This window comes from Nocardia sp. NPDC019219 (assembly GCF_040632645.1).
GTDB lineage: Bacteria > Actinomycetota > Actinomycetes > Mycobacteriales > Mycobacteriaceae > Nocardia > Nocardia sputorum.
In genome coordinates, this window is the sequence record NZ_JBEYCG010000021.1 from 113,165 (window position 1) to 156,592 (window position 43,428).

The 43,428-nt window shown below is 69.1% G+C and carries 40 protein-coding genes (1 of these 40 running past the window's edge); 18 read left to right on the plus strand and 22 right to left on the minus strand.

Annotated features, from left to right (window positions below; genetic code table 11):
• The 5 genes from ligD to ABZ552_RS30600 all read right to left on the minus strand — a co-directional run.
• On the minus strand, positions 1–655 hold the 5' portion of the coding sequence (gene ligD, locus ABZ552_RS30580) for a non-homologous end-joining DNA ligase (RefSeq protein ID WP_281873479.1). The gene continues 347 nt to the left of window position 1, outside the view; the window shows 655 of its 1,002 coding nt (coding positions 1–655); it begins with the start codon at positions 653–655; its stop codon lies beyond the left edge, outside the window.
• Entirely contained in the window at positions 652–1,737 is a 1,086-nt protein-coding gene (locus ABZ552_RS30585) for an ATP-dependent DNA ligase (protein ID WP_281873477.1), read from the minus strand. The genes ligD and ABZ552_RS30585 overlap by 4 nt, the downstream gene beginning before the upstream one ends.
• Before the next feature lie 120 nt (positions 1,738–1,857).
• Positions 1,858–2,259 carry a cold shock domain-containing protein gene (locus tag ABZ552_RS30590; RefSeq protein WP_159849674.1) on the minus strand — a complete coding sequence of 134 codons (402 nt, stop codon included), beginning with the start codon at positions 2,257–2,259 and terminating at the stop codon, positions 1,858–1,860.
• Between the two features lie 32 nt (positions 2,260–2,291).
• A complete protein-coding gene (locus tag ABZ552_RS30595; protein WP_281873475.1) occupies positions 2,292–3,392 on the minus strand; it encodes an SPFH domain-containing protein in 1,101 nt (366 codons plus the stop codon).
• Positions 3,393–3,411: 19 nt separating this feature from the next.
• Positions 3,412–3,645 (minus strand): hypothetical protein, encoded by a 234-nt coding sequence (locus ABZ552_RS30600; protein ID WP_063020111.1) that lies wholly within the window; start codon positions 3,643–3,645, stop codon positions 3,412–3,414.
• Positions 3,646–3,753: 108 nt separating this feature from the next.
• Here ABZ552_RS30600 and ABZ552_RS30605 point away from each other — a divergent pair, with 108 nt between their 5' ends.
• Complete coding sequence (locus ABZ552_RS30605; protein WP_281873471.1) at positions 3,754–6,780, plus strand: tetratricopeptide repeat protein; 3,027 nt, start codon at positions 3,754–3,756, stop codon at positions 6,778–6,780.
• A gap of 24 nt (positions 6,781–6,804) precedes the next feature.
• On the opposite strand, the gene ABZ552_RS30610 is transcribed toward ABZ552_RS30605, so the two are convergent.
• The 5 genes from ABZ552_RS30610 to ABZ552_RS30630 form a co-directional block, all read right to left on the minus strand.
• Positions 6,805–7,434: a TetR/AcrR family transcriptional regulator gene (locus tag ABZ552_RS30610; RefSeq protein ID WP_281873470.1), complete on the minus strand. Its 630-nt coding sequence runs from the start codon at positions 7,432–7,434 to the stop codon at positions 6,805–6,807.
• A gap of 189 nt (positions 7,435–7,623) precedes the next feature.
• Positions 7,624–8,949: a pyridoxal-phosphate dependent enzyme gene (locus ABZ552_RS30615; RefSeq protein ID WP_281873468.1), complete on the minus strand. Its 1,326-nt coding sequence runs from the start codon at positions 8,947–8,949 to the stop codon at positions 7,624–7,626.
• Positions 8,950–10,431 carry a decarboxylase gene (locus tag ABZ552_RS30620; protein WP_357441440.1) on the minus strand — a complete coding sequence of 494 codons (1,482 nt, stop codon included), beginning with the start codon at positions 10,429–10,431 and terminating at the stop codon, positions 8,950–8,952. It lies immediately after the preceding gene.
• A complete protein-coding gene (locus tag ABZ552_RS30625; protein WP_357441442.1) occupies positions 10,428–11,714 on the minus strand; it encodes a heavy-metal-associated domain-containing protein in 1,287 nt (428 codons plus the stop codon). Before ABZ552_RS30625 ends, ABZ552_RS30620 begins: the two co-directional genes overlap by 4 nt.
• The gene (locus tag ABZ552_RS30630) at positions 11,711–12,958 is read right to left on the minus strand and encodes an aminotransferase class V-fold PLP-dependent enzyme (RefSeq protein ID WP_281873462.1); all 1,248 of its coding nucleotides are present in this window, start codon (positions 12,956–12,958) and stop codon (positions 11,711–11,713) included. Before ABZ552_RS30630 ends, ABZ552_RS30625 begins: the two co-directional genes overlap by 4 nt.
• A gap of 137 nt (positions 12,959–13,095) precedes the next feature.
• On the opposite strand from ABZ552_RS30630, the gene ABZ552_RS30635 reads away from it, so the two are divergent.
• Positions 13,096–13,527 carry a pyridoxamine 5'-phosphate oxidase family protein gene (locus ABZ552_RS30635; RefSeq protein WP_281873460.1) on the plus strand — a complete coding sequence of 144 codons (432 nt, stop codon included), beginning with the start codon at positions 13,096–13,098 and terminating at the stop codon, positions 13,525–13,527.
• On the opposite strand, the gene ABZ552_RS30640 is transcribed toward ABZ552_RS30635, so the two are convergent.
• The 4 genes from ABZ552_RS30640 to ABZ552_RS30655 all read right to left on the minus strand — a co-directional run bounded on the left by ABZ552_RS30640 (position 13,524) and on the right by ABZ552_RS30655 (position 16,821).
• Positions 13,524–13,958, minus strand: a complete 435-nt coding sequence (locus ABZ552_RS30640) for a CBS domain-containing protein (RefSeq protein ID WP_281873458.1) — start codon at positions 13,956–13,958, stop codon at positions 13,524–13,526. The genes ABZ552_RS30635 and ABZ552_RS30640 overlap by 4 nt on opposite strands.
• Positions 13,959–14,060: 102 nt before the next feature.
• Positions 14,061–15,323: a helix-turn-helix domain-containing protein gene (locus tag ABZ552_RS30645; RefSeq protein WP_281873456.1), complete on the minus strand. Its 1,263-nt coding sequence runs from the start codon at positions 15,321–15,323 to the stop codon at positions 14,061–14,063.
• Positions 15,324–15,563: 240 nt separating this feature from the next.
• Entirely contained in the window at positions 15,564–15,800 is a 237-nt protein-coding gene (locus ABZ552_RS30650; protein WP_281873454.1) for a hypothetical protein, read from the minus strand.
• 223 nt (positions 15,801–16,023) lie between these two features.
• Positions 16,024–16,821, minus strand: a complete 798-nt coding sequence (locus ABZ552_RS30655) for an SAM-dependent methyltransferase (RefSeq protein ID WP_281873452.1) — start codon at positions 16,819–16,821, stop codon at positions 16,024–16,026.
• Positions 16,822–17,147: 326 nt separating this feature from the next.
• On the opposite strand from ABZ552_RS30655, the gene ABZ552_RS30660 reads away from it, so the two are divergent.
• Positions 17,148–17,369 (plus strand): DUF397 domain-containing protein, encoded by a 222-nt coding sequence (locus ABZ552_RS30660; protein ID WP_063019990.1) that lies wholly within the window; start codon positions 17,148–17,150, stop codon positions 17,367–17,369.
• A 90-nt stretch (positions 17,370–17,459) separates the two neighbouring features.
• Complete coding sequence (locus ABZ552_RS30665) at positions 17,460–18,347, plus strand: helix-turn-helix transcriptional regulator (protein WP_281918739.1); 888 nt, start codon at positions 17,460–17,462, stop codon at positions 18,345–18,347.
• Between the two features lie 230 nt (positions 18,348–18,577).
• Here ABZ552_RS30665 and ABZ552_RS30670 read toward each other — a convergent pair whose 3' ends face one another.
• The 4 genes from ABZ552_RS30670 to ABZ552_RS30685 all read right to left on the minus strand — a co-directional run bounded on the left by ABZ552_RS30670 (position 18,578) and on the right by ABZ552_RS30685 (position 20,674).
• The gene (locus ABZ552_RS30670; protein WP_281873447.1) at positions 18,578–18,805 is read right to left on the minus strand and encodes a hypothetical protein; all 228 of its coding nucleotides are present in this window, start codon (positions 18,803–18,805) and stop codon (positions 18,578–18,580) included.
• A gap of 298 nt (positions 18,806–19,103) precedes the next feature.
• Entirely contained in the window at positions 19,104–19,406 is a 303-nt protein-coding gene (locus ABZ552_RS30675; protein ID WP_281918738.1) for a putative quinol monooxygenase, read from the minus strand.
• A 64-nt stretch (positions 19,407–19,470) separates the two neighbouring features.
• A complete protein-coding gene (locus ABZ552_RS30680) occupies positions 19,471–20,130 on the minus strand; it encodes an SDR family oxidoreductase (protein WP_281918737.1) in 660 nt (219 codons plus the stop codon).
• A gap of 34 nt (positions 20,131–20,164) precedes the next feature.
• Positions 20,165–20,674 (minus strand): DUF2599 domain-containing protein, encoded by a 510-nt coding sequence (locus ABZ552_RS30685; protein WP_281873446.1) that lies wholly within the window; start codon positions 20,672–20,674, stop codon positions 20,165–20,167.
• A gap of 167 nt (positions 20,675–20,841) precedes the next feature.
• Here ABZ552_RS30685 and ABZ552_RS30690 point away from each other — a divergent pair, with 167 nt between their 5' ends.
• Positions 20,842–21,951, plus strand: coding sequence for a lipase family protein (locus ABZ552_RS30690; RefSeq protein WP_281918735.1), 1,110 nt, complete (start codon positions 20,842–20,844; stop codon positions 21,949–21,951).
• Positions 21,952–21,961: 10 nt separating this feature from the next.
• On the opposite strand, the gene ABZ552_RS30695 is transcribed toward ABZ552_RS30690, so the two are convergent.
• On the minus strand, positions 21,962–22,204 hold the full coding sequence (locus tag ABZ552_RS30695) for a hypothetical protein (protein ID WP_159849641.1): 243 nt from the start codon (positions 22,202–22,204) through the stop codon (positions 21,962–21,964).
• Positions 22,205–22,548: 344 nt separating this feature from the next.
• Between ABZ552_RS30695 and ABZ552_RS30700 the strand changes: the two genes are divergently transcribed.
• The 7 genes from ABZ552_RS30700 (at position 22,549) to ABZ552_RS30730 (ending at position 30,310) form a co-directional block, all read left to right on the plus strand.
• Entirely contained in the window at positions 22,549–23,724 is a 1,176-nt protein-coding gene (locus ABZ552_RS30700) for a lipase family protein (protein WP_281873442.1), read from the plus strand.
• A 234-nt stretch (positions 23,725–23,958) separates the two neighbouring features.
• The gene (locus ABZ552_RS30705; protein ID WP_357441448.1) at positions 23,959–25,359 is read left to right on the plus strand and encodes a lipase family protein; all 1,401 of its coding nucleotides are present in this window, start codon (positions 23,959–23,961) and stop codon (positions 25,357–25,359) included.
• 176 nt (positions 25,360–25,535) lie between these two features.
• On the plus strand, positions 25,536–26,600 hold the full coding sequence (locus ABZ552_RS30710; protein WP_281873439.1) for a fused (3R)-hydroxyacyl-ACP dehydratase subunits HadA/HadB: 1,065 nt from the start codon (positions 25,536–25,538) through the stop codon (positions 26,598–26,600).
• A 312-nt stretch (positions 26,601–26,912) separates the two neighbouring features.
• Entirely contained in the window at positions 26,913–27,857 is a 945-nt protein-coding gene (locus ABZ552_RS30715; RefSeq protein ID WP_281873437.1) for a helix-turn-helix transcriptional regulator, read from the plus strand.
• 92 nt (positions 27,858–27,949) lie between these two features.
• Positions 27,950–28,900 (plus strand): helix-turn-helix transcriptional regulator, encoded by a 951-nt coding sequence (locus ABZ552_RS30720; RefSeq protein ID WP_281873435.1) that lies wholly within the window; start codon positions 27,950–27,952, stop codon positions 28,898–28,900.
• A gap of 187 nt (positions 28,901–29,087) precedes the next feature.
• Positions 29,088–29,747, plus strand: coding sequence for a TetR/AcrR family transcriptional regulator (locus ABZ552_RS30725; protein ID WP_281873433.1), 660 nt, complete (start codon positions 29,088–29,090; stop codon positions 29,745–29,747).
• Entirely contained in the window at positions 29,729–30,310 is a 582-nt protein-coding gene (locus ABZ552_RS30730) for a hypothetical protein (RefSeq protein ID WP_281873432.1), read from the plus strand. Before ABZ552_RS30725 ends, ABZ552_RS30730 begins: the two co-directional genes overlap by 19 nt.
• Positions 30,311–30,526: 216 nt before the next feature.
• Here ABZ552_RS30730 and ABZ552_RS30735 read toward each other — a convergent pair whose 3' ends face one another.
• Positions 30,527–32,077, minus strand: a complete 1,551-nt coding sequence (locus ABZ552_RS30735) for an acyl-CoA carboxylase subunit beta (protein ID WP_357441451.1) — start codon at positions 32,075–32,077, stop codon at positions 30,527–30,529.
• A 526-nt stretch (positions 32,078–32,603) separates the two neighbouring features.
• Here ABZ552_RS30735 and ABZ552_RS30740 point away from each other — a divergent pair.
• From ABZ552_RS30740 to ABZ552_RS30755, 4 genes are read left to right on the plus strand one after another with little or no spacing between them, the layout of a single operon-like run.
• Positions 32,604–33,584, plus strand: coding sequence for a transcriptional regulator (locus ABZ552_RS30740; protein ID WP_281873429.1), 981 nt, complete (start codon positions 32,604–32,606; stop codon positions 33,582–33,584).
• A 57-nt stretch (positions 33,585–33,641) separates the two neighbouring features.
• A complete protein-coding gene (locus tag ABZ552_RS30745; RefSeq protein WP_281873427.1) occupies positions 33,642–34,592 on the plus strand; it encodes an acyl-ACP desaturase in 951 nt (316 codons plus the stop codon).
• Positions 34,593–34,606: 14 nt separating this feature from the next.
• Positions 34,607–35,617, plus strand: a complete 1,011-nt coding sequence (locus ABZ552_RS30750) for an alpha/beta hydrolase family protein (protein WP_357441461.1) — start codon at positions 34,607–34,609, stop codon at positions 35,615–35,617.
• A gap of 42 nt (positions 35,618–35,659) precedes the next feature.
• Positions 35,660–36,706 carry an LLM class flavin-dependent oxidoreductase gene (locus ABZ552_RS30755; RefSeq protein WP_357441453.1) on the plus strand — a complete coding sequence of 349 codons (1,047 nt, stop codon included), beginning with the start codon at positions 35,660–35,662 and terminating at the stop codon, positions 36,704–36,706.
• A 10-nt stretch (positions 36,707–36,716) separates the two neighbouring features.
• Here the strand turns inward: ABZ552_RS30755 and ABZ552_RS30760 are convergent, their stop codons facing one another.
• Both ABZ552_RS30760 and ABZ552_RS30765 read right to left on the minus strand, forming a co-directional pair.
• Positions 36,717–37,754 (minus strand): fused (3R)-hydroxyacyl-ACP dehydratase subunits HadA/HadB, encoded by a 1,038-nt coding sequence (locus tag ABZ552_RS30760; RefSeq protein WP_281873422.1) that lies wholly within the window; start codon positions 37,752–37,754, stop codon positions 36,717–36,719.
• A 46-nt stretch (positions 37,755–37,800) separates the two neighbouring features.
• Entirely contained in the window at positions 37,801–38,406 is a 606-nt protein-coding gene (locus ABZ552_RS30765; RefSeq protein WP_357441455.1) for a YdcF family protein, read from the minus strand.
• Positions 38,407–38,764: 358 nt separating this feature from the next.
• Here ABZ552_RS30765 and ABZ552_RS30770 point away from each other — a divergent pair, with 358 nt between their 5' ends.
• Both ABZ552_RS30770 and ABZ552_RS30775 read left to right on the plus strand, forming a co-directional pair.
• Complete coding sequence (locus ABZ552_RS30770; protein ID WP_281873420.1) at positions 38,765–39,964, plus strand: alpha/beta fold hydrolase; 1,200 nt, start codon at positions 38,765–38,767, stop codon at positions 39,962–39,964.
• Positions 39,965–41,625: 1,661 nt separating this feature from the next.
• Positions 41,626–43,428, plus strand: a 1,803-nt coding sequence (locus ABZ552_RS30775; protein WP_357441463.1) for a type I polyketide synthase, incomplete at its 3' end; no start/stop codon positions are given.

Here is a 43,428-nt window from a genome sequence, read left to right on the forward strand (position 1 = left end):
CGCGTTCTTCCTTCCACCACTGCGCGGTGATGTCCTCCGGATACCGGCGCTCCAATTCACGGGCCAGCGCCACCGCGGCCGCCCGCACCTGATAGCCGTCCCACTTCGGCTCCAGCGCGGAGTACAGATGCAGGCCGCGGGAGCCGGAAGTCTTGATCCAGGATTCGATGCCGAGTTCGGCGAGCAGATCCCTGGTGCGGACGGCGGCGTGCCGCAGATCGGCGAAGGTGATGCCCGGCGAGGGATCGAGGTCGATGCGCAGCTCGTCGGCGATCTCCAGATTGTCGGCCCGGTTGGGCCAGACGTGGAATCCGAGGCACCCCTGGTTCACCGCCCACAGGATATGGGCGAGATCGTGGGCGACGAGGGCGTCGCTGGTGGTGCCGTTGGGCGTGGACACCTCCACGGTGCGCAGCCACTGCGGCGCGGATTTCGGCACCCGCTTCTGGAACCAGGATTTGCCCGATGCCCCGTCGGGGTAGCGCTCCAGCAGCAGCGGCCGCCCGCCGACCACGTTCAGGAAAGGTTCGGCGACCGCCTGGTAATACCGCACCAGGTCGAGTTTCGTCTCGCCGCGCTTGGTGAAATAGACCTTGCCCGGGTTGCTGATCGTGACGGTCCGGCCGTCGGTCTCGATGTCGACGGACTCGGTCATCGCGCCGCGCCTTCGCCGAACAGCGTGCTCAGTTCCGCGGGCGCGACTTCGTCGAGCTGCGCGTAGGTGCACGACTCCGGGGTCCGGTCGGGCCGGAACCGCACCAGCCTGCCGCCGTGGCGCAGCCGCCCCGACTGCACGTGCTCGTAGCGCACCTCGGCGACCAGCTCCGGCCGCAGCGCCTCCCAGGACAGATCCTTGCCGCCGGTCCAGCGGCTGACGCCGCCGGGCATCTTGCCGTCCGCGGCGGCCTGCGCCGCGGCGTCGGCCCAGTCGCGCCACGGGTGGTGGTCCAGCGCGTTCTCCCGCAGCGGCGCGAGTTCCTCGACCAGTTCCGTGCGCCGCGCCGCGGTGAAACTGCTGGCCACGCCGACGTGATGCAGGTGGCCCTCGTCGTCGAAGAGCCCGAGCAGCAGCGAACCGACCCCGGCCCCGTCCTTGTGCCAGCGGAAGCCCGCCACCACGCAGTCGGCGGTGCGTTCGTGCTTGACCTTCAGCATGACCCGCTTGTCCTGGAGATAGGCGAGGTCGTCGGACTTGACCATCACGCCGTCGAATCCGGCGCCCTCGAAACGGGTGAACCAGTCCTCGGCCACGTCGGGGTCGTGGGTGAGCGGGGTGAGGTGGACGCGCGCGAGCGCGGTGTCCAGGATCGTCTCCAACAGCCGCCTGCGCTCGGTGAACGGCGCGCCGGTGAGGTCCTGGTCGCCGAGCGCGAGCAGATCGAAGGCGACGAAACTGGCCGGCGTCTCCGCGGCCAGCTTGGCGACCCGGGACGCGGCCGGGTGCAGGCGGTTCTGCAGGGTGTCGAAATCCAGGCCCTGCTCGGTGACCACCACGATCTCGCCGTCCACGACGCAGCGCTCGGGCAGCGCCTGCTTCAGCAACTCGGCGACCTCGGGAAAATACCTGGTCAAGGGCCGGTCGTTGCGCGAGCCGAGTTCCACCTCGTCGCCGTCGCGGAACACGATGCAGCGGAAGCCGTCCCATTTCGGTTCGTAGCTCAGGCCCGGCTCGCGGGGCACCGCGGGCGCGGATTTGGCCAGCATCGGCCGCACTGGCGGCATCACCGGTAGGTCCACGCGATCCTCCTCGGGTTCGATCCTCACCCATACCGACGGCGCGCGCGAAGCGAACTCATCGGTATGCGGCCGCGGCTCGATCGTAGGCGTGGGCCCCGACAGGATCGTGGAACCCGCCGCTCAGTTCTCCAGCCAGCCGTGCTGGTCGGCGAACGCGGTGAGCCGGTCGCGAATGGTGAGGATCTCGCCCGCGGTGAGCGCGGGGCTGGCGTCCAACAGCAGCTCGGTGATCAGGCGCTTGTGCTCGGCGACGGTGAGCTGTCCGGAACCCGTCCGGTCCTTTCCCTTGTGCCGTGCGGGCGGCGCGGGCGACCCGCCGACCACCGTGAGATTCACCGCCTTGGGACCGCGGTCGCCTTCGGTCACCTCGAATTCGAACACCCGCCCCTGCCGCAACTCGTCCTCGTCCAGGCCGATGTCGTTGACGTGGACGAACACGTCGGGCCCACCGTCCTCCGGCCGAATGAATCCGAATCCGCGAGAGCTGTCGAACGACACCAATTTCCCGATGGACACCAACACCCGCTCCTCGTCGCCGTCGCTACCCGGCAACTTTAACTCGCGTTTTCGCCGTCGTCGGAGGAAAGAGCCTTTTGCAACGAATGGAAAACGGTCAGTCCCTGACCGACCATTCCGTTCACCAGTTCGCTCACTCCGTCGGGTCCGTTCAGCACGGTCAGATTCGCGTTCGCCAACCCGTTCGACGCCTGCCGCACGATTTCGGGAAGTTGTTCGATCAACAACTGATCCAGCGCGATCCGATTGTTCGACGCGGCCGCCGCGGCCTGGATGCGGGTGCGGTCGGCCTCCGCCTCGGCCAGGATGCGCACCCGATCCGCTTCGGCCTGAGCGGGTTTCACGACCTCGGCCTGCAATTGCTGCTCCCGCAGCTCGGCCTCCTTGCGCGCCTGCTCGGCCTGGGCGGTGAGCACCTCCTGCAGCGCCATCGCCTCGGCGAGCGGGCCCGCCTGCGCGGCCTCGGCGTTGGCCTTGTCGATATCGCGCTGGTATTGCGCGCGCAGGATCGCCGTCTCGCGCTGATATTCCGCCTGCCTGCGCTGGGATTCCTGCTCGGCCTGCGCCGCCGCCTGCGCGGCCTGCGATTGCGCGATCTGCGCGTCGCGCTGCACGGCGGCATTGTGCGGCGCGGCCAGGGCGGCGATATAGCCGAGGTTGCCGTCGTCGATGGACTGGATCTGGAAGGAATCCACCCACAGGCCGATATTGCTCATCTCCACTTTCGACGCGACGAGCACTTCGTCGGCCAGTTTCTGGCGCTCCCGGATGATCTCCTCGACCGTCATCGAGCCGACGATCGAGCGCAGGTGCCCGGAGAAGATGCGCCCGGTCAGCACCGACATCTCCCGCTCCTGCTCGGAGAGGAACCGCTGGGCGGCGTTCACGATGGACTGGGTGTCGTTGGCCACCTTGAACGCGATCACCGCGCGCACGTCGAGCTGGATGGCCTGCTTGGTGACGCACCGCTCCTTGATCTCGGATTCGAACATCGCCAGCGACAGGTAGCGCACCTTGCGGAACAGTGGAACCACCCAGGCGCCGCGCCCGATGATCACCTTGAACGGCGCGTTGTCCCGGCTCTTGCCGCCGCTGACCAGCATCGCCTCGTCCGGGTCCGGCACATGGTAACCCAGCACGTCTGTCTCCCTTACTGTCTCAGGTTTCTCCGGCCGGATCCGGGGTGAGCGGAATCCACGGGACGACGTCGACGACGCGCCCCGGATGGACCGCGATGACCAGCACGGCCGCACCGGCCGGAATCGGCTCGGTGGACTGTGCGATGTACAGCTCGGTTCCCCCGCGAATCGCGACCAGGACCTCGCTCAGCGTCCCGGCACCTCGGATCGGCGATGTGAGCGTACCCGTCAAACCCACCACGGGGTCGGTCATCCCGCGATCTCCTTCTTCCGGCTCCCCGACCGTCACCCTACGTCCCGCACAGCGTCTTTCGATATCGGCCGGGGAGGACGGCCGCGACGGCGCGGGTATGTTTCTTGCATGGGAGGTCGGCTGGCGCTGGTGGTGGGGTCGGAATGCGCAGCGCTGGGGAAATTGGGTTTCACCGACGAACTCGCCCAGGGTCTGTACGGAAGCCTGACCGAAGCGGGCGGCTGGCGGCCCGCGATCGACCTCGACGGACCGGTGCTCAATCCGACTGTCCCGCAACTGATCGCCGCCGTGGACGCCGCGTTCGAGGCGGCGTCGCAGCGGCAGGCGACCCTGCTGCTCGGCTTCATCGGGCACGGCGTCGCGACGACCTCCGAGGACTTCTACCTGCTCGGCCACGATTCCCCCGCGGATCCCACCTCGCACAACGCCTTTCATCTGACCCAGGAGATCCGCGAGCGGCTCGACCGCGCCGCGCTGGACGGGCTGGTGCTGCTCGTCGACGCCTGCGAGGCCGGACAGGGCGTGCAGGGGGCCGCGCGCCGGTGGACCGATCTGCTGGCGCAGTCGGGCGGCCGGATGGAGCTGCTGGTCGCCTCGGGTGACGGGCCCGCCTACTCCGGATGTTTCACCCGGACCATGCTGGCCACCTTCGACCTGGGCCTGCCGCTGCGCGGCGAGAACCTGCTGCCGTCGGACCTGGTCGATCCGATCGCCGCGCAGTGCACCCACCAACAGCCGCAGCATCTGTCCTTCAGTTCCGGCGCGGTGTCCACCACGCAGGGCGTCGACCCCGGCCTGTGGCTGGTGCCGAACACCGCGCGGCATCGCGACGCGGTGAGCGGGCGTTCCGCGGCCGGGTTCGTCGACCAGCTCACCCGGAGCCTGCTGCTGACGCCCGATGTGCGGGAGCATCTGGACGCGATCGTCGACGCGGGCAGCCACCGGCTGCGGGCGGTGCTTGGCTCGGCGGGCGTGGGGAAGTCCACGCTGCTGGCGATGCTGATCCGTCCCAGCCTGGTCGACGGGCTCGCCGTCACCCCCGACTACATCACCGCCGCGGTGTTCCTGACGGTCAACAGCTCGGTGGAGTCGGTCGCCGCGGAACTGGCCGCACAGCTCGACGCGCGCCTGCCCGGCTTCCCGGAAGCGGCGCGCGCGGCGCGGGCGCATCGGCCCCGCGACGAGTTCGACATCTTCGACATCCTGGTCCGCCGCCCCCTGGCGCGCCTGTCCACGGCCGGACGCCGGGTCACGCTCGTATTCGACGGACTCAATCAGCCGCAGGAGGGGACCAGGCGGTTGCTCGTGGCGGCGATCGCCGATCTGACCCGCCGCGAAGACCTCCGGCACGTGCGGGTGATCGTCGGCATCCGGCCCGGGACCGGCGTCGAGGACGACCCGGGGCTGGCGCACATGTACCGCATCGATGTCGCCGAACCGGCGGCCGACGACATCGCCGCCGTGGTGGACTCGGCGCGCGGAACGGCGCCGGTCGGCCCGGTCGACTGGATCGGCTGGATCCAACGGCTGCTGGCCGAGACGCCGACCGACGCGAGCGGTTCGCGCGTGGTCTCCGGCGGCTGGCTGGTGGCGCGCATCCTGCTGGAGGTCGCGTCCGGGTTGACCGACGGCGCGGTTGCCTCCGGGATCGGCCTGGACCGGGTCATCGCGCTGCGGGTCGAGACCGCGCTGCGCGGGGTGGACCCCGCGACCGCGAGTGACACGGCGGCTCTGCTCGGACTACTGGTCGCGGCGGGTGTCGGCCCCGTGCTGCCGCTGGAGTTGCTGGACTCGGCGCTGTCGTCGCTGGGCGTCGACCTGAGCGCCGCCCGGATCCGCGACATCGCGGTGAATCTCGGCGCGTTGGTCACCCGCAGTCATCCCGGTACCGTTCGCGAGTCGCTCGGCGTGACCCACAGCGCGTTCCTGGCCGCGCTGGCCGCGGAATGCCACCGTCTCGGCGTGCGCATCGCGGACGCGCACCGCGCCTTGGTCGCGGCGATCCAGGCCGACGACACCGACCGGGCCGCCGATTACGCGCGGGGCGCGGCCGTGCGCCACTGCCTGGCCTACGGTGACTCCGCCTTGGCGATCGACTTCCTGATGAAACTGGAAACCGGCAGGTCGGCCGACGATCGCGATCTGTGGGCCGCGTGGGCGCCCGACTTCGTCGAGGCGCTGGGGCCGGACCATCCCGACACCTTCACCACGCGGCAGCGGCGGGCCTATCACCGCGCCGAGAGCGGCGACCTGGTCGGCGCCGTCGCCGATTTCGAGCACTTGCTCGCCGACCGGTTGCGGGTGTTCGGTGCCGACGACCCGGTCACCTTGGCCACCCGCGAGAACCTGGCCGGCTACCGAGCCCGCTGCGGTGATTACTCCGGCGCAGGCGCGGAATTCGAGCAACTGCTCACCGACCAGCTGCGCCTGCTCGGCCCCGACCATCCCGAAACCCTGCGCACCAGGAACAATCTGGCGTCCAACCGCGGCGACGTCGGCGATTTCGCCGGGGCGATCACCCGATTCGAGCGGCTGCTTATCGACCGGGCCCGTGTGCTGGGCGCCGACCATCCGGACACCCTGCGCACCCGCAACAGCCTGGCGTACTGGCGGGCCGACAGCGGTGATCTCGCCGGCGCCCGCGCCGAGTTCGAACAATTGGTGGCCGACTATCTGCGCGTCTTCGGCCCCGACCACCCGAACACACTCGGCGCGCGCAACAACCTCGCGGCGTTCCGCGCGCACAGCGGGGATCTGGCCGGGGCAGGCGCGGAGTTCACCCGGCTGCTTGCCGACCGCCTGCGGGTGCTCGGCCCGGACCACCCCGACACGCTGCTCACCCGCGGGCGGTTGGCCGGATACCGCGCCGACAGCGGCGACCTCGCTGGCGCGATCGGCGACTGGGAGAAACTGCTCGCCGACCGGTTGCGGGTGCTCGGCCCGGATCATCCCGATACCTTCGCCACCCGCAACGAACTCGCGGGCTGTCGCGCCCGGCATGGCGACCTCACCCGCGCGGTCGCGGAACTGGAGGTCTTGCTGGTCGCCGAGTTGCGTGCGCTGGGCCCCAATCACGCCGCCACCATCCGCACCAAGAACACTCTGGCGTACTGGCGCGGCCAGGCCGGGGACTGACCGCTCGGCCGTGCGCGGTGGGAGTCAGGACCGGTAGAGCGAGCGATACACGGTGAGCATCGCGAGGCAGTGCTCGATGATCTGCTCGCGGGTGGCGCGCAGCGAGCCGTTCAGCCACGCCGAGAACATGCCCGCGTTCCCGCTGGCCATGGTCACGGCCGCCAGCCTGCGCTTGACCGGGTCGTCGATGTGGCCGAACAGATGGTCCTGCATGACCCGGGTGAAGACCGGCATCACCGCGAAGGTGGTCTGCCCGAGTCCGGTGCTGGAATACGGCTCGACCAGGAACAGCCGCGATTTGCGCGGGTCGGCGAGCACCTTGTCCACCAGGATCTCCGACAGCGCGCGGTCGCGGGACGGGTCGTCGGTGGCCGCGAAGGCCGTCATGGGCTCCAGGAATTCGTCGGCGACCTGGCGGTAGAGCACGTCCAGCAACTCGTCGCGGCTGGCGAAGCTCTCGTAGAAGTAACGGTCGGTGAGGCCGGCCTTGCGGCACACCGCCCGCATGGTGACCCCGCTCGCGCCCGACTCCCCGATCAGGTCGAGCGCCGCTTCCAGCAGCGTCGCCCGCCGCGTCTCCCTGCGCTCGGTGAGCGTGGTCCCACCCCAGATCCGCGGGCCCCCGTCGTCGTCTGCTTCCTGACCTGTCTGCACGGCCCCACGATAATGCCTGGCGGCACCCCCGACGCCGCCCGCTCCGGCCCCCGGGGTCGTGCCGAAATGGATCCCGCGCCGTCACGGTGTGGTAATCGCCGGTTGCTCGCCACCGGCTATCGCGGTCCGGTCGCTCCGTTGCTGTCGGGCTTTCCCGCCGAGCCGGGGACCTGACGGCACATCCCGGCGTCAACCTCGTTCCAGCGGCAGTCCCGCGTCGCGCCAGGCGACGACGCCCCCGGCCAGACTCGCGGCGTCGTATCCGGCTCGGCGGGCGCGTGCGGCGAACCGCACCGACAGCTCCCCGACGGGGCAGACGAAGACGACGGGGCGCGAGCGCGGGAACGGGATGCCGTGACCGAACATGTCGTCGAGCTGGTCGTCGCGGATGTTCAACGCGCCGGGCACATGCCCGATCCGGTAGGCCATCGCGCCACGGCTGTCCACGATGGTCGGCCGGCCGGTCCGGTCCAGTTCGTCGAGCTGCTCGGGCGACAGCCGCGGCACCGCGGCCAGCTCGGCCTCGGTCGGCGCCGCGTCGCGCTCGGCGCGGCCGAACAATTCCGGTCTGCGCTTCTTGATGTAGGACAGGTAGGGCTCGAGCCGATCGCAGACGATGAACACCGCGACGATCGGGTCGTCCGGATCGATCGCGGACAGATCCAGCGCGGCGAGCGTCTCCAGCGCGGCGGCGTAGCCCGCCCCGCTGGTCGGTCCGGCCAGCACGCCGTACCCGGTGGCCAGGCGTAGCGTCGCGTCCACGGCATCGCCCGCCGACACGGTGACGATCCGGTCGTAGAAGTCGGGCTGGAACAGCCCCACGTCCCACATCTCGGTCTCCGACCGGATGCCGGGAACGAAGTCGGACCGCTCCGAAACCACGGCGACAGTGCGCATTTCGGGATTGTGCTTGCGCAGGTAGGTGGCGGTCCCCCTGGTGGAGCCGGTGGTGCCGAGCCCGCCGATCAGATAGTCGATCCTGGTGATGCCGTCGGCGGCCAGGTCCTCGTGGATCTCGCGTCCGGTGCCGTAATGGTGCGCCTCGATATTCTTCTCGTTGGTGTACTGCGACAGATGCCGGTACGCGCCGGGCTGTTGCGCCATGGTCGACTCGATCACCGAGTAGACGTCGTTCGGCGTGGTCGGGTCGGGGCACTCGGACAGCCCGGGCAGTTCGACGATCTCGGTCCCCAACAGCTGCAACAGATCACGGACTTCGCTCACCTTGATGCGGTTGGTGACCGCGCGCAGGTCGATGCCGTACACCGCGCCGAGGACGCGCAGCGCTTTGGCCGTGTTCCCACTGGACGCTTCGATGAGTGTCTGCCCGCCCGCGCGGATCTCCGCGAGGTCATCGCGCAGCATCGCCCAGGCCACCCGGTCCTTGACCGAGCCGAAAGGGTTGTGCGACTCCAGTTTCGCGTACAGCTCGACGTTCGGCAGTCCGTGCACCGCGGGATCGAGCCGCAGCAGCGGGGTGTTGCCGATGAGTTCGGTGATGTGGTCGTATCGCATTCAGTGCGCCTCGACGGATCGGATCGGGCCGGTGGCAGCATGGGCGGCGTGCGGCGCGACGGGGAAGTCGGGTTCGTACTCCGCGTCGGGGACGATCCGGAATCCGTCCGGCCCCCGGGTGACCGCGAATTTCGCCAGGAGCGGATGCATGGAGGCCGTCGCCGCGGACAGGTCCATGTGGTAGGCGGCGGTATTGGGAAACACCACCGTATCCCCCGGCTGGGGTCGAGCGGGCAGCCACACCTTGTGATTGGTGATCAGGTCGCGTTCCAGGCACAGCCGTCCGGCCAGGTAGACGCCGACCGGGCCGGTCGCGTGGCCGTCGCCCGCGCACGGCAGGAGGATCGGATCGACCATGACCTCTTGATCAGCGGGCGTCACCGTATCGCGGCTGAGGTCGACGTGCACCAGCACGCTGCCGTCGGCGACCTCCTTGACGAACTCGACCGTGGCCAGCGTGATGCCCGCGTGGTCGACCAGCGCCTTGCCCGGCTCCAGCCACAACTCCAGCAGATTGTCGCCCGTCACCTGCGCCACCGTGCGCCCGCCGTGCCGCTCCAGCGGGGCGTCGAGCAGATCGGCGAGCATGCGGTCGGCGGGGACGGTGTTGCCGTACTTGTGGAACACCGGTGTGCCGTGCACGGCGCCGCCCGCGACGTGATAGCCGAAGGTGTTGCTGCCCCAGCTCATCGACTCGCCGCGGCCGAGCAGCGATTCGCGCAGCGCCAGCACGTAGGCGTCGAACCGTTCGGCGTCGGCGGTGAACACCTGCCGGAACCCGCCGCCGATGTCGAGCACCGAAGGGGTGAGCCCGCGCTCGTAGGCTCGCTCGATCAATCGCAGGCAGGAGTCGATCGCCCGGACGCGCTCGCCGAGGTCACCGGAGTCGAGGTGGAAGGCGAACCCGAGGAAGGCGACCCGCCCGCGCTGTGCCGACAACAAATCGAAAGCCTGCCCCACGTGCGCGAGCGGCATTCCGAACCGGCTCACCTGTCCGGCGTCGAAACCGGAAAGGCGCAGCAGCACGGGAACTTCCGCGCCCGGCGCGGCCAGTTCCGCGATGCGGCCCAATTCCCACAGGTTGTCCACGTTGATGGTCACCCCGCGGTCGACGAGGTCGCGCAGGAATGCCTCGCCTTTCGGACCGGTGACCTCGATGCGTGGCGGACCGAACCCGGCGGCGAGCGCGCCGGTCAGTTCGTGCGGCGAGGCGACGTCGATGGCGATGCCCTCGCGTGCGGCGGTGCGGACGAACGCGCTGGACTGATTCACCTTGTGCGCGTAGCAGATGCGGTGCCCGGGAACCCGTCGCTCCAGCACCGCGCGCAGACCCAGCAGATTCTCCGAGTAGACCTCGGGAAACACCAGATGCGCCGGGGATCCGAAGCGCGTCAGCGTCTCTGTCGCCAGACCGGGGGTGTCGAGAAAGGCACGGACGGCCGGATGCACCTTCGCGGGCAGCGCAGGCGGCCACGGCGTCATACGACGGCTTCCGACGACTCGGTGACCTCGGCTCGCGTCGCGTCGTCGGGGCGTTCCGCGACCGGGTTGTAGCCGCCGTCCCGGATCGCCTCGAAGGCCCGGGCCCGGTTGCGCGGGCTGCGGAACTCGGCCACCACACGCTTGCTGTCCAGGTCGATCTCGACCACGCGGATGTCCATCGACTCCAGCACTCCGCCGATCGTGCGGACGCAGTGCTTGCAGGTCATATCGGGGACGTAGAACACCTGATCCTCGGCGGTGGCGGCCCGGTCGGCGGTGGCTTCGTCGAGTGCGGCGCTCACCTCGGCGACCGCGCAGCGGCCCACGATCGCGGTGAACGTCGCGACGAATCGGTCCACCAACAGCGGGAGGATGCTGAAGTGCCCGTTGTCGAGCTGATGGGGTGTGGCCGCCGGGCAGGCCGGATGGCTGCCCGCGGGCAGCAGCGCGTACTGCCGGGAGATCAGGTCGAGATCGTCGTGGTATTTGGCGATCGCCTCGGCGACCGTCAGTCCTTCGGTGGTCGTGGCGCGCTCCATCACGGTGTGCGCGTCGGCGATGGTGGCCTCCTTCATCGCGCGCAGGGTGGCCACCGTCTCCGCCGAATAGCGCAGCGTGCCGTCGGGCTGCGCGGCGAGGGTCACCGGGATCATGCCCCGCCGATAGGTCGAGGCCTGCAACTCCCAGAACCATCGCGTGGCCACCGCGGCGAAGATCCCGGACGCGCGCAGGGCCTCGGCGAACGCGGCGGCATCGCGGTGCGGGGTCTGGCCGGCCAGCAGCGCGTGCTGGGCAAGCACGCGTCCCGCCGCCTCGATGCCGACCCGGAAGATGTCGCGTGGATCGTGGTCGGTGGTCGTGCCCGCCAGAACGGCGCGTTCGTCCGCTCCGAGTGCCGCGATCCGCGCGGCGAAGGTGGTGTCGGTGTCCAGCTGGCGCCACAGGGCCAGGACGGTCTCGCGCATCGCGATCGGCACCACCGGGCCCAGCCCGCCGGCGCGGAAGTGCCCGGTATTCGGGATACCGTCGCTGTCGGTCCACGCGATCCGGTGCGTCGCACTGGTCACCTGATCCGCGCGGCACGGGCGCATGAACCGCTCCAGATACAGCCGCTGCGAGTAGGTGAGATGGCTCCCTGGCTCGGGTCGCAAAGCGGCACAGGTGAATTCGAATCGGCGATGTGGGGGCGGAGGGACCGGCTCGGTGAACAACCCCGGCTGCGCCAAGTCGGCCAGCACCCTGGACGCGGCCCGCCGGTCGTAGCGGGGGATGTCGTTGCTCACGTGACCTCCTCGGCGATGGTTCGCACGCACGCGACGAATCGGTCGATCTCGTCGGGCGTGTTGTAGATGTGCGTGCTGACCCGCACCGAGCCCGCGTCGTCGGTATCGGCGGGGACGCAGTGCGCGCCGGTGCGCACCAGGAAACCCAGTTCGCTGAGGACGAATCCCGCGTCGGTGGCCGAGATCCCGTCCAGGGTGAAGGAGACGATGCCGTAGCCGACCTCGCACGTCGCGTGCGCCGGGCCTGGCAGGAACTCCAGGCCGGGGACCGGCCGCAATCCCTCGATCAGGCGCAGGGTCAGGGCGCGGTTGTGCGCGGCGACGACGTCGAGGCCGAAGGATTCCAGTACGTCCATGGCACTGCCGAGGGCGAGGATGCCGGGGATGTCGGGCGTGCCGCCTTCCAGCAGCGCGGGCATCGGCCCCGGCCGCAATCCGTCCGGATCCGGCTCGACGCCGGAATTGCCGCCGGGCAGGAACGGCGCCAATCGGTCGTGCACGCGCCGGTGGCAGTACAGGATGCCGGTGCCCGGCGCACCGAACATCTTGTGCGCGGCGAAGACGGCGAAATCCGCGCCCAGCGCGGTCACGTCGACCGGGAGATGCCCGCCGCTCTGCGAGCAGTCGAAGCACAACAGGATGGCGGGGTCGATCCGGCCGCGCAATTCCTCCAGCGTGCTGAGGCCGCCGAAGACGTGATGCAGGTGCCCGGTCGTGATCAGCCGGGTGCGCGGGGTGATCTTGGCGAGGATGTCGTCGGTGTCCGCCTCGCCGGCGGCGGTCACCCGGTAGGGGATCAGGTGGATGCGTCGGCCGAAGCGGGCGAGCAGTCCGCGCAGATGCTGCCACGGATAGACGTTGGACGCGTGATCGCTTGCGTTGTACAAGATCTCGTCGCCGTCCGCGAGCGCCGCCAGGCCCCACGACAGCGCGACGGCGTTGAGCGCGGCGGTGGCGCCCGCGGTGAAGACCACCTCGTCCGGGTGCTCGGCGCCGATGAACGCGGCGGTGCGTTCCCGGATCCGGGCGATCCGCGCGGTGAGGCCGGTGGCCCAGGGGTAGGTGCCGCGGCCGACGTTGGCCGTGCCGTTGCTGTGATAGCGGTGGATGGTCTCGATGACCGGCAGCGGCTTCTGGGTGGTGGCGGCGCTGTCCAGGTAGACCTCGGCGGCGCCGGCCAGCGCCGGGAACATCGACCGCACCGCGGCCGGGGCGAACCGGGAAGGCTCCGCCGTCCGCGTCACCGGCGATCTCGGGGCAGGGGACCGCAACGTGACGCTCCCTTCACCGGGTAACTCGGACGTCACCCACGATACGCATTATCGGTACGGACTTCGAACGCTTGTCGCGGACAAGGTCTTTCACGACTAACCTGGAACGTATGCCTCTGACCGTGCAAGAGCGTCAAGAGTTCCTCGCGCAGCCGCATGTCGCGGCATTCTCGGTGGCCGCCGGCCCCGCCCGCGGCCCGCTCACCGTCCCGATCTGGTATCAGTACCGCCCCGGGGGCGAGGTATGGCTCCTGACCGGACCGGAGTCGCAGAAGATGCGCTACCTCCGGGAGACCGGTCGTTTCAGTCTGATGGTGCAGCAGGTCGAGCCCACGGTGCGGTACGTGAGCGTGGAGGGCCCGGTCGTCCGGACCGCCCCGATGACCGAGGAGCTGCACCGCGAGATGGCCGCGCGGTACCTGCCGGCCGAATCGGTGGACGCCTACCTGAAGGCGGCCGAGGCCTACGGTGAGCAGGTCGCCGTCTACCTGCGGCCGGAGCACTGGCTGTCGGCCGATCTGGGCGACCCGAGCACGCTCTAGTACCTGCCCTGCAGGTAGTCGACGAGGTGTTCGCGCTCGGTCGCCAATTCGGAGATCGCGCTCTTGACCACGTCGCCGATGCTGACGATGCCGACCAGCCTGCCCGCGTCCACGACCGGCAGATGCCGGATGCGGTGCTCGGTCATGGTGCGGCGCAGTCCGTCGACCCGGTCCTCCGGCGCGCAGGTGCGCACCGCGGCGGTCATGATCGCCGAGACCGGCGTGTCCAGCAGCTCCGCGCCGCGGGCGTGCAGACTGCGCACCACGTCGCGCTCGGAGACGATGCCCGCGATCGTGGCCCCATCGGGAGAGACGACGACCGCGCCGATGTTCCGCTCGGCCAGGGTGGCCAGCAGCGCGCGTACCGTAGTCTCGGGCGCGACCGTGGCCACGTCGCTGCCCTTCCTGCGCAGGATCTCCGAAATTCGCATATTTCACCATCCAGACGTCGCGGCACTACCAGGATCGCAAGTCAGCGCTCCGGTGACCAGCACGAATCCGTTACAGGTCGCGGTTCGGTCACGGGGCGGAGGTCAGAGGCGGCGCGCGACACTGCGGTCCAGATCCCGGGCCAGCAGGGCGATCGCCGCCTGGGAGATGCCCGCCGAGGTCGCCAGATCGATCGAGGTCAATTGGGCGATGCGGCGCAGGCGGTAGTCGACGGTGTTCGGGTGCACGTAGAGCTGGCGGGCGGTGAGCTGCCGGTTCATGTCGTTGCCGAGATACGCGCGCATGGTGTCGAACAGCTCGGGATGGGCGTCGAGCGGGTCGAGGATGGTCGCGATCCGCCGGGTGGCCGGGCCGCTGCGGGTGAGCTGGTATTCCACCGCCAGATCCGACATCTGGTAGAGACCGGGTGGCCGGACGCCGACGCGCACGAGGTTGAGCAGCTCGTGCGCCTGGTCGGCGGATTCGGGGATCTGATCGGTGTCGGTCGGCACGACGGTCGCGGTGAGCGGGACCTCGGCGGCGTCGGCCAGCAGCTCGAGCGTCGCGGCCGTGAGGGTGGTCTCGGCCTCCTCGCCCAGCGGGATGAGCAGTGTGCCGCCCTTGGCGCTGAGCAGGGCGAGCGCGCGGGAGGCGAACACGGTGGCCAGCTCGGACTGCAGCCGCCGCAACTTGCGGCGTGCCGCGACGTTTCCGTCGACGCGCGGGTCGCGTTCGTCCGGATGCTCCGGAATGGACAGGGCGACAACCTGATAGGACTCCGCGATCGGGATGCCGGTCTGCCGTGCCAGAGCCGAGCTGCCGCGACCGCTGAGCAGCGCCGAGGCGAGCGTCTGCGCCGCCGTCTGGTGCTCCTTGGCGACCAGGTGCTGCTCGTCGACGTAGGCGTCGGACACCGCCGCGGTGATCGCCTCGAGCAGTTCGAGCAGTAGATCGGCGGCGACCAGGACCTCCTCCACGTCGTCGGCCTCGGCCGGCGCGGTGACCAGACCGAAGGCCATGCGCAGCCCTTCGTGGTAGGCGCGCAGGATGGTGCTCAGCGGCACGCCTTCCCGCGCCCAGCGGGCGGCCGCCGCGCGTACCGGGCCGAGCTGGCGTTCGTCCGGCACGGTGCGGCGGTCGAACATCTCGGCGGCGAGGTTCAGGCAGCTGCGGGTGAGTTTCGTGACGTCCCCGCGTAATTGCTCGCCGGGCAGGGTGCGGCAGGGAGCCATGACGTTCTCGAAGTATCCGACCATGTGCGAGGCCACGCTGTCGGTGTTCTGCAGGGGCACCGAAGCCGGCTGTCCGCCGATTTCCAGCACCGGGTCGGACGAGTCGGTGGACAGATCCAACGCGGAGTAGGTCATTACGAGTTCGCTCCCAATGCCACGCCAGGCGTGCGAGATATCGCGCCCGGGTCGATCGATCACTATACGAAAGGGGCGTGTGCAGGGGGAGCGATCTGTGAGATCGTCCGGCACTCGGCGCTTTGCCGCGACCGAGCTGATTCGCGCAGCTGCCGAGGGGGCGAAATGTCGCGGTCCCGTCACTGCGATGAAGGGGATGTGCGCTGCGCCGAATGCTTCTGTGCCGAGCGAAGGGTGGATCTACTCGTCGTCCAGCCCGGCTGACAAGTAGGCGGCGGCCGCCAGCCATTGCCTGCACTGCGGGCCGTGGACCTCGTGCGCGGAGAGAATGTCGCGCGCCTGCCGGTAGGTGAGGCCGCGGGGCTCGACCCCGCAATCGGACATGGCGAACTCCGGTGCCGGGTACTGGCGCAAAGGTTCGGCGCCGCCGCCATCGATGACGGCAACCCGGGGGGAAGTTCGAAATGGCTCGATCATTCGACAACCCCTCGCGTCCGACGTGCGGCGAGGAGGTCGACGTGCTGGCGACGCAAGCTCGAACTCCCTGCGTACCTCCCCGATTTCGAGTTCGAGTCTATGCCTCCGTCGCTTGCAAATGCAAGTACATCTGCACGATCGGCCGCTAGAAAACGCGGCGGCGGTCGCCGGTGCGAGACCGGCGACCGCCGCTGTGCCGCTTGCGGTTTGGTGTCCAGGGGCCTTACGGCTTGCGAGCGACCGCGCCGTAGGCGGAGATCGGCCGGGACTCGCCCACCTCCGCGTCGCCCGCGCGCCACTGCGTGATGGACACGAAGCCCGGCTCCACCAGCTCCAGGCCGTCGAAGACCGCCTTGATCTGCGCTTGCGGGCGGGGGACATAAGGAGTGCCGCCGGTGCCGGTGTAGTTCTCGCACAGGGTGACGTACGCCTTGCTGTCGTCGGTGCCGTCCCACATCACCAGATGGCTGCCCGAGGGCACGGCGTCGAGCACCGTGTGCACGATCCGCAGCAGTTCGTCGTAGCTCTTGGCGTGGCCGAGCACGCCCATGAACATCACGGCGATCGGCTCGTTGAAGTTCAGCACGTGCTTGGCGTCGTTGATGATCCGCTCGGGATCGTGGTAGTCGGCGTCGATGTAGGTGGTGACGCCTTCCGGTGTGGTGGAGGTGAGCAGCGCACGCGCGTGCGTGAGCACCAAGGGGTCGTTGTCCACGTAGACGATCCGGGACTCCGGCGCCACGCTCTGGGCGACCTCGTGGGTGTTCTGCATGGTGGGCAGGCCGGTCCCGATATCGAGGAACTGGCGGATGCCGACCTCGCCGGCGAGGTAGCGCACGGCGCGGATCAGGAACTGGCGCGACTGTACGGCCATGGTGGTGATGTCCGGATCGACTTCGATGCCGGCATCGCCTGCGATGCGGTCGATCTCGTAGTAGTCCTTGCCGCCCATCCAGTAGTTCCAGATGCGCGCGGAGTGGGGGATGTCGGTCCGGATGAGAGGGCTGTGGTCTTCGGGCATGGGGTTGTACTCCTCGGCAAAAATGTGTCCGCGACACTGCCGTGCTGGTGGGTGCGTGGGTGCGTCGCGAATGACTGGTACATCCGATGTGCACTGTGACAGTACAAGATTCACTCGTGTCCAGCGGGCTGGATCGGTGAGCTGATCTCGGTGTTCTCCAGGCGAGGCGGGCGTGTTTCACATCCTCGGCCCGCCGGTCGTGATCGGCGGCCGCACGGAGGGCGAACTTCGTGCTATCGTCCGGTGTTGGTGCAGATGCAAGAACGTTTGAACGTGCATCTGCACGAACCGAATCGCCTAACTGCGGTAACCGAGGAGTGGGGAAGATGTCGGATACATCCACCAACGAGATCGTCGGAACTTGGCGCAAGAGTTCCTTCAGTAATGCGAGCGGCAACTGCGTCGAGGTGGCCGAAACGGCCAACGGCCAGGTAGCAGTGCGTAACTCGCGGGACCCGGAAGGCGGGGTCCTGATCTACACCCGTCCGGAGATCGATGCGTTCGTCCGTGGCGCGAAGGCCGGGGAGTTCGACTATTTGACTAGCTGAGCGGTAACATTGGCGGTCGGTGCGGTGTGTTTCGCAACAGGTGGTTGTGACACACTGTGGGCAACCCCCGGAGTATCGGAGACGAACTCGATGATCGCTGAACCCGATGACGATGGTCATGTGCAATCCGTTGTCGCGGAACGTGGTCCGACCGTGCTACGCATCGCATTGGGCGGCCAGCTGCGCAAGCTCCGGGAGAAGAAGAACATCACCCGCGAGGCGGCAGGCGAGGCGATCCGCGGATCGCACGCCAAGATCAGTCGTCTCGAACTGGGCCGTACCGGCTTCAAAGAACGTGACATCCGCGACCTGCTGACCCTGTACGGCGTCCACGATCCGGAGGAGCGCGAGTCGTTCCTCGAACTGGCCAGGCAGGCCAACGAGCCCGGCTGGTGGCATCGCTACAGCGACTTGCTGCCCCACTGGTTCGGTACTTACCTGGGTCTGGAGCAGGCCGCGAGCAAGATCCGCACCTACGAGTCGCATCTTGTTCCCGGCCTGCTGCAAACACCCGAATACGCCAGGGCCGTCGTGGCGCTCGGGTACGAGGACGGCGACATGGATCGGCGGGTCGCGGTACGTCAGCGCAGGCAGGAGATCCTCTTCCGCCCGGACCCGCCGGTGGTCTGGGCGGTGCTCGACGAAGCCGCGCTGGTGCGGCCCGTCGGCGGCCCGCAGGTGCATCGAGAGCAGATGCTGCACCTGGTCCGGCTGGCGAAGCTCCCGAACGTGACGATCCAGGTGCTGCCGTTCACCGCGGGTGAGCACGCCGCGGCGGGGAGTTCTTTCAGCATCCTGCGCTTCGCCGAGCAGGAACTGCCGGACATCGTGTACCTCGAACAATTGACCAGCGCGCTGTATCTCGAGCGGAGGCAGGATCTGGCGCTGTACCTGTCGGTGATGGACCGGCTCAGCGTGCAGGCCGAGCGTCCGGAAAAGTCGATCGAGATCATGCAGAAGTACGCCGACGGGCACTGAGATCGCGTGATACGAACCGAGCGGCCCCCTCCGATATCGGAGGGGGCCGCTCGGTTTACTTTGCTGTCTAATCGCTCGGCGGCGGGTAACCGCCGGAAATACTGGTTTTCCGGTCGGCGCCCGACGTCGGCGGCATGGTGGTGGCTGTCCACCGGCGTCGGATGACGCGGAGAATGTGCTCGTGGCACAAAGTGTTAAGTGACCCCGCCGGACTCGGACGGCGGGACGGTCTACTGCTTGATGAAACTGGAGGCGATTCGCCAGAATGTAGCGGGTTGCAATGCCTCGAAATCCCAGTCGTCGGCCATCGCGTGCGCGGTGGTGACGATCCGGTCGATATCGAAATCGTGCCGAGTGGCCGCCCCGGTGGATTCGACGGCATCGATGACGTATGCCACGGCGGTTTCCCGGGAATATTCGGTATCGGTGTGGCCGCTGTGGGCCGGTAATGTGCTCATATGTCTACCGTTCGCTGGCTGGTCGGCCAGTGCGGTGTCGGTTGATCCGAACCGACCGCCGGTAAGTGGATGTTCCATTCGAACGCCCCTGCTTTGTCTGGCGGCGGCAAACCCATGGCGGCTTCGGCCTTCGGCTCGCCCACGCGGCCTCCCCTGGTGGTCCCCTGTAAAGCGTTGCGGGACCGAGTTTATGCCGCTGTACCTTTCACATGCAAGCACATCTGCACGATCGATTGCACGTGCGCAGGCCGTATTTCGCGGCCGGAAGTTTGCGGATGCGGTGCCCGCCGCGGGATATTCAGTCGCGGCCGAAGAGAACGTCCGTGCTGTAGTCGATCTGTGTACCGGGCTCGACGAATTGGTCCGCCGCGGCCCGCCAGGCGAGGAAATGTTCGGTGAAACGATGCGCTTCCGCCGCCTCGTCGTCGGTGTAGAGCTGGTACAGGAAGAAGCGGTGCGGGTCCACCCGATCTGCGCAGACGTCGAAGCGCAGACAGCCGGGCTCGGTCCGTACGGAGGCGTCGGCGCTGCGGGATATGGCCGCCAGGAACTCGGCGCGGGAGCCGGGGCGGATCTTCATCGAGACGATTCGACTGAACACGGTTGTTCTCCCATCGTGACCGTTGCGGTCGATCGGCAAGGGTGGTAACGGGCTGCGCGGCGCCTCAGTCGGCCAGTTGCGCAATTGCCTGGCTAATCGGGGTGTGACCCGAAACAAGTTCGAGGGTCTGCCCGGAGGTGTGCACGGCGGGCAGCAGTCCGGCCAGTACCGCCGCGACATCGGCGCGGGGGACATCGCTGCGCCCGACCGGGGGCGGGGCGAGCGTCACCAGCCCGGTGCCAGGGGAGTCGATCAGCCGGCCGGGCCGCAGGATGGTCCAGTCGAGATCCCGGCTCCGCACGTCGTTTTCGGCTTGCGTCTTGGCGTCGATATACGCGGCCCACACCTCGTCGGTACCGGGAGCGGGGGGCCGGCCTGCGCCCATCGTGGAGATCTGCAAGAAGCGGCGCACCCCGGTTCGCTCCGCCGTCTCGGCCAGCCGGACGGAGCCGCCCAGGTCGACGGTGTATTTGCGGTCGGCACCGCTGCCCTGCCCGGCGCCCGCGGCGAAAATCGCCGCGTCGCAGCCTTTTACCACGTCCGCCACTTCGTCGGCGCCCGCATTCTCCAGATCGCACAGCACCGGCTCGGCACCGGTGGCGCGCACGTCGTCCGCGTGCTCGGGATTGCGGATCAGGGCGGCGACCTCGTGGCCGCTCCCGGTGAGCGAGGGGGCCAGCAGCAAGGCGATCTTCCCATGTCCGCCTGCGATGACGACGCGCATGGATCGCTCCTTCCGGTCGGGGCGGCGCCCGCGCTCAGCGCTCGGGGCCGCCGGGATTACAGCGCGCCTCGACGGTGGCCTGGTAGCCGACCGCAGGGCGCCACGGTTCCAGGTTCCAGCTCGGCTTGTCCGGCTGGACCAGCCGCGCCCACGCCCAATGGCAGACGAACTGATCGCGCATGCCGGGAGCCTCGGCGTCCGCCGACCGGTCGACGACCTCCTGCCACGCCCGTTCGTCCGAGCCGGGAAAGGTGGTCCGCCGACCGGCCTGCGTGGGAAAGACGAGCAGTCGCGGCCCGTCGATCGTCTCGGTCCAGGTGACGTGATCGATCAGCGGCTGCCCCGCGTAGGGGTCGACGGACGGGATGGCGGCCAGTGGCGTGGAGACCGGCGACAGCGCCGCGCTGGAGGTCGTGGTCGTCGGGCCCGCCGGAGGCCCGGACGCGTCGGCTCCGCAGGCGACCGTCGCGGGTAGCAGGCCGGCCGCGAGCAGAACGGCCGCGCGCCGCCGGGTGCGGAGGCCCTGCGGGTACCGCTGCGCCACGGTCGAACCTCCTGTGTTCTCCTCGGCACCGCTTTCCGGCGTGCTCATCCGAGCCTAGCGAGCCCGCGCCGCCGCGGCGAGGTTCCCCCCGGCGAGGCCACCGATTGTGGTGGCTTGCCGGTGGGGCCCGGGGTGGGGATAGTCGGTCGGTGCGATGTGGACGGATCATGGTGGGGGCGGCAGGCGTCGTGGTCTCGGTGACGGTCGCCTTGGCCGGGCCCGCGGGCGCCCGGGTGGGCGAAGCGCCCGGCACCGTGACGGATCTGATGGAGCTGGCGGGGCGGCTGCATGTGGAGGGGGCCACGACCGCCGAACGGCTGACGTATTGGTCGCGTGGCCCGCGCGGGCCGATGCAGAGCACCGGGGTGCTGTACCTGCCCGAAGGCACTCCGCCGGAGGGCGGTTGGCCGATCGTCGCCTACGCGCACGGCACCTCCGGGATCGCCGACGAATGCGCGTTCACGCTGCGACCACGGGACTACTACCTGACATCGGTGTACCCGGACCTGCTGCGCGCCGGATACGCGGTCGTGATCTCCGACTATGTCGGACTCGGCACCCCCGGCGTGCATCCCTATCTGGACGGCCCCGCCCAGGCCCGCAGCATCATCGACGGCGTGCGCGCCGCGCGGGCGGTCGCCCCCACACTGGGTACGCGCTGGGCGGTGTTCGGTCAGTCGCAGGGTGGGCACGCGGCGTTGTTCACTGCCCACCTCGCACCCGGCGACGCCCCGGAACTCGATCTGCGCGGTGCTGCCGCGACCGGCACGCCGTCGAATCTGGACGCGGTGTTCCCGCTGGCCGGCCCCTGGTTGCCGCGGCTGCCGTTGCAGAAGACGACGACTTACTTCGCCATGCTGCTGGCCGGATTGCGGGCCGGCGCGCCCGAGCTGGACATCGACAGCTATCTGACGCCGGTGGGCCGGGACGTGCTGCGCGTCGTGGAGCAGGACTGCGCCACCGAGGCGGACGCCCAGGTGTCCGGGATCGGCATCGGCGCCATGCTGTCGCGGCCGCTGGACGACCCCGCCCTGCTGGCCGCGGTGCGCGCGATGTTGAAGGTGCCGACGAGCGGCTACACCGTGCCGCTGTATCTCGGTCAAGGCCTCACCGATCTGGAAGTGCCCGCGCCCCTGACGCTCGAGCTGATCGCGGAACTGCGCTCCTCCGGCACCGATCTGCGGGTGGGCTGGTATCCCGGCGATCATCTGGGTGCGGCGCGGGAAGCGTTCCCCGACGCGCTCGCGTTCCTCCAGGCTGTGCTCGACCGGCCCTGAGTCCGCTCACTCAGCGCCAGAGCGATCGGCACGGTAGCCTGCGCAGGCCGGGACGAACCTGGCCGTCGACGGTGACGGTGAGCCCGGCGTGGGCAGCGGCCGAGGTGAACTCCCATGCCTCGGTCCTGGTCGCCGCGTATTCGAGGACCAGCGCGTCCTCGGGGGTGGGACCGTCGAAGTAGACGGTGATCCGCTGGTTCGGCGGATCCAGGATGTCGTCGCGGTCGGCGAGTCTGCGCGCAGTGCCGTCCATGCCACCGTCTCCTTCCTGCCGGTGCGGCAGCCGCGCCGGTAGGTCTGACGGTAAGGGGCCGCCACTGCTGAGAACATGTTCCAGGTTATCGGCTGGAAATGTCACAGAACGGACCTCGCGCCGTGGGGTACAGTCACCAGCCGAGGCGCACGGCCGGCACCGTCCGGGCGCTCGAAAGTTGTGAATTGTCAACATGTTCGCGGCGGGCGGTGTTCCGGTGCGGTGATGTTGCCGAGGATGAGCACAGCGTTGAATGATTCAGGAGGCACACGTCGATGAGTCAGGGCCCACGTTCGTTGGGTAGGGGAGTGGGGCGACGACGTCTCGCACGTGCGATCGGAGCGATGGCCGCGGGCCTGGTGCTGGTCGCGAGCATGGCCGGCGCGGCGGTCGGCACGCCGTTGTACCCCGAGCCCGATCCGGATCCCTTCTATGCGACACCCGCGGATATCGCCGACCGCAAACCCGGCGACGTCATCGCGACCAAGGTGATGCCGCCGCTGGCGATCTTCCCGGAGACCACGGTGACCGTCATCCGGTTCCGGTCGACGAGTTCGGAGGGGAAACCGATCGCGGCCACCACCACGGTGCTGACGCCGAAGGCGCATCGCGCCGACGGCCCGCTGCTGTCGTTCCAGCACATCATCAACGGGCTCGGCTCGGAGTGCTCGGTCTCTCGGGTGCTCTACACCGGTGATCCGAATCTGGTCGTGCGGGAAGCGCCCGGCTGGAACGTCCTGCTGGCCCGCGGCTGGAGCGTCGCGCTGCCCGACCACCTCGGCCCGAACTTCGCCTACGGCGCCGCGAAACTCGGCGGGCAGATCACGCTCGACGGGATCCGCGCGGTGAAGCAGGTCGCAGAACTCGGTGTGCAGCGCAGCCCGGTGGCGATGGTCGGATACTCCGGCGGCGGAATGGCCACCGCGTGGGCGGCGGCTCTGCAGCCGAAGTACGCGCCGGAACTCGACATCGCGGGCGCGGCCATGGGCGGCGTGCCGATGAACCTGGTGAAGATGCTCGAGGGACTGGGGTTGAATCCGCATCCGGTGTTCGGTCTGGCGTTCGCCGCCGGATTCGGGCTGGAGCGGGAGTATCCGACTCGGTTCCCGCTGAGCGATCAACTGAACGAGCGGGGTCTGGCCGCTCGCGCGCAGATCGCCAACAGCTGCACCAACGACATCCTCGCCACGGGAGCGGGCCGCGGCGCGCTGGACTTCGCCAAGACCACCTCGATGATCAACGACGACACCGCGCGCGCCGTGGTCGAGGAGAACAGCCTCGAACTCTACGACGGCGTGCCGAAGACACCGGTGTTCGAATGGCACTCGCCGATCGACGGCCTCATCCCGATCGACGCGGTGGTCAACACCGACAAGCGGTGGTGTGCCGCGGGCGCCAGGGTGCAGACCGAGGAGATCCCGGTTCCGGACCATTTGACCGCGGCGGTGCTCGGCATTCCCGCGGCACTGAACTGGCTGGACGCCCGTTTCCGAGGGGAGCCCGCGCCGAGCAACTGCTGAGCGACGATACGCGGACGGCCGAACCGGGACCCGTTGTCCGGATACGGGTCTCGGTCCGGTTGTTGCGATATGGATACACGACAACACAACTCGGACGCTTTACTGCGTCCAGTCCGGGGCGCTGACGTAGCCTGACGTCCTGGCTCCCGGTCTGACAGGGGACATTTCGGGGGTCGAGGCCAGTGCGCCCGGGTGCCAGACGACGTTGCCGTTCCGCACCCGAAGGCGTGTGCCATGAGAATCTCGCCTGCCATTGCTGTGGCATTGCTCGCCGCCGGCTCCGTGCTGGCCGTCCCCGCCGCCGCGGAGCCACCGCCCGCCCCGCCGCCGGCCGGCGTGTCCGGCGTCTTCCCGCCCGGCGGACTGTTGCCCGGGCTGCAACAACTCATCGATCAGGTGATCCCGCCGCCGCCGATCGCGCCGCTGCCGGAGCCGGCTTTCCCCGCGCACGAGGCGACCACGCTGTCGCCGTCGCTGGCGGCGCTGCGCACGGCCACGCTGCCCGCGCCCGCCGGCGACCCGATGTTCGACCTATGGCCCGCGAATCTCGGCGAACTGGCCGCGGGTGAGGTCATCGAGGTCCGCGACGTGCGCCCGACCGCAGCGCCGTTGATGCTGCTGCCCATCGAGCGCGCGCTGCTGGTGAAGTACCGGACGACGGATGCCCACGGTGCGCCGTCGTACGCCACTGCGACGCTGATCGTTCCCGCCGCACCATGGCCGGGGCCAGGGCAGCGGCCGGTGGTGGTGAACAACCTACCCATCGACGCCCTCGGCCGTACCTGCACGCCGGGATACACCCTCGCGCACGGCCTCAACCCCGACACCAGCACCACCGACTTCCTGCCGCCCACGACGCACGTGGCGGCGCTGCGCGGTTACGCCGTGCTGATCCCGGACCACGAGGGCCCTTCGATGGCCTACGCCGAACCGATCGTGGCCGGACACGCCGTGCTCGACTCGATCCGGGCGGTGCGCGCCCTGCTGCCGGAGGAGTTCGGCGCCGCGCGGTTCGGGCTCGCGGGATACTCCGGCGGCGCGATCGCCACCCACGGGGCGGTGAAGCTGATCGACGGCTACGCACCGGAATTGACGGACGTGATCGTCGGCGCCGCGCTGGGCGGCGTGCCCGCCGACTTCGAGATCCTGGCGCGCAGCATGAACGGCAACCTCGCCTCGGCGATATTCATGGGCGCGGTGTTCGGGATCGGACGCGAGCGGCCGGAGATCCTGGCCGGGATGAACAATCTGGCCCAGTGGGTGGCCACGTCGCCGGTGAAGAACATGTGCGGCAGCAGCTTCGGAGCGATCGGCGTGCTGATGCTCCCGATCGACATCGCCGCGAATTTCCCCGATCCGCTGCATTCCGCGCTGGCCGCGGACATCTATCGGGTGACCAAGATGGCCGGCATGAGGTCGGCCACGTCGCTGTTCATCTACAACGGGGAACAGGAGTTCTGGATCCCGGCCGAGGGCGCGCGCAATCTCTACCGGGAGCAGTGCAGGCTAGGGGTGCCCGCGGTGTACCGCAGTGTGCTCGGTGAGCACATCATCGCCGGTGCGCTCGGTTATCCGGACGCCATGATCTGGCTGGACGACCGGCTGCGGGGATTCCAGGCGCCCGACGAGTGCTGACCAGGGGACGGCGCCGGAACGGATCCGGTAACGCGGTGTGCCTGCGTTCGCGATCAAGACGGTGTCCCCTTCGGACCGTATGCCCAGAGTTGGCGAGGGCCTTCCCGCGGCGTGGTCGTGGCTTCGGTACGGTGGGCCGGTCCGGGCGGGTGACGCCCGTATTGCGAGAGAGGCACATGAACGACATCACCACCACCGCGTCCGAGCAAGCCAAGGCGCTGGTGGGACGGCATTACCGCCTGACCGATTCGTACGAGGTCGGGCGCGAGAAGATCCGGGAATTCGCGCGAGCGCTGCAGGACGGTCATCCGGCGCACCGGTACGAGGACGCGGCCGCGGGACTCGGCTTCGACGGGCTCGTCGCGCCGCTGACGTTCTCCTCCATCGTCTTGATGTTGGTGCAGCGCAAGATGTTCGAGTCCGTGCTCACCGGCTACGACCTCGGCCAGGTGCTGCAGACCGAGCAGTCGATCCAGGTGCACCGGCCGATCGTCGCCGGCGACGAGGTGCGGTGCGACTCGTACATCGAGTCGTTCCGGCAGTTCGGTGACAAGGATTTCATGGTCACCAGGAACGTGCTGAGCAACCAGTACAAGGAAGTGCTGCAGACCGCGCACACCACGGCGGTGGCGCAGACCGGGGTCGATCTCGCCGCCGATCTGCGTGCGGCGGTCGAGGGCGTGATCATGACCGGGCAGTCGGCCGCTGACCGCACCGACGCGGCGGCCGCGCGCGAGGCCGGTGACGACGGCGGATTGGTCGAGAGCTTCGACGAGGAATTGCGGCCGGACACATCGGACGAGCCCCGAACACCCCGCACCGCTCCCGCTTTCGAGGACTTGTCCGTCGGCATGGAGATCACCCCGCGCACGGTGCTGCTCTCCCGTGGTGATCTGGTGAACTATGCCGGTGTGTCGGGCGATTCGAATCCGATCCACTTCAGCGACGTGGTCGCGCGCAGCGCCGGATTGCCCGACGTGGTGTCGCACGGACTGCTGACGATGGGTCTCGGCGCCGGGTATCTCAGCTCATGGCTCGGTGATCCGGCCGCCGTCACCCGGTACGGGGTGCGGTTCGCCGGGTTCGCCCCGGTGCCGGCCACCAAGGCGAGCGAGATCGAATTCCGGGGCCGGGTCAAGCAATTGGATCCGGATCGCCGCGCCGCGACCATCGCGTTGACGGCGACCTGCGGGGAGCGCAAGCTGTTCGGTCGCGCGACGGCGGACGTACTGCTGCGCTGAAGCGAGCGCCGCTCACGGCGCGAACGGTGCCCCGCCGTCGGCGACCCCTCGTCGCCGGGAGGTTCCCGCGACTGCGGCTTTCGCTTGCGTCGCGGGGCGTTTCGCGGTCGATCCCGGAGCCGCGTACCGCCAGGCGCGGTGCGCCGATCCGTCCTGAACCGCGTCGTTTCGCGCGACGGCCGTCCTGTGCTCGAAAGAGCGGCCCCGGCTACCCCGGGAACGATCTTGCGGATGTGCTTACACCTGCGCATTCGCGGCGCTGGGCGGGGCTCGGTGCTGGAGTGTGCGGGATGCTCGTGCGAGACTCGGAGCATGCGTGCTTCGGTAGTGCGGCCTCACAACGAATCCATCGCTCGTGGAACGGCTCCCGCCGCTGAGGGCGGCCCGACCGCCTTGCGGATGATCCTCGGCGGGCGGATGCGGCGGCTGCGGGAGGCATGCGGCATCTCGCTCGAGGAAGCGGGCGAGGCCATCCGCGGGTCGCACTCCAAGATCAGCCGTCTGGAATTGGGACGGACCGGCTTTCGCGAGCGAGACCTGGTGGATCTGCTCGCGCTGTACGGCGTCACGGACGAGGCGGAGTGCGCGGAGTTCAAGCGGCTGGCCCAGCAGGCGAACACGTCGGGGTGGTGGCATCACGACACCGACTGGCTGCCGAAGTGGTTCGACACCTACCTCGGGCTGGAACAGGCCGCGCAGCTGATCCGCTCTTACGAGCCGCGAGTCGTCCCGGAGCTGCTGCAGACGCCCGACTACGCCCGCGCGCTGTTCGTGCTCGCGCATCCGCACGAGGACGAGGAGGCGATCGAGCGGCGGGTGGCCCTGCGGATGCGCCGCCAGGAAATACTGACCAGGCCCGATCCGCCGCAGATGTGGCTGATCGTCGAGGAGGCGGCGCTACGGCGCAGGATCGGGGGATCGCAGGTGTGGCTGGACCAGCTCGAGCACATGCTGCGGGCCGCGGACGCGCCGAACATCACGGTGCAGGTGCTCGCCGATCATGTCGGCGGCCCGGCGCTGGCCGACGGCGCGTTCACCATGCTGCGCTTCGCCGAGGCGGATCTGCCCGACATCGTGTATCTCCAGCAGCTCACCGGCGCGCTGTACCTGGACAAGGACGCCGATCTCGCGGCCTACCGGGCGGTGGCGAATCTGCTGTCGGTGCACGCCGCGCCGCCCGAGTACACCCGCGACCTCGTCGCGGCGCTGCGCGAGCGCGAGCCGCGGATCGTGGACCTGCCCTCGGGCTCCGCCTGACGCCCTGCCGTACCCGGGCGACCATGAATAGCCGGGTGTACAGGGACTTTCGGCCGTAGATCACGATCGGGTCGTCATGGCAGACTCGGGGCATGCGTCCTTCGAACGTACGACAGCCTGCCGACGCGCCCGGACTCGGTGCTGATCCGGTGTCCGGCGGCGGTCCGACGGTCCTTCGTATGGTGCTCGGCGGCAAGCTTCGTCGTCTCCGGGAGGCCCGTGGTATCACTCGCGAAGCGGCGGGCGAGGCCATCCGCGGGTCGCATTCGAAGATCAGCCGGTTGGAGCTCGGGCGCACCGGCTGCCGGGAACGTGACCTGGTGGACCTGCTCGACCTCTACGAGGTGACCGATCCCGCGGAACGCGAGCGGTATCTGGAATTGGCCAGGCAAGCCAGTGCGTCGGGCTGGTGGGCGCGGGACAACGACTGGCTGCCCAAGTGGTTCGACACCTACCTCGGGCTGGAACAGGCGGCGCGGCTGATCCGCAGTTACGAGCCGCGGGCCGTCCCCGAACTGCTGCAGACCCCGGAGTACGCTCGTGCGCTGCTCACCCTCTCGCATCCGGGCGAGCCGGAGGAAGCGATCGAGCGCCGTGTCGCGCTGCGCATGCGCAGGCAGGACATCCTCGCCGGTCCGCGCCCGCCCCAGTTGTGGATGATCATCGAAGAAGCCGCGCTGCGCCGCAGGATCGGCGGCTCGACCGTCTGGCGTGCCCAGCTCGACCATGTGCTGCGCGTGGCGGCGCAGCCGAACGTCACCATTCAGGTGTTGGCCGATCCGGTGGGCGGCCCGGCGCTCACCGATGGTGCGTTCACGATCTTGCGTTTCGCCGAAGCGGATCTGCCCGACATCGTCTACCTCCAGCAGCTCACCAGCGCGCTGTACCTGGACAAAATCGCCGACCTGGACGTGTACTACGCGGTGCTGAACCAGCTCTCGCTGCTCGCTCCCTCGCCTGCGCATTCCCGCCGGCTGATCGAGGTGTTGCGCGACGGCGTCCCGCCGACCGTCGACGAACCGGTGGACCGCCCGAGCCGGTGACCGGCTCCCGCGCGGCTGGACACGGCCGCGCATCCCCGGGGACCGGGCATGCGGCCCGGCTCCCCTCCGCCTGATCTGAACGGCGATTCAGTGCGCCCGAATCGGGCATCTCCTGTGCGAGGTGATCCGTATGCCGGGGAAGGGCGATGTATTGTCCCATTGGGACAATAGGGCGTATGCTCTGGGTATGAGCGACGACGGTGTCGGTCTGGACGGCCGTCGGCTGCGCACTCGGCGCAGCCGCGAGGCGTTGTCGCGCGCGGCGTTCGACCTGTTCACCGAGCGGGGGCTCGAGGCGGTGGCCGTCGAGGACATCGCGGTGCGGGCCGGGGTCACCCGGCGCACGTTCAGCAGGCATTTCGCCTCCATCGAGGAGGCGATCCTGGGCGATGTCGATCAGGACGTCCACCTGTTCAACGAGGCGCTGTGCCGTCGCCCGCCCGCGGAGTCGCCCCTGATCGCCTACCGCAACGCCGTCCACGACTGGCTCGCCGCCGAGTACGGCGGCGCACGCGCCGCACTGCTGGCCCGCCGCTGGGTCCTGTTCCAGCGCTTCGAGGACGAGCCCGGGCTGTTCGCCGGTTATCAGCGCATTCGCATCGACGGGCAGCGCGAATCGGTCCGGATCATCGCGGCGCGCCTGGGGGTGGATCCACTGACCGATCCGCGTCCGGCCGCCGCCGTGGGCGCGGGCGCGGGCATGCTGCTCGCGGCGCTGCAGAGCTGGGCGGCGGGCCCGGATCCCATGGGCCTGCCCGGCCTCGTCGAAGAGTTCTTCGACACCCTCGTCACCCTCACCACCGAATTCCGCACCGAGGAGTCACCGTCATGTCTACCGGGTCGGTGAACATGTACCACCGGACGTGCCGACGCGTCGGCCTGGATCGAAACCCGCTGCGCCGCAGGGAAGACCGAGTGCAGACCGGAGTCGCGGTGCTGCTGGCCCTGGTCTTCCTGATCGTCGTGCCCGTGCTGGCGGTGACCGTCGGCGGCCGGGTGTACCGCACCGAAACGGCCGCGGTGCAAGCCGAGACGGCGCGATTGCGTCAGGTGGACGCCACCGTCGTCGAGACCGGGAAGGCGCCGCTGTACGCGCCGGTGGTGCCGGCCCGGGTGTCCTGGAAGGACGCCGACGGCGTAGCCCACACCGGCGATTATCAGTCGACCACGGTGGTGGAGCCGGGCTCCACCGTGCCGATCTGGCTGAACGAGCGCGGTGCGATCGTGGAGCCGCCCTCGGCGAGCCAGCCCGCCAGCAAGGCGGTGATGCTCACCGCGGGCGCGGTGCTCGGCGTCTCGGTCGTGTTCGCGGGCAGCTACTTGCTGGTGCGGCGCGGACTGGATCGCCGGCGGCTGCGCCGATGGGAGACCGAATGGATCGCTGCGGATCTCACCTGGGGCCACGGCTGAGCCGAGTGGTGCGGCGTGCCCGCCGGGCGAGGGTAGGGAACAGGCGCAGCGGGCACGTCGCGTGCCGGCGCGACGCGGCGAACGAAGCGACCCGGCACTGACCCGAGAGTAAGGCATCGGCGTGCCGGGCGGCCGGATTCGGCGCCGATCGCCGGAGATCCCACCACATAGATCCGGTTACGTTGTGACACACCATAACCCGAGTCGGAGATCGCCTCAGACCGGAAACAGGCTGTGCTTGCGCGGGTTGGGCTGAGCGCTCGCCTCCTTCTCGCGCAGCAGGCGCAGCGCCCGGCGGATCTCCAGTCTGGTCCGCGAGGGCTCGATCACCGCGTCGATGTAACCGCGCTCGGCGGCGATCCACGGCGTGGCCACCGTGGCGTTGTACTGCTCGATCATGGAGTCGCGCAACGCCGCCCGTTGCTCCGGGGGCACTTGGGCGAGCTGACGTTTGGCGACGATGCTCACCGCGCTCTCCGCGCCCATCACGGCGATACGCGCCGTCGGCCAGGCCAGGCTGACGTCGGCGCCGAGTTGCTTGCAGCCCATCACGGCGTAACCGCCGCCGTAAGCCTTGCGGACCACGACGGTGACGATCGGGACGGTCGACTCGATCACCGCGCGGAAGAACCGCCCGCCGCGTTTGATCACCCCGCTGCGTTCCTCCTCCACGCCGGGCAGCACGCCGGGGGTGTCCACGACGAAGATCAGCGGCAACCCGAAGACATCGCACAATCGGATGAAATGCGTCGCCTTGTCCGAGCATTTGGCGTCGATCGCGCCGCCGAGCACCAAGGGCTGGTTCGCGATCACCCCGACGCTGCGCCCGTCCACCCTGGCGAAGCCGGTGATCAGGTTCTGCGCGGTGGCCGCACTGATCTCGTGGAAGTCGCCGTCGTCGAACAGGCGCAGCAAGATCTCGTGCATGTCGTAGCCCTGCCGATCGGAATCGGGAACGATCGTGTCCAGCTCCAGATCGTGCGGCGTGATGTGCGGCTCCAGGCCCGGGTTGACGACCGGGCCCGGCTCCAGGCAACTCGACGGCAGATAGCTCAGATAGGTCCTCGCCCAGTCGAAGGCGTCCTGCTCGGTGGCGGAGACATGGTGGACCGTGCCGGTGGCCGCCTGCGCCTGCGCGCCACCCAGTTCCTCCATGGTCACCTCCTCGCCGGTGACCTCCTTGATCACCTCGGGACCGGTGACGAACATGTACGACTTTTCGGTCGCGATCAGGACGTCGGTGTTCACCGGTGCGTAGACCGCCCCCGCCGCGCATTTGCCCAGCATGATCGAGACCTGTGGTACGAAGCCCGACAGCCGTTCCTGGCGGCGGCTCATCAGCGCGTACCAGGCCAGCGAGGTGACCGCGTCCTGGATGCGGGCGCCGCCGGAGTCGTTGATCGCGACGACCGGGCAGGCGTTCGTGGTGGCGAAATCCAGTGCGGCGGCGACTTTGCGGCCGAACATCTCACCCACCGAGCCACCGAAGACGGTCTGATCATGCGCGATCACCACGACCGGCCTGCCGTCGATCCGGCCGCGCCCGGTGATCACGCCGTCGCCGTACATCGCTCCGGGAGTGCCCGGCTGGCGCACCAGCGCGCCGATCTCGACGAAACTCCCAGGGTCGAGAAGGGCCCGCACCCGCTCCCGCGCGCTGGGAATGCCCTTGCTCTTGCGCTTCGCGATGCCGTTCTCGCCTGCGGGCTCCTCGGCCAGCGCCAAGATCCCCCGCAGCTCGTCCAGTTTTTCTCGGGTACCGCTCATATGTGGTGTAGCCCCTAGATACTCGTCGCGACGCCGTACGGCAACGCGGCGCTCGATGCTATCGGCGCCGCGATCCGCGGCACAGCGGTTCGGAATATGTCATGGAACAGCTCACAGGTTTGCGTTTCGATTCCTGGGTTCATAGCACGCGTCGGTCCGGTCCACTGCGACGACACGAACTGTGCGACGTCCCAATCGTGGCCGCGGCCGGCGCTGAACCGTCCTCACAGCACCGAGGAGGTCTTCTCAGGCGGCGCCCACGGATCTAGGGTGATCTCGACGCAGCGCCGGAAATGCGCGGACGGCGCTGCGTCACATATTCCGGAAATCGGCGGCCCCGCGCCGGCGCCGGCGGGTTCCGCCCAGGATGGCGCGGCCGTGCTCGCCGTAGCAGCCTGCCGCTGTCGCCAAATCCCTTCGAACGCTTGTGATCGCGCCCAACGAGCCGGGCGGCCGCTGATGACTTACCCGATGCGGGGCGCCATATCTCGATTCCATCACGATCCGTCGCTAGCCTTTGGGAGGCATGATGGACAGGCAGCCCAGAACGAGTACCGAGACGTGGGCGTCGAAACTCGTCGAACATCTGGCCGAGCGTTCCGGTCACGACACGTCCGGTGATGTGGCGACCACCGCGCGTAACTGTTTGGCGGCCGCCGTCGAACGGCTGGTTCCGCGACGGGCGACCCCCGCGTCGCGACCCCCGGAAATCGCCGGTTCCGCCTCGCGCTGGGCACGGGAGGGCATTGCGCTGGAAACGGTGCTCGGCGCGTATCACGACGAAATACGCGACGGTTTGGAATTTCTCGCCGACGAGGCCACCGACGAGCGGGCCGATCATTTTCTCGCGGGTGCGCGGCTCGCGGTCCACGTGCTGGAAATGGTGACCGTCGCGGCGTCCACGGCTTACGTGGACGAGCATCGCGCGGTCGCGCGGGAACATCAGACCGCCGCGCAGACGCTGGTCTCCGCGCTGCTGGGCGGCCACGCCGTCGGCGAGCTCGCCCGGGCCACCGGCATTCCGATCGCCCGGTCCTACCAGGTCGTGGCGCTGGGCATTCCGGCGCATCCGGACGAGCGAAGACCCCACACGGGCACCGAGGCGGCCCGGCGCAAGCTGCGCCGCGTGCAGGCCGCGCTGGCCGATCCGCTCGGCTCACGCGCGTTGTCGGTGCTCTCCGCCGCGGGCGGCACGGTGCTGGTCCCGCTCGACGACGTGCCCGCCCGCACTGGGACCTTCACCATGACCGACGATGTGCTGGCCATCGTCGGTGCGGCCGCCGAGGTGCCGTTGACCGCGGCGGTGGCTACCGGGCGCACCGCGCGCATCCCGGAACTGGCTGGTCGTGCCCACGACCTGCTGGACCGGGTGCGCGCGGCGGGCAGGGCTCCAGGGCTGTATCGGGTGGCCGACGCAGGGGAGACGCCGGGTTGTGAACTGCCCCAGCCGGGCCATATGGCCATCGTCACCTCGCCCAACGATCGCGTGATCGGTCGTTCGGCCTGATTTTCCCCCGCTATCGTCGAGTGTGCCCTGATGTCGAGGGTGAGCAAAGGAGTGCGAGTGACCACCGCATTGTCCGATCGCGATATTCTGCGCGAACTCGAGCCGACTGCCGAACGCCTGCTCAATGACCATCTGCGCAAGGCGAAATCATGGAATCCCCATGACTACGTGCCGTGGGACGACGGCCGCAATTTCGCCGCCCTCGGCGGAATCGATTGGGAGCCGGGCCAATCCCGTCTGTCCGAGGTCGCGCAGACCGCGATGATCACCAATTTGCTCACCGAGGACAATCTGCCGTCGTATCACCGGGAGATCTCGGACTCGTTCTCGCGGGACGGCGTGTGGGGTACCTGGGTGGGCAGGTGGACCGCCGAAGAGAACCGCCACGCCATCGTGATGCGCGACTATCTGGTGGTCACCCGCGCGGTCGATCCGGTGTCGCTGGAGCAGGCGAGGATGGCGCACATGACGACCGGGTTCGCCAAACCCGATAGCGAACAGCAGTTCCTGCGTTCGGTGGCTTACGTCACCTTGCAGGAGCTGGCGACCAGGATCAGCCACCGGAATACCGGAGCGGCCTGCGAGGAACCGCTCGCCGAGCGTATGCTGCAGCGAGTTGCCGCCGACGAGAACCTGCACATGATCTTCTACCGGAACATCAGCGCCGCGGCCTTGGACCTGGTGCCGAACGAAGCGCTGCGCGCGATCACCTCCGTGGTCACCCGCTTCCAGATGCCCGGGGCGACCCAGCCGAACTTCCGGCGCAACGCGGTGCTGCTGGCCAAGCACGGCATCTACGACCTGCGCCAGCATCTCGACGTGGTGGTGCGTCCGGTGCTGCGCGCGTGGCAGGTCTTCGAACGCACCGATCTGACCGGCGACGGCGAACGCGCGCGCGACGAACTGCACACCTATCTCACCGAGCTCGAGATCCGGGCGCGGCGGTTCGAGGAGCAGCGCGAACGCGCGGCGGCCAGACAGGCGGAGCGGGCCGCCGCGGCAGGATGAGCCCGCGTGTGCCGATGACCGCGGCGGCGATGGCCCTCATCGCCGCCGTCGGCGCCGCGCCCGTGCTCGCCGATCCGGTGCCCGCGACCCCGCCACCCGCGGTGGACCCGGCCATGACGCGGACCGGGCTGCTCTCGATCGAGCAGGCCGGGGCCGGTCATGAACGCCTGTCGATCGCCTCCGCGGCGATGCGCAGGATCATCACCGTCGATGTGCTGCGCGGCAGCGGCGACGGGCCGCGTCCGGTGCTGTATCTGCTCGACGGCGTCGACGGCGACGCCACGTCGGCGTGGCTGACCAAGGGCGGTGCCGCCGAATTCTTCGCGGGCAAACCGGTCGACGTGGTGCTCACCGGCGGCGGTACCGGCAGCATGTACAGCGACTGGATGCGGCAGGACGCCGCGCTGGGGCTCAACCGCTGGGAGACCTTTCTCACCACCGAGCTCCCGCCGATCGTGGAATCGCTGCTGCGCACCGACGGGCGCCGGGCCATCGCAGGGGTCTCGATGGGCGCGCAGGCGGCGATGATGCTCGCCCAGCGCCACCCCGGCTGGTATCGCGCCGTCGCCGGGATGAGCGGGTGCTATTCCACGGCCGACCCGCTCGGGCACGCGGTCACCACCATCACGGTCGCCTCACGCGGCGGCAACGTCGAGAACCTCTGGGGCCCGCCGAGCTCGCCGGAATGGGCCGCGCACGACAGCCTGCTGCACGCCGAACGCCTGCGCGACACCGCGATCTACCTCTCGGCGGCCGCCGGTCTGCCGACCGGCGCCGACCTGGTGGCGGTCGCGAATTCCCCGACGGTCGCGGAGGCGCTGCGCACCGCGGGCGGCGGCGCGGCGCTGGAGGCGGGCGCTCGGGCCTGCACCGAGCGGTTCGCCGGCCGGCTGTCGGAACTGGGCGTTCCCGCCACCGTGGAGTACACCGCGGAGGGCATGCACACGTGGCCGGATTTCCAGGCGCAGCTGCCGCGGGCGTGGCGGGTGCTGGCGCAGGCGCTGGGGGTGCCCGCGTCCTCCTGACCGCGGGCGGAATCAGCGCGGCGCGCTCGCGTTGACACCGATATGACCTCGGCGCTGTCCACTGTCCGGTTCTCCGTCCTCGATCGCTCGCGCGTCCGGCGCGGTCAGAGCCATCCGGCCGCATTGCGCGAGACGGTCGAGTTCGCGCGGCTCAGCGAGGAATGGGGTTATCACCGCTTCTGGGTCTCCGAGCATCACAGTGTGCCGGGAGTGGCCGGGTCGGCGCCGACCGTGCTGGCGGCCGCGGTGGCGGCGGCCACCGCGCGGATCCGGGTCGGCACGGGCGGCGTGATGCTGCCCAACCACCAGCCTTTGGTGGTCGCCGAACAGTTCGGCGTGCTGGAATCGCTGTACCCGGGACGCATCGACATGGGCTTGGGCCGCTCGGTCGGATTCACCGACGGGGTGCGGCGCGCGCTCGGGCACGACAAGGGCGACGCGGAGGACTTCGACGCCCAGCTCGCCGAACTCCTGGCGTACTTCGGCGAAGGCAGGCGGGGTGTGCACGCCTGGCCCGCGCAGGGGCTGCGTGTTCCCGCTTTCCTGCTGGCGACCGGGTCCGGCGCCGAGCGGGCGGCCCGGTTCGGGTTGCCGCTGGTGATCGCCGCGGTCGGCGACGAGGACCGCATGGTCGAGGCCATCGAGCGCTATCGTGCCGAGTTCCGCCCCGGTCCGGCGGGCGCCACCCCTTACGTCGTAGTGTCCGGTTCGGTCGTCATCGCCGACACCACCGCGCAGGCCTATCGGCTCTTGCTGCCGGAGGCGTGGTCGGCCGCGTACGCGCGTACCCGTGGGGAGTTCCCGCCCCTGCTGCCGCCCGCGGAGATCGAGGCGCACGGCATGACCGATCGGGAGCGCGGGCTCGTCGACGACGGGCTGCGCGGCCAGCTGTACGGCACCGAGGACGAGGTCGCCGGACAACTGGCCCGGCTGGTGCGCCGGACCGGCGCCGACGAGATCCTCGTGCACACCAGCACCTACGATCGAGCCGCGCGGCTGGAATCGCATCGCCGCCTGGCACTGCTCGCCGGCTTGCCGCGTGGCGGCGCTGGCGATCGAGCCGGGGCGCGCGCCGGTACCGCCGCTTGACGGCCGCCGGCTACGGGAAAAGCACCTCGGCGGCGGCGTAGCCGAACAGCCTGCGTCCCTCGGCGCGGGCGTCGACCGCGATGGTCGCCCGCCGCTTGCGCGGATCGATCGAGGTGACCCGGCCGCGGAATTGGATCGTGCCCACCCCCAGCGGTGGAATGCGCAGGTGGTGGGTGTTGTGCGCGAACTGCGCACGAAAACGGGTGACCGCGGCGGGGTCACCGAGCCAGGAACTGAGGAACGAGGTGGCCATGCCGAGTTTCAGCATGCCGGGCGCGACCACGGTCGGCAGGCCGCTGGCGACGGCGACCCGTTCGTCGAACAGCACCGGATTGGACTCGCCCGTCACTCCGGCGTAGTTCACCAAGTCGCCCCGGGACAGGCGCATGGTGCGGACGGGCAGTTCCGTGCCGACCGACAAGTCGGCGAACGCTATGCGCGGCCGTGGGGTGCGGCGGGCCGGTGACGGCGTGAGATGGTCCGCCGCGGCCGGGACCACCGCGCTGCCGCGGGCCGTCGCGTCCGGGAAGCGCTGTCCCATGGCGACTTTCCGGACGGCGTCGGCCAACCCCGGATCGCGCCCGCCGACGCGCGCGAGCAGCGCGCTGGAGCCGGTCTGCACCACCGCGCCGTGCTGGTCGATCAGCACGCTCTTGATCGCGAGGACGTCGTAATCGCCGAAGTGCCGGAACGATTCGAAGTAGATGTCACAGGTCAGGCGGTCGCCCGCGACCAACGGCCTGCCGAAGTCGAAAACTTGGTCCGCGTGCAGGATCCGGGTGGGGTCGTAACCGGTGATCAGCGTGTCCAGAATTTCGCGGTGCACTCTGGTCAGGATGATCGCGCTGAACGTCGCGGGCGCGATCAGTCCGGGAAAGCCGAGTTCGGCCGCGGCGGCCTCGCTCCGGTGTGCCGGATGGGAATCCTGGACGGCACGGGCGAATTCGCGGATCTTTTCCCGTTCCACTTCATAGCGAAAGGTGGAACGGTAACGGTGGTCGACCAGCGACCTCGCCTGATCGGCCGGATGCACCGCGATGTCGTTCATGATTGCTCCTGTATTGCGAAAACGGTGGATCGCTGTGGGCTCGCGCTCACGCGAAGGGACCGAACCGCCAGATCCGGGACGGCACCTGCTCGGGAGTGACGGTGCCGACGACGTCCACCCCGGCGTCGTGAAAGGTGCCCACCGCCCGGTCGACGTGGTCGGCGGAGGTGATCACCACGGCGTCGTGCGCGCCGATCGCGCGCATGATCGTGGCCGAGCGCGCCGCGTTCTGCGCGGTGGTGTCGGCCTCCGGCTCGAGGTGGATCCGCGCCGCCGGGATGCCGCGGGCGATCAGCCAGTCGGCCATGGCCCGTGCCTCGGTGATGCCGTTGCGCGCGTTGCCGCCGGTGACGATGACGGGCGAGACCGGGGCCAGCAGGGCCTGCAGGTATCCGGCGCGCAGCCGGTCGATCAGCTCCGGGCGCATGCCGCCGTCGGGCAGCAGCCCGTAGCCGAGCACGACGATGGCGGTAACCGGCCCGTGCACCGTGGGCGACGGCCCGGGGAGGAGGGCGAAGGGCGCGGCGCTCGCGGGCTCGGCGTCGGCGGATCCCGAGTTGTCCGCGTGGGCGTGCGGCAGGTGGATCAGCACGGCGGTGACCGCGAGCGCGCCCAGCACGGCGCGGGCGAGGGGAACCGGATTGGCGGACAAGGGATCTCCAAGCGGTTAGCCATCGGATGGCCACCGATGGCTGGGGTGCAGCGTCCATCCATGATGCGGCCGCCGGTCGTTGCGGAACCGTAATCGCCTGGTGATCTGGATAATTCACCGTTCCCGCACCGCCCGCTTGTGCCGTCTGCCCTATCGGAGGAATTGCGGGATCGCCCTTTACGCGCCCTTTGTGTCGCATCCCTAGCCGGGACAAATCGCATTCGTGAGCTCTCCAGACCCAGCCGTTCCGCATAGGACGCCGCGTTCGGCGGTTTTAGCGTTGGCGCAGCTTCGGTGCCGATGACCAGCGAAAACGGCGCCGGTGGTCGAACACCGTGGTTCTGCAGGAAGGCAACTCATGAAACGAAGTACCTACGGGCGCTCGTCGTTGGCGGCGGTGCTGTTGAGCGTGTCGGTGCTCGCCGTCGGCGCCTCGGGCGCCAACGCGGCGCCGGAGGCGAAACCCACCGAACAACAGCTGGCCGACTACATCGCGGCGGGCCGCAAGGTGGCGCCGGTGGCCGATTCGGGCAGCGCGGGCACCGGCTCGGCATGCACCTCGGGCAGTGGCGCGGGCTCGGGCAACGGTTCCGGCGACTGCTACGGCGGGTCGGGCAGCAGCTCCGGGTCCTCCGGCGGTTACGCCAGCGACACCGTCGGCTACGGTCCGCCGATGACCTCGTGGCTGGCCGCGTTCGGCTACGGGCTCACCCATCCGGACGTCGCGCCGCCGGGGGCCAACGACTGGAACTGCAAGCCGACTGCCGAGCATCCGCGCCCGGTGGTGCTGGTGCACGGCACCTGGATGAACGCCTACAACGGCTTCGCCTTCATGGGGCAGCCCATCAAGGACGCGGGCTTCTGCACCTTCACCTTCAACTACGGCCGGTCCAACCTGCTCGAGGGCGGTGGTCTCGGCTCGGTGCTGCCGGGCGTGATGGGCACCGGGTACATCCAGGACTCGGCCAAGCAGCTGGCCACCTTCGTCGATCGGGTGCTGGCCGCTACCGGGGCGTCGGAGGTGGACCTCGTCGCGCATTCCCAGGGCGGGTCGATGTCGAACTGGTACACGAAGTTCGAGGGCGGCGCGGCCAAGGTGAAGAACCTGATCACCTACGGCGCCACGCATCACGGCACCAGTCTGGACGGCATCGGTGCGCTGGGCCGGGCGATCAACAACTTCGGTATCGACATCCTCGGCTTCATCGAGATCTTCGTCGGCCACGCCGGCATCCAGCAGACGATCGGCTCGGACTTCGTCAACAAACTCAACGAGGGCGGCGACACCATTTCCGGTGTCGACTACACCGTCGTCGGCACCCGTTATGACGAAATCACCAATCCCTACGATTTGACCTTCCTGAAGCCGGCGCCCGGTGTGACGGTGCAGAACATCACGCTGCAGGACGGATGCGAACAAGACGTGTCCGACCACCTCACGATGATGTATTCGCCGCGGGCGTTGTCCATCGCGCTGCGCGCACTGGACCCGGCCGGACATCCGAATCTGGATTGCACCTTCAACCCGTGGTTGCTCGGCGGCGGAGGCTCGCTGTGATCACCGAATGACCTGCTCCCGTCGAGCGGCGTGGCTCGTGCCCCGACTCCGTCCGCCGCTCGACGGGAGCACCGACCGCCACGCGTGCTGCCCGCCGGACGGGATCCCTCAACCCGCCTCTGTCCGGCGCGCACGTCCCCTGCGCGGGCGGTATGCCCACCGAGCGGCTCCTCGCACCCGCTGCTCGGTGGGCATCGGGGTTTCTGGACCTTTTCAGTGCCGACATCCGGGACCGCCACGGGTCCCGGATGTCGGCGCTGTCTGCTGTGACGAGCCGAGAAGTCCACCGGCTCAGACTTTTTCGAGGGCAGCCGAAGGAAGTGCTCCGGTGGCTTCGCCGCCGCCGCCGATCCGCTCGTCGTTGTTTCCGCCTGCACGCAGCCGTTGCCTGCACAGCGCCGTGTCTCCGAACGGTTCGGGGCCGCAGTTGGTCCGGCGTGGGTCGGCTGGATCCGAGATCTTCTCGAGCCGGGTGCGCCCCCGGTGGGTGAGCGCATCCGCCGAGGGGCACGCCCTCGATCGGAACTGCCGGCTCGCCCGGTAGTCCGGTATGGCATCCGACCCGTTGCCGAAATTCTCCGGGACGCCAACCGTTCGCCTCTGCCGAATATTCGTAGAATAAGCCGAATAGAGTTTTGTTCAATGGCGTGAACAAAATGATCGTTATAAAATGACGGTAAACCGGCTAGGTGCAGAACTGTGCGCTGTATCCGTTGCGGATCGGTTTGCAAGCGCGAAGTGCGGTCGAGATGGGTTGAATCTCGCTGCGCCGGTATCTGCACTCAAGCGAATTTTCGCCCGGACGGGCGGCCGCAACCGTATTGCGGCGTGTTTTTCAGGTATTCGCCGAGAAGTCGATTTCGCAGTGTTTCCTATCGGGGCCCTCGGTGAGAGCCGAGTAGTCGAGGTTTTCAGCAAACGGTTCTGTCGCATCGCTGCGCGGCGCGGGCCGGAGTCGGCCGGTGTGCTTCGCTCGGACGCGGCACGGCTCAGGCCGCTGATCCGCAGCGCCGCGGGGGTTCTGGTCCGTGGTTTGCTCGTCCGGTGAAGTGGCGTGCACGCTCGGCGTTCGCACATGCCATGGCGGCAATCGGTCCGGTGCGGTGCATTCGCGCGGCCGCTTCGAGGCCGCAGGGGTGTCCCTGATTCGACCTCGGGGGCCTGGGAACGCGCGCCGGATCTTTGCGCGAACGAGGGGTTCGCGGATCACTTGCGGGAAAGCGGAACGGCTGGCAGGCTAACGCTCAGCACGCGACTGGACGCTTGTCCTGGCGCTTTGCCTGCCGAAGAAAGATTGCAAATGTGCTATGGATTCGTCTTCTCAGCTCTGGGAAGTAAGGTGCTCGCCTCGGATAAAGATCCGTGGTACACAGGATGTTCCGCTGTGTCGGCTTTTCCGTCACTGAGGGTGACGTCGAGATGTCCATCTCGATAACCGCGGAGAAACATTCCTCCGTGGAAATACGCGGTCGCGACGCGCGCCGGCCTCGTCTGCCGCTCGCGGGCGCCTCGACCGGCTGCTTCGGCACCGATACCTGACCGAACCACTCGGTAGTTCTTGCGAACCCGCGCCGCTGCTCGCGCCGCCGGGTTTCTTTGTCGACCCTGCGATACCCGGGATGTGAAACGTGGACAACGGCGCTGGCGACTCGTCCGACCGCATGTTGGAGTACCTGAAGAAGGTCACCGTCGAACTCATGACGACGCGCGACGATCTGACCCAGCTGCGGGAGAAGATCGACGAACCGATCGCGATCGTCGGCATGAGCTGCCGGTATCCGGGCGGGGCCGCGTCGCCGGAGCAGTTGTGGGAGCTGGTCGCGGCGGAAGTGGACGCCGTGGGCGAGTTCCCGGCCGACCGGGGCTGGGATCTGGAGGGGCTGTTCGACCCGGACCCGGACCGCTTCGGAAAGGTGTACACGCGTTCGGGTGGCTTCCTGCGGGACGCGGGCGACTTCGACGCGGGATTCTTCGGCATCGGTCCCCGGGAGGCGGCGGCGACCGACCCGCAGCAGCGGCTGCTGCTGGAGGCTTCCTGGGAAGCGCTGGAGAACGCCGGTATCGCCCCGACCTCGCTGCGCGGCAGCGATACCGGCGTATTCGCGGGCGTGATGTACGAGGACTACGAGCACACCGCCAGAGCGGCCGGACCCATCGCGGAGGGCTACGCGGGAATCGGTTCGACGGGCAGCGTGGTCTCCGGCCGGGTGGCCTACACGCTGGGCCTGGAAGGCCCCGCCGTGTCGGTGGATACGGCGTGTTCGTCGTCGCTGGTGGCCATCCACCTGGCCTGCCAGGCCCTGCGCCGCGGCGAGACATCCCTCGTGCTGGCCGGTGGCGTCACGGTGATGTCGACGCCGTTCCTGTTCATCGAATTCTCCCGGCAGCGCGGGTTGTCGGCGGACGGGCGCTGTAAGGCGTTCTCGGCGTCGGCGGACGGCGTGGGCTGGGGCGAGGGCGTGGGTGTGCTGGTGCTGGAGCGTTTGTCGGACGCGCGGCGCGCGGGGCACGAGGTGCTGGCGGTGATTCGCGGTTCGGCGGTGAATCAGGACGGTGCGAGCAATGGTTTGACCGCGCCGAACGGTCCGTCGCAGGAGCGGGTGATCGCGGCCGCGCTGGCCGCGGCCGGGCTGACGCCCACGGACGTGGACGCGGTGGAGGCACACGGCACGGGCACCTCGCTCGGCGATCCGATCGAGGCGCAGGCACTGATCGCCGCGTACGGACAGCAGCGCGACGAGCCGCTGCGCATCGGCTCGCTGAAGTCGAACATCGGTCATTCGCAGGCGGCGGCGGGTGTCGGCGGCGTGATCAAGATGGTGCAGGCGCTGCGGCACGAGACGTTGCCGAAGACCTTGCACGTGGACGCGCCGTCGCCGCACGTGGATTGGTCGGCGGGTTCGGTGCGGTTGTTGACGCAGGCGGAGCGGTGGCCTGCCGGAGAACGGGTGCGCCGGGCGGGTGTCTCGTCGTTCGGGATCAGTGGGACGAACGCGCATGTGATCGTGGAGGAAGCGCCCGCGCCGGTATCCGGCGACGAGCCGGCGGACCGCGACGCCGGGCCCGCTTGCGCGGCCGACGCCGTGCCGTTGCTCGTGTCGGCTAAGACAGAGGAGGCGCTGCGCGCCCAGGCAGCCCGGTTGCACGAGTGGCTGCTCGGACATCCGGACGCCGACCCGTGGAGCGTGGCGTCCGCGCTGATCGAGACCAGGGCGCAATGGAACCGCCGCGCCGCGGTGGTCGGCGGCGATCGAGACCAGTTGCTGTCCGGATTGGCGGAGCTGGCGGCCGGCGCCGCAGGTGGTGCGCTCGACGGTGTCGGCTTACCGGGGAAGACGGCGTTCTTGTTCACGGGTCAGGGTGCGCAGTGGGTGGGTATGGGGGCGGGGTTGTATGCGGCGTTTCCGGTGTTTGCTGCGGTTTTCGATGAGTTGTGTGGGGAGTTCGATCCGCTGTTGGGGGTT

What these genes read in the sequence shown, in the direction of transcription:
- ABZ552_RS30600 (WP_063020111.1), bottom strand. Translation starts at nt 3,645, where the DNA reads ATGACCGACCCCGTGGTGGGTTTGACGGGTACGCTCACATCGCCGATC.
- ABZ552_RS30605 (WP_281873471.1), top strand. Translation starts at nt 3,754, where the DNA reads ATGGGAGGTCGGCTGGCGCTGGTGGTGGGGTCGGAATGCGCAGCGCTG.
- ABZ552_RS30615 (WP_281873468.1), bottom strand. Translation starts at nt 8,949, where the DNA reads ATGCGATACGACCACATCACCGAACTCATCGGCAACACCCCGCTGCTG.
- ABZ552_RS30620 (WP_357441440.1), bottom strand. Translation starts at nt 10,431, where the DNA reads ATGACGCCGTGGCCGCCTGCGCTGCCCGCGAAGGTGCATCCGGCCGTC.
- ABZ552_RS30635 (WP_281873460.1), top strand. Translation starts at nt 13,096, where the DNA reads ATGCCTCTGACCGTGCAAGAGCGTCAAGAGTTCCTCGCGCAGCCGCAT.
- ABZ552_RS30640 (WP_281873458.1), bottom strand. Translation starts at nt 13,958, where the DNA reads ATGCGAATTTCGGAGATCCTGCGCAGGAAGGGCAGCGACGTGGCCACG.
- ABZ552_RS30645 (WP_281873456.1), bottom strand. Translation starts at nt 15,323, where the DNA reads ATGACCTACTCCGCGTTGGATCTGTCCACCGACTCGTCCGACCCGGTG.
- ABZ552_RS30650 (WP_281873454.1), bottom strand. Translation starts at nt 15,800, where the DNA reads ATGATCGAGCCATTTCGAACTTCCCCCCGGGTTGCCGTCATCGATGGC.
- ABZ552_RS30655 (WP_281873452.1), bottom strand. Translation starts at nt 16,821, where the DNA reads ATGCCCGAAGACCACAGCCCTCTCATCCGGACCGACATCCCCCACTCC.
- ABZ552_RS30660 (WP_063019990.1), top strand. Translation starts at nt 17,148, where the DNA reads ATGTCGGATACATCCACCAACGAGATCGTCGGAACTTGGCGCAAGAGT.
- ABZ552_RS30665 (WP_281918739.1), top strand. Translation starts at nt 17,460, where the DNA reads ATGATCGCTGAACCCGATGACGATGGTCATGTGCAATCCGTTGTCGCG.
- ABZ552_RS30670 (WP_281873447.1), bottom strand. Translation starts at nt 18,805, where the DNA reads ATGAGCACATTACCGGCCCACAGCGGCCACACCGATACCGAATATTCC.
- ABZ552_RS30680 (WP_281918737.1), bottom strand. Translation starts at nt 20,130, where the DNA reads ATGCGCGTCGTCATCGCAGGCGGACATGGGAAGATCGCCTTGCTGCTG.
- ABZ552_RS30690 (WP_281918735.1), top strand. Translation starts at nt 20,842, where the DNA reads ATGGTGGGGGCGGCAGGCGTCGTGGTCTCGGTGACGGTCGCCTTGGCC.
- ABZ552_RS30695 (WP_159849641.1), bottom strand. Translation starts at nt 22,204, where the DNA reads ATGGACGGCACTGCGCGCAGACTCGCCGACCGCGACGACATCCTGGAT.
- ABZ552_RS30700 (WP_281873442.1), top strand. Translation starts at nt 22,549, where the DNA reads ATGGCCGCGGGCCTGGTGCTGGTCGCGAGCATGGCCGGCGCGGCGGTC.
- ABZ552_RS30705 (WP_357441448.1), top strand. Translation starts at nt 23,959, where the DNA reads ATGAGAATCTCGCCTGCCATTGCTGTGGCATTGCTCGCCGCCGGCTCC.
- ABZ552_RS30710 (WP_281873439.1), top strand. Translation starts at nt 25,536, where the DNA reads ATGAACGACATCACCACCACCGCGTCCGAGCAAGCCAAGGCGCTGGTG.
- ABZ552_RS30715 (WP_281873437.1), top strand. Translation starts at nt 26,913, where the DNA reads ATGCGTGCTTCGGTAGTGCGGCCTCACAACGAATCCATCGCTCGTGGA.
- ABZ552_RS30720 (WP_281873435.1), top strand. Translation starts at nt 27,950, where the DNA reads ATGCGTCCTTCGAACGTACGACAGCCTGCCGACGCGCCCGGACTCGGT.
- ABZ552_RS30725 (WP_281873433.1), top strand. Translation starts at nt 29,088, where the DNA reads ATGAGCGACGACGGTGTCGGTCTGGACGGCCGTCGGCTGCGCACTCGG.
- ABZ552_RS30730 (WP_281873432.1), top strand. Translation starts at nt 29,729, where the DNA reads ATGTCTACCGGGTCGGTGAACATGTACCACCGGACGTGCCGACGCGTC.
- ABZ552_RS30735 (WP_357441451.1), bottom strand. Translation starts at nt 32,077, where the DNA reads ATGAGCGGTACCCGAGAAAAACTGGACGAGCTGCGGGGGATCTTGGCG.
- ABZ552_RS30740 (WP_281873429.1), top strand. Translation starts at nt 32,604, where the DNA reads ATGATGGACAGGCAGCCCAGAACGAGTACCGAGACGTGGGCGTCGAAA.
- ABZ552_RS30750 (WP_357441461.1), top strand. Translation starts at nt 34,607, where the DNA reads ATGACCGCGGCGGCGATGGCCCTCATCGCCGCCGTCGGCGCCGCGCCC.
- ABZ552_RS30755 (WP_357441453.1), top strand. Translation starts at nt 35,660, where the DNA reads ATGACCTCGGCGCTGTCCACTGTCCGGTTCTCCGTCCTCGATCGCTCG.
- ABZ552_RS30760 (WP_281873422.1), bottom strand. Translation starts at nt 37,754, where the DNA reads ATGAACGACATCGCGGTGCATCCGGCCGATCAGGCGAGGTCGCTGGTC.
- ABZ552_RS30770 (WP_281873420.1), top strand. Translation starts at nt 38,765, where the DNA reads ATGAAACGAAGTACCTACGGGCGCTCGTCGTTGGCGGCGGTGCTGTTG.